General features: G+C 45.5%; 49 protein-coding genes and 1 riboswitch (2 of these 50 cut by a window edge). Of the genes, 17 read left to right on the forward strand and 32 right to left on the reverse strand.

Annotated elements, in window-relative coordinates; all coding sequences use genetic code 11:
- A protein-coding gene (locus tag ACWQAU_RS05490; RefSeq protein ID WP_027822067.1) for a WxL domain-containing protein crosses the window boundary here: on the forward strand, nt 1–1,653 show its 3' portion. Its footprint begins 1,635 nt before the window's first position; the window shows 1,653 of its 3,288 coding nt (coding positions 1,636–3,288); its start codon lies beyond the left edge, outside the window; the stop codon is at nt 1,651–1,653.
- A 301-nt stretch (nt 1,654–1,954) separates the two neighbouring features.
- Here ACWQAU_RS05490 and ACWQAU_RS05495 read toward each other — a convergent pair whose 3' ends face one another.
- The gene (locus ACWQAU_RS05495) at nt 1,955–3,271 is read right to left on the reverse strand and encodes an FAD-dependent oxidoreductase (protein ID WP_027822068.1); all 1,317 of its coding nucleotides are present in this window, start codon (nt 3,269–3,271) and stop codon (nt 1,955–1,957) included.
- Between the two features lie 153 nt (nt 3,272–3,424).
- On the opposite strand from ACWQAU_RS05495, the gene ACWQAU_RS05500 reads away from it, so the two are divergent.
- Entirely contained in the window at nt 3,425–4,051 is a 627-nt protein-coding gene (locus ACWQAU_RS05500; protein WP_003640242.1) for a TetR family transcriptional regulator, read from the forward strand.
- Between the two features lie 135 nt (nt 4,052–4,186).
- Here ACWQAU_RS05500 and ACWQAU_RS05505 read toward each other — a convergent pair whose 3' ends face one another.
- Nucleotides 4,187–4,828, reverse strand: coding sequence for a Crp/Fnr family transcriptional regulator (locus ACWQAU_RS05505; RefSeq protein ID WP_003640241.1), 642 nt, complete (start codon nt 4,826–4,828; stop codon nt 4,187–4,189).
- An 88-nt stretch (nt 4,829–4,916) separates the two neighbouring features.
- On the opposite strand from ACWQAU_RS05505, the gene ACWQAU_RS05510 reads away from it, so the two are divergent.
- Nucleotides 4,917–5,480 (forward strand): hypothetical protein, encoded by a 564-nt coding sequence (locus tag ACWQAU_RS05510; protein WP_003640240.1) that lies wholly within the window; start codon nt 4,917–4,919, stop codon nt 5,478–5,480.
- A 176-nt stretch (nt 5,481–5,656) separates the two neighbouring features.
- Nucleotides 5,657–6,217: a nucleotidyltransferase family protein gene (locus tag ACWQAU_RS05515; protein ID WP_003640239.1), complete on the forward strand. Its 561-nt coding sequence runs from the start codon at nt 5,657–5,659 to the stop codon at nt 6,215–6,217.
- Nucleotides 6,218–6,247: 30 nt separating this feature from the next.
- Here the strand turns inward: ACWQAU_RS05515 and ribH are convergent, their stop codons facing one another.
- The 4 genes from ribH to ribD are packed head-to-tail and all read right to left on the reverse strand — an operon-like array spanning nt 6,248 to nt 9,610.
- Complete coding sequence (gene ribH / locus ACWQAU_RS05520; protein ID WP_003640238.1) at nt 6,248–6,727, reverse strand: 6,7-dimethyl-8-ribityllumazine synthase; 480 nt, start codon at nt 6,725–6,727, stop codon at nt 6,248–6,250.
- The gene (locus ACWQAU_RS05525) at nt 6,724–7,938 is read right to left on the reverse strand and encodes a bifunctional 3,4-dihydroxy-2-butanone-4-phosphate synthase/GTP cyclohydrolase II (protein WP_003645212.1); all 1,215 of its coding nucleotides are present in this window, start codon (nt 7,936–7,938) and stop codon (nt 6,724–6,726) included. The genes ribH and ACWQAU_RS05525 overlap by 4 nt, the downstream gene beginning before the upstream one ends.
- A 1-nt stretch (nt 7,939) precedes the next feature.
- Nucleotides 7,940–8,542, reverse strand: coding sequence for a riboflavin synthase (locus ACWQAU_RS05530; RefSeq protein ID WP_003640236.1), 603 nt, complete (start codon nt 8,540–8,542; stop codon nt 7,940–7,942).
- On the reverse strand, nt 8,543–9,610 hold the full coding sequence (gene ribD / locus ACWQAU_RS05535; protein WP_013355480.1) for a bifunctional diaminohydroxyphosphoribosylaminopyrimidine deaminase/5-amino-6-(5-phosphoribosylamino)uracil reductase RibD: 1,068 nt from the start codon (nt 9,608–9,610) through the stop codon (nt 8,543–8,545). It abuts the gene before it with no gap.
- A gap of 158 nt (nt 9,611–9,768) precedes the next feature.
- Nucleotides 9,769–9,899, reverse strand: a riboswitch (FMN riboswitch).
- A 227-nt stretch (nt 9,900–10,126) separates the two neighbouring features.
- Between ribD and ACWQAU_RS05540 the strand changes: the two genes are divergently transcribed.
- A complete protein-coding gene (locus ACWQAU_RS05540) occupies nt 10,127–12,676 on the forward strand; it encodes a YfhO family protein (RefSeq protein ID WP_027822069.1) in 2,550 nt (849 codons plus the stop codon).
- 81 nt (nt 12,677–12,757) lie between these two features.
- Here the strand turns inward: ACWQAU_RS05540 and ACWQAU_RS05545 are convergent, their stop codons facing one another.
- The 3 genes from ACWQAU_RS05545 to ACWQAU_RS05555 form a co-directional block, all read right to left on the reverse strand.
- A complete protein-coding gene (locus tag ACWQAU_RS05545; protein WP_013355478.1) occupies nt 12,758–13,171 on the reverse strand; it encodes an NUDIX hydrolase in 414 nt (137 codons plus the stop codon).
- Between the two features lie 119 nt (nt 13,172–13,290).
- Nucleotides 13,291–15,327 (reverse strand): membrane protein, encoded by a 2,037-nt coding sequence (locus ACWQAU_RS05550; protein ID WP_013355477.1) that lies wholly within the window; start codon nt 15,325–15,327, stop codon nt 13,291–13,293.
- Nucleotides 15,324–16,319 carry a glycosyltransferase family 2 protein gene (locus tag ACWQAU_RS05555; protein ID WP_013355476.1) on the reverse strand — a complete coding sequence of 332 codons (996 nt, stop codon included), beginning with the start codon at nt 16,317–16,319 and terminating at the stop codon, nt 15,324–15,326. The genes ACWQAU_RS05550 and ACWQAU_RS05555 overlap by 4 nt, the downstream gene beginning before the upstream one ends.
- Nucleotides 16,320–17,005: 686 nt before the next feature.
- Between ACWQAU_RS05555 and ACWQAU_RS05560 the strand changes: the two genes are divergently transcribed.
- Entirely contained in the window at nt 17,006–17,641 is a 636-nt protein-coding gene (locus ACWQAU_RS05560; protein ID WP_013355475.1) for a VTT domain-containing protein, read from the forward strand.
- Nucleotides 17,642–18,321: 680 nt separating this feature from the next.
- Here the strand turns inward: ACWQAU_RS05560 and ACWQAU_RS05565 are convergent.
- Both ACWQAU_RS05565 and ACWQAU_RS05570 read right to left on the reverse strand, forming a co-directional pair.
- On the reverse strand, nt 18,322–19,266 hold the full coding sequence (locus tag ACWQAU_RS05565) for a glycosyltransferase family 2 protein (RefSeq protein WP_013355474.1): 945 nt from the start codon (nt 19,264–19,266) through the stop codon (nt 18,322–18,324).
- A gap of 24 nt (nt 19,267–19,290) precedes the next feature.
- The gene (locus ACWQAU_RS05570; RefSeq protein ID WP_079111784.1) at nt 19,291–19,956 is read right to left on the reverse strand and encodes a phosphatase PAP2 family protein; all 666 of its coding nucleotides are present in this window, start codon (nt 19,954–19,956) and stop codon (nt 19,291–19,293) included.
- A 709-nt stretch (nt 19,957–20,665) separates the two neighbouring features.
- Here ACWQAU_RS05570 and ACWQAU_RS05575 point away from each other — a divergent pair.
- From ACWQAU_RS05575 to ACWQAU_RS05585, 3 genes are all read left to right on the forward strand, one after another.
- Nucleotides 20,666–21,358 (forward strand): response regulator transcription factor, encoded by a 693-nt coding sequence (locus ACWQAU_RS05575; protein WP_021356352.1) that lies wholly within the window; start codon nt 20,666–20,668, stop codon nt 21,356–21,358.
- Nucleotides 21,351–22,718 carry a sensor histidine kinase gene (locus tag ACWQAU_RS05580; protein ID WP_022638019.1) on the forward strand — a complete coding sequence of 456 codons (1,368 nt, stop codon included), beginning with the start codon at nt 21,351–21,353 and terminating at the stop codon, nt 22,716–22,718. The genes ACWQAU_RS05575 and ACWQAU_RS05580 overlap by 8 nt, the downstream gene beginning before the upstream one ends.
- 390 nt (nt 22,719–23,108) lie before the next feature.
- Nucleotides 23,109–23,549 carry a nucleoside 2-deoxyribosyltransferase gene (locus tag ACWQAU_RS05585; RefSeq protein ID WP_013355470.1) on the forward strand — a complete coding sequence of 147 codons (441 nt, stop codon included), beginning with the start codon at nt 23,109–23,111 and terminating at the stop codon, nt 23,547–23,549.
- Nucleotides 23,550–23,619: 70 nt separating this feature from the next.
- Here the strand turns inward: ACWQAU_RS05585 and ACWQAU_RS05590 are convergent, their stop codons facing one another.
- The 3 genes from ACWQAU_RS05590 to ACWQAU_RS05600 all read right to left on the reverse strand — a co-directional run bounded on the left by ACWQAU_RS05590 (nt 23,620) and on the right by ACWQAU_RS05600 (nt 27,323).
- A complete protein-coding gene (locus tag ACWQAU_RS05590; RefSeq protein WP_013355469.1) occupies nt 23,620–24,180 on the reverse strand; it encodes a hypothetical protein in 561 nt (186 codons plus the stop codon).
- Nucleotides 24,181–24,267: 87 nt separating this feature from the next.
- A complete protein-coding gene (locus ACWQAU_RS05595; RefSeq protein ID WP_022638021.1) occupies nt 24,268–26,706 on the reverse strand; it encodes a flavocytochrome c in 2,439 nt (812 codons plus the stop codon).
- Between the two features lie 2 nt (nt 26,707–26,708).
- The gene (locus ACWQAU_RS05600; RefSeq protein WP_003643097.1) at nt 26,709–27,323 is read right to left on the reverse strand and encodes an NADPH-dependent FMN reductase; all 615 of its coding nucleotides are present in this window, start codon (nt 27,321–27,323) and stop codon (nt 26,709–26,711) included.
- Between the two features lie 342 nt (nt 27,324–27,665).
- Here ACWQAU_RS05600 and ACWQAU_RS05605 point away from each other — a divergent pair, with 342 nt between their 5' ends.
- Together ACWQAU_RS05605 and ACWQAU_RS05610 are read left to right on the forward strand one after the other, a co-directional pair.
- Nucleotides 27,666–28,613 carry a LysR family transcriptional regulator gene (locus tag ACWQAU_RS05605; protein WP_003643099.1) on the forward strand — a complete coding sequence of 316 codons (948 nt, stop codon included), beginning with the start codon at nt 27,666–27,668 and terminating at the stop codon, nt 28,611–28,613.
- A gap of 185 nt (nt 28,614–28,798) precedes the next feature.
- Nucleotides 28,799–29,770, forward strand: a complete 972-nt coding sequence (locus tag ACWQAU_RS05610) for a S41 family peptidase (RefSeq protein WP_013355468.1) — start codon at nt 28,799–28,801, stop codon at nt 29,768–29,770.
- Nucleotides 29,771–29,860: 90 nt separating this feature from the next.
- Here ACWQAU_RS05610 and ACWQAU_RS05615 read toward each other — a convergent pair whose 3' ends face one another.
- From ACWQAU_RS05615 to ACWQAU_RS05660, 10 genes are all read right to left on the reverse strand, one after another.
- Nucleotides 29,861–31,099: a hypothetical protein gene (locus ACWQAU_RS05615; RefSeq protein ID WP_013355467.1), complete on the reverse strand. Its 1,239-nt coding sequence runs from the start codon at nt 31,097–31,099 to the stop codon at nt 29,861–29,863.
- Between the two features lie 317 nt (nt 31,100–31,416).
- On the reverse strand, nt 31,417–32,397 hold the full coding sequence (locus tag ACWQAU_RS05620) for a 3'-5' exoribonuclease YhaM family protein (protein ID WP_003643103.1): 981 nt from the start codon (nt 32,395–32,397) through the stop codon (nt 31,417–31,419).
- Between the two features lie 10 nt (nt 32,398–32,407).
- Nucleotides 32,408–34,888, reverse strand: a complete 2,481-nt coding sequence (locus ACWQAU_RS05625; protein WP_013355466.1) for an ATP-binding protein — start codon at nt 34,886–34,888, stop codon at nt 32,408–32,410.
- Entirely contained in the window at nt 34,875–36,095 is a 1,221-nt protein-coding gene (locus tag ACWQAU_RS05630) for a metallophosphoesterase family protein (protein ID WP_003645226.1), read from the reverse strand. Before ACWQAU_RS05630 ends, ACWQAU_RS05625 begins: the two co-directional genes overlap by 14 nt.
- Before the next feature lie 69 nt (nt 36,096–36,164).
- Entirely contained in the window at nt 36,165–36,509 is a 345-nt protein-coding gene (locus tag ACWQAU_RS05635) for a YlbF/YmcA family competence regulator (protein ID WP_003643106.1), read from the reverse strand.
- A 90-nt stretch (nt 36,510–36,599) separates the two neighbouring features.
- Nucleotides 36,600–38,729, reverse strand: coding sequence for a transglycosylase domain-containing protein (locus tag ACWQAU_RS05640; protein WP_003643108.1), 2,130 nt, complete (start codon nt 38,727–38,729; stop codon nt 36,600–36,602).
- 293 nt (nt 38,730–39,022) lie between these two features.
- Nucleotides 39,023–39,145 (reverse strand): hypothetical protein, encoded by a 123-nt coding sequence (locus ACWQAU_RS05645; protein WP_003643109.1) that lies wholly within the window; start codon nt 39,143–39,145, stop codon nt 39,023–39,025.
- 77 nt (nt 39,146–39,222) lie between these two features.
- Nucleotides 39,223–39,684, reverse strand: a complete 462-nt coding sequence (gene argR / locus ACWQAU_RS05650) for an arginine repressor (protein ID WP_003644266.1) — start codon at nt 39,682–39,684, stop codon at nt 39,223–39,225.
- Nucleotides 39,685–39,861: 177 nt separating this feature from the next.
- A complete protein-coding gene (locus ACWQAU_RS05655; protein WP_013355465.1) occupies nt 39,862–40,983 on the reverse strand; it encodes an aminotransferase in 1,122 nt (373 codons plus the stop codon).
- Nucleotides 40,984–41,048: 65 nt separating this feature from the next.
- Nucleotides 41,049–41,657 carry a LysE/ArgO family amino acid transporter gene (locus tag ACWQAU_RS05660; RefSeq protein ID WP_022638026.1) on the reverse strand — a complete coding sequence of 203 codons (609 nt, stop codon included), beginning with the start codon at nt 41,655–41,657 and terminating at the stop codon, nt 41,049–41,051.
- 233 nt (nt 41,658–41,890) lie between these two features.
- On the opposite strand from ACWQAU_RS05660, the gene ACWQAU_RS05665 reads away from it, so the two are divergent.
- The 4 genes from ACWQAU_RS05665 to ACWQAU_RS05680 all read left to right on the forward strand — a co-directional run bounded on the left by ACWQAU_RS05665 (nt 41,891) and on the right by ACWQAU_RS05680 (nt 45,774).
- Nucleotides 41,891–43,342: an aminotransferase-like domain-containing protein gene (locus ACWQAU_RS05665; protein WP_003644264.1), complete on the forward strand. Its 1,452-nt coding sequence runs from the start codon at nt 41,891–41,893 to the stop codon at nt 43,340–43,342.
- 102 nt (nt 43,343–43,444) lie between these two features.
- A complete protein-coding gene (gene dltC / locus ACWQAU_RS05670; RefSeq protein WP_003644263.1) occupies nt 43,445–43,687 on the forward strand; it encodes a D-alanine--poly(phosphoribitol) ligase subunit DltC in 243 nt (80 codons plus the stop codon).
- 270 nt (nt 43,688–43,957) lie between these two features.
- Nucleotides 43,958–44,569, forward strand: a complete 612-nt coding sequence (locus ACWQAU_RS05675; RefSeq protein WP_011101393.1) for a L,D-transpeptidase — start codon at nt 43,958–43,960, stop codon at nt 44,567–44,569.
- Nucleotides 44,569–45,774 (forward strand): MFS transporter, encoded by a 1,206-nt coding sequence (locus ACWQAU_RS05680; RefSeq protein WP_226661945.1) that lies wholly within the window; start codon nt 44,569–44,571, stop codon nt 45,772–45,774. Before ACWQAU_RS05675 ends, ACWQAU_RS05680 begins: the two co-directional genes overlap by 1 nt.
- Here the strand turns inward: ACWQAU_RS05680 and ACWQAU_RS05685 are convergent.
- From ACWQAU_RS05685 to ACWQAU_RS05700, 4 genes are read right to left on the reverse strand one after another with little or no spacing between them, the layout of a single operon-like run.
- Nucleotides 45,766–47,238: a glycoside hydrolase family 1 protein gene (locus ACWQAU_RS05685; RefSeq protein WP_013355462.1), complete on the reverse strand. Its 1,473-nt coding sequence runs from the start codon at nt 47,236–47,238 to the stop codon at nt 45,766–45,768. The two genes, ACWQAU_RS05680 and ACWQAU_RS05685, sit on opposite strands and share 9 nt — an antisense overlap.
- Nucleotides 47,239–47,240: 2 nt before the next feature.
- Nucleotides 47,241–48,596 carry a PTS sugar transporter subunit IIC gene (locus ACWQAU_RS05690; RefSeq protein ID WP_013355461.1) on the reverse strand — a complete coding sequence of 452 codons (1,356 nt, stop codon included), beginning with the start codon at nt 48,594–48,596 and terminating at the stop codon, nt 47,241–47,243.
- Nucleotides 48,597–48,629: 33 nt separating this feature from the next.
- Entirely contained in the window at nt 48,630–48,929 is a 300-nt protein-coding gene (locus tag ACWQAU_RS05695) for a PTS sugar transporter subunit IIB (protein ID WP_003643121.1), read from the reverse strand.
- Nucleotides 48,926–49,264: a PTS lactose/cellobiose transporter subunit IIA gene (locus ACWQAU_RS05700; protein WP_003643122.1), complete on the reverse strand. Its 339-nt coding sequence runs from the start codon at nt 49,262–49,264 to the stop codon at nt 48,926–48,928. Before ACWQAU_RS05700 ends, ACWQAU_RS05695 begins: the two co-directional genes overlap by 4 nt.
- A gap of 283 nt (nt 49,265–49,547) precedes the next feature.
- On the opposite strand from ACWQAU_RS05700, the gene ACWQAU_RS05705 reads away from it, so the two are divergent.
- Nucleotides 49,548–50,018 carry a DUF3284 domain-containing protein gene (locus ACWQAU_RS05705; RefSeq protein WP_013355460.1) on the forward strand — a complete coding sequence of 157 codons (471 nt, stop codon included), beginning with the start codon at nt 49,548–49,550 and terminating at the stop codon, nt 50,016–50,018.
- Nucleotides 50,019–50,230: 212 nt separating this feature from the next.
- On the opposite strand, the gene ACWQAU_RS05710 is transcribed toward ACWQAU_RS05705, so the two are convergent.
- The 3 genes from ACWQAU_RS05710 to ACWQAU_RS05720 all read right to left on the reverse strand — a co-directional run bounded on the left by ACWQAU_RS05710 (nt 50,231) and on the right by ACWQAU_RS05720 (nt 56,255).
- A complete protein-coding gene (locus tag ACWQAU_RS05710) occupies nt 50,231–52,786 on the reverse strand; it encodes a PRD domain-containing protein (RefSeq protein ID WP_013355459.1) in 2,556 nt (851 codons plus the stop codon).
- Nucleotides 52,787–52,920: 134 nt separating this feature from the next.
- Complete coding sequence (locus ACWQAU_RS05715; RefSeq protein ID WP_003643125.1) at nt 52,921–53,577, reverse strand: hypothetical protein; 657 nt, start codon at nt 53,575–53,577, stop codon at nt 52,921–52,923.
- 683 nt (nt 53,578–54,260) lie between these two features.
- Complete coding sequence (locus tag ACWQAU_RS05720; RefSeq protein WP_022638029.1) at nt 54,261–56,255, reverse strand: ABC transporter ATP-binding protein/permease; 1,995 nt, start codon at nt 56,253–56,255, stop codon at nt 54,261–54,263.
- A gap of 269 nt (nt 56,256–56,524) precedes the next feature.
- Here ACWQAU_RS05720 and ACWQAU_RS05725 point away from each other — a divergent pair, with 269 nt between their 5' ends.
- Complete coding sequence (locus ACWQAU_RS05725; RefSeq protein ID WP_013355457.1) at nt 56,525–57,001, forward strand: hypothetical protein; 477 nt, start codon at nt 56,525–56,527, stop codon at nt 56,999–57,001.
- A 205-nt stretch (nt 57,002–57,206) separates the two neighbouring features.
- Here ACWQAU_RS05725 and argS read toward each other — a convergent pair whose 3' ends face one another.
- Nucleotides 57,207–57,671 carry the 3' end of an arginine--tRNA ligase gene (argS, locus tag ACWQAU_RS05730; protein ID WP_003643128.1) on the reverse strand. It continues 1,224 nt past the right edge of the window, so only the last 465 of its 1,689 coding nucleotides appear in the window; its start codon lies off the right edge, out of view — the gene reads right to left on this strand; it ends in the stop codon at nt 57,207–57,209.

The following is a 57,671-nucleotide window of genomic DNA, read 5'->3' on the forward strand; positions in this document are numbered from 1 at the left end:
AAGGTCACGTTTGAGAACTTAGCCACAACTAGTAGTAATGCGCTCTACTACGTTACCCCGTTGATTCCGCTTGGCAATAACAGTACGTTTACCGTGACGGGTGGCGAGTTGTATATCACTAGTAGTGGTTCAGCCCCCATTTTTGGTGGCTACATGTCCGGTTTGAGCGTCTTGCTAGATTCTCCTAAGGCCTACGACATTAAAAATACGGACTTTGCAATTCTCGTTCAAACGGGTTCAATCGTCGAGACGACCATTAAAAGTTTCAAAATCACGAACAGTAACCTGAGTATGTGGTCATTGTCCTTATTGAACCTGTTGAGCGCCAGTGTGACCTATCAAGGGATCACCGCCATCGAACAGAACGGGGTCCTGATTACCAACAGCGGTAGCGTCTTACCGGGACTACTCACCTTCTCGGCTGCGCGCCGAATTGCGAACACCCTCTCATTACCGACTGTGCAATTCAGCTCACCGTATACGAGTGACTTGAACGCCCAGCTCGTCACCAATGCCGACAAGAAGGTCCGCGTTCGCGTTATCACCGGTTATACAGAATCGAATGGCACACAAACGCCGATTTACGCTGGAACGGGCACGGCAACCGTCAAGTTAACAGATGATCAAGGCGCAACGCAAAGTGGTACGACTGACAGCAGCGGTTACGTTAATTTCACCTTAGATCATTTTCCAACGGCCGGCACGACTATGACAGCTCAAGCAACGACCACCTATACTTCAGATCCTGTCACCATAACCGTCCAAGATAAGACGCCACCGACGCCGGTAACCGTTAAAGATGGAAAAATCGTTGCCGACCAAAAAACGATTGCCAGCGGTTCCACGACGACGGCTGGTAACACACTTCGTTACACGGTTAACGGGACCTCCGCAGCTGATAGCAACGGCAATGCCATCACAGCAACCGCTGCCAGTGATGGGAGTTGGTCCCTTGCGATGCCAGCCACTAAATTAAAAGCTAACGACGTCATTCAGATTTTTGTGAAAGATAGTGCGGGGAACGAAAATCCGGTCACCAGTACAACTTATCATGATTCCACGTTTGCCGCCGCTACCCAATACACCGTCGCACCGGCAATCGGCCCGACAGCACCAACTGAGCCCGAGCACCCTGGTACGACCAATACCAGTGGGAGCGAAAACACTGGGACCGGTAATACGGGCGAACTTCGTTTAGACTACGCGCCCAGCCAATTTAACTTTGGCAGTGTCACAACAAGTATGCAGCCTAAAACTTACGCCGCCCAGACAATCAACGGTGTCGCGAAACAGTGGCTCCAAGTTTCGGATAATCGGTTAGCAACTCATGGTTGGACCGTCACTGCCCGTCAGAACAGTCCTTTTACTAGTACTAGTGGCGCCCAACTCACCGGCGCGAAGTTACACATTCCTGCCGGGCAGACCTATAATGAACGCGCTACGGGCCAGCTCAAAAGCTACGCGGTCGATCTCACAACCGCCGAACAACCCGTCTTTGCAGCCCCAGCAACGGCCAACGTGGGGAAAGACCTTTCAACCAACGTCTGGCAACCCACCCAAGTTCAATTGACCGTTCCTGGCAACACCGCCCAAGCGGGCCAAACCTATAACACAACCGTAACTTGGACGCTAACGGCTAACGTGACGAACTAACGATTAAATATGCCAAACTGAGGCTCCTCGGCCGTACACCTTAAGTACTGGCCCCAACTCTAGCAATTGGAAGCGCGACTTCAAAGCACCATTAGATCACCACAATAATTGTCGATTTCATCACTTAAATTTGACCGTCGCTGGATTGCCCATCATTATTGATGACGCGACGGTTTTTTCCTGTGAGTTCCTAATGAGCTAATCATCAGTAACCACTAGTTTTCCATGTCATATACTGAGCTTAAGCAACACATCAACTTAAAATTGCCAAGTCCGTATAATGGGCTTGGCAATAATCAACCTAGTTAGTGGCTAAAGTTTGTAACGCCTGTAAACTAGCCGTACTGAGTACATCCACCGGCTGGCTTAATCCCGGTTGAAAGAAAAAGTCACCATAGGCTAATTGCTCGAGCGTTGCTCCCATCTGGATTGCGAGCGAAACGGTATTGATGACCGCCGTTAATTCTGCTGTAGACATTATTTGTGCACCTAGTATCCGATGAGTTTTATCATAAAACAACTTAAAATGAACGGTCGCATTCAATCGAGCTGGTGCGGATGCCACCAATCGGGGAACCGCGATGTAAGTTGCTAACACCGGTTGTTGCATACGGACAGCTAGTTGCGTGTTTAGGCCCGTAGCAGCAAAGTAATATCCCGCCGCATTAAGCGCGGACGTTGCCTGAACGCCGGGAAACACAATTCGCTGATCCGTTAACAAGTTATGCGCTAATAACCGACCGGCATGACTGGCCGCGCTGCCTAAAGTGATCCGCTCTTTAGTACCCGTGGGCGTAAACCGAACTTTAGTCGCATCGCCAATCGCGTAAATATCTGGAACACTTGTTTGAAAATAATCATCCGTCTCAATTAATCCCTCAGAATCTAGCGCCAAAGTTCCCCGTAGCCATGCAGTATTCGGTCGATTGCCGACTGCGACAAGGACTAAGTCGGCAGCATACTGACCACGATTCGTTTGTACCGCTGTCACGTGTGTTGAACCTAATACGGCCGTCACCCGCTCTTCCATCTTTAATTGCAGCCCATTCTCAACACTCGCTGCAGCTAAAATTTGCGTAAATTCTGAATCAAGATTGTGACTGAATGGCCGAGCGTTCACATCAATAACAGTTACTTGCTTGCCGGTTTGTTTAAATAAGGCTGCAAAATTCATCCCAATATAGCCGCCTCCAATCACGACCACGTTTTTAATGGCTGCTGACTTAGCGGCCAATTTTAACTCATTGATGCTGGCACGGTTTTGAATCGATCGAACACCAGATAATTCGGCTCCGGGAATCGGTAACTGGATTGGTAACGATCCAACGCTCAATACCAATCGATCGTAATGATCAGTCTGTAATTGCCCCCGTTGATTACGAGCAGTAATCGTGTGGGTCGCTGGGGTAATTCTTGTGACCGTCGTTTGGTTGAATAGAGTCACCTGCTGGGACAAGGCCAACCGCTCTTTTTCAGCATCCGCCGGAGCCCAATCCAAAGCCGTCGCGAATTGCCCGTGCTCGTACCAATGAATCTCATTATCCGTATTAGCTGCTAATAAGCCATTGACCGTTTCGCGGCCGCCATGTGCAGCCCCGACAATAATAATTTTTGCCATATTTTCCGCCTCTGATTACTTAAATTATTGTTAACAACGCTATTTAAGATACACGTTGTCTTTAACTACAACAATCGTTTGGCTACGGAAATCACTATTATTAAGGCACAAAAAGCAGTAAACTGTTTCTAAAACCAATTAGGAGATCTTTTTGTGACCCAACTCAATCAACGTCGACGTGGCAACCGACTGGAAAACGCGATTTATGACACCACCTATACCCTGCTTAGTCAATACGGCCTCGACCAGGTCACTTTTTCACGAGTAGCCACTGCGGCCGCTACCAGCCGCAGTGTTCTTTATCGCTACTGGGATTCGACCTTTGACCTCATCTTTCATACTATTATTCATCAAATACAAAAGACTCCCATTGCACTTACGACCACGCCATTAGATACTGGCAGTCTTCGTACCGATCTCATTCTGTTAGCGCAACGCTTTATCCAACAAACTAGTACGGGGCCCTTCCGCTATTTTCGGCTATTGTTTGCCACAGCCTTGAACGCGCAGAACCAGCGCGATCTCACGCAGTTAGTGACTCAAATTGATCATGCCAACTTGACCTTGATCGAGCCACTTCTGACGAATGCACAAAACCACGGTGAACTTCAGATTTGGCCTAACCAAGCCGCACAATTAGTATTGTTTCAACAATTACGGTACTGCGACATCATCAACCAACCGATGAACACTGATCAGCAACTCACCAATCTCATTGATCAAGTCGTTTTGCCGGCATTGCGAGCAAGTGGCGTTGCTAACCGGCATTTTCATCATTAAAGAACCTCTTCCTCACAAGTCAAATAAAGTCTGATTTCCTAGCCCATACTGCGTTGGAAATCAGACTTTATTTTTAATATTGAACCAGCGTCACCCTTAACTAGCCAAAACCAGGCGACGCCCCCCTTTACCCGTCTAACAAATTGTAATCTGGCGCTTATTGACGATAATCTGCCCTTCAGCCGCCAATTGTTTAAACTGACGACTCAGGGTTTCGGGAGTAATCCCCAAAATATTCGCCAATTCCTTCTTCTTCAACGGCAATTCAAATTCGATTTGTCCGGATTCAACGGCACAATCGCGCAAATACGCCATCAAACGCGCTTTAGCATCCAGCAAATCTCGTCGCAATTGATTCTTCTCAGCTTCAATCAATTGGTTCCCAAAATTATTGATCATTGCTAATGATAAACTGGCTGATTCACCTAATAATCGCTGAAAATCATCATATTGAATGGAACAGACCCACGCATCACTCGTGGCTTGAATAAATCCCTGATTCTCATGCGGTGCAAATAGCCAGTGTTGTCCGACGACATCACCACTACGCAACAACTCAATAATTTTCTCCTTACCATTAGCAGCTAAGGCATAAATTTTAGCCATTCCCTCATCTAAAATGAGCATGCCTTCCTGATGGTCGAGTGGCTGACGAATCAACTGCCCTTTTTGATAAAATTTCCGGTGATGGGTCACCGTGATTAATTTGGCTTTCACCGCTGGCGCTAGCGGTGAAAATAATGGTGAACGACTCACACAATCCATTTTTGAATGCATAATTTCTCCTTTTCTTGATCTATGTCAATTTTTATATGATTAGACTAGCATATACTGACCATATAATGAAGAACTGGAGGAATTATTCATGACTAAAAAATACGTTGCTAACATCGTCCCGCTGAACGCCGAAGGAATCGGTACTGCCCCACACGGCACAGCGACTTTCACTGAAACTGGTAACCAATTACACGTCACCATTGAAATGTTCGATACCCCGGCCAACACGCAACACTGGGAACATTTCCACGGCTTTCCAGATGGCAAAGCGGCACAGATTGCTACTATGGCCCAAGATGTCAATCACGACGGCTTTGTAGACTTGCCTGAAACTGAACCTGTTTCTGGGACGACGATGGTCCCATTTGATAATGCGCCCCATCATATGGACGTACCAAATGATAATTACCCAGTTGCCGACGCGCAGGGCCACTTCGCTTATGAAATCGATGTGCCCTTAGGCGACCTACAGGCTAAGTTCAAAGAAGTCTTCGGTACCGATGACTTAGAACTAGACAAGCGGGTCATTTATATTCACGGCGTCCCACAAGACTTAGCCCTACCTGCATCAGTCGCTGGTGAAGTGGGCATGTATGATGCTCACGTAACCCTACCAATTGCAGTTGGTAAGATTGAGGTTACGGAAGACTAGGCAATTATTACTTAAACTCACAACCAAAAACTAAGACCGCTTACCACTATCAGTTAGTAGTGGTAAGCGGCCTTAATTTTTTATGAAATCAGCAAAAGCAAATCCTTTATTTGAATTGCACGATATCATTACTATGTTAGACTATTTTTAACCAACATTAAATTGAGGTGTTTTCAATGACCAACGAACAACGAGTTATTCATATTATTAAAACAACTCCTGCTTTAATGACGATTCTTCAATTAATTCAAGACTGTCATTTAAAACAAGGCGCATTGGCGGCTGGTAGCATCCGTAATACTGTTTGGCAAGTACTCAGCGGGCAGCCAGTGATGTTCAACAGTGATATTGACGTCGTCTTTTTTGATCCTGAGCGACCAGCCAGCGATGATTTAAAAATCTATCAGCAACTTACTGATAAAGCCCCACAATACCAATGGCAAATAAAAAATGAGGTCTATATGGCACATTATAATTTTGATAAGGATCCCGAATTCACTTCCGTTACCGATGCAATTGGTCACTTTGTCGAAGTTCCAACTTGTATTGGCGCCTTTTTAGACGAAAATCAAATCAAGCTAATCGCCCCATACGGTGTAGACGATTTGATAAACTTTCGCTGTTCCCCAATCCCCTACTATCGCCAGGATGCCAAGCACATGGCAATCTATCAGCAGCGAATGGCACAGAAGCAGTGGCATCAACAATGGCCCAAGTTACAAATTGATGGTATTTGAAATATTATGCATACCCTTAATTTACGTCATTTAGGCCAAGTCAGCTTTTAATATTGCCCGCTGCACGTCCAACGTTTCTAACAAACTGACCGCACAGTCAGCACCCTTATTGCCACTCTTAAAGCCAGCGCGATCCATAGCTTGTTCAATGGTATCCGTGGTTAAAACGCCGAACATTATGGGCGTATCGGTTGCCAAACTGACGGTCGCAATCCCCGTCGTCACGCCACGACAAACATAGTCAAAGTGCGCGGTTGCACCCCGAATGACTGCCCCAAGTGCAATCACGCCATCATAGCGCTTGGTTGTAATCATTTTTTGAACCGTCAGTGGAATCTCAAAAGCTCCCGGTACCCAGGCCACGTCAATATCGGTTTCATTGACCCCATGCTGTACCAAACTTTCTTGTGCCCCAGTTAAAAGCTGCTGCGTTACAAACGCATTGAAACGCGCCACGACAATCCCAATCTTAAGCCCGTTGCCATTAATTTTGCCGTTAAAAGTTGTCATTCGTGTCCCTCCGTTAGTGTGAGTTGATGATGAAATCGATCACGTTTTGTTTTTAAGTAAGCTTGATCGTACTGATTGGCTGGTATTTCTAAGGGGACCCGTTCAACAACATCAATCCCCGCTGCACGTAACTGCTCAACCTTGTCAAGATTATTAGTCAGCAAACGAACCCGTGTAATCCCCATTTGGCGTAGAATTAATGCCGCAATATCATACCGGCGCTCATCCGGTTGAAAGCCCAACTGCACGTTCGCATCATACGTATCAACCCCGTGTTCTTGGAGTGCGTAAGCTGCTAGTTTGTTAGCCAAGCCAATGCCGCGACCCTCTTGCCGTAAATAGACGAAAACACCGCGCTGAGCTTGACTGATCTTTTGGAGTGCGGCGTGTAATTGATCACCACAGTCACACCGCCGCGATCCTAAAACATCGCCCGTAAAGCATTCAGAGTGTAACCGCACTAACACTGGTTCATCGCCACTGATATCACCAGCTTGCAGTGCCACTGGCAACGCCGTATGACCGGGGGCTTCGAAACCAGTCATCGTGAACTGACCATCCTTGGTCGGTAAGTTGACACTCGGGGTCGTTGTTAGCTGGGCGGCACCCGTTTGAATCACGTAGGTGGTAATATCTTCAATGGTGATTAGCGGTAATTGTAAGCCCTCTGCCAAAGCTTTGAGATCACGGCGCCGCGCCATTAAGCCATTTTTCTTGATAACTTCACAAATATAGGCCGCGGGGGTCACACCTGCTAATTGTGCTAACGTGACGGCCGCTTCAGTATGACCACGCCGCGCTAACAATCCACCAGTCCGCGCAATCAATGGAAAAACGTGCCCGGGATGATAGAAATCAGCGGCCTGACTATTGGGATTGGCTAACGCTTGAATCGTGGTCGCCCGATCAGCTGCCGAGATTCCCGTGGACGTCGTATGGTGATCCGTTGAGACTGTAAATGCCGTTCCAAACGCATCGTGTTCACTAGTCATCGGTGTCAAATGTAGTCGCGTGGCGATACTTGGCGCCATCGGAACACAGAGTAGTCCCCGCGCTGATGTAATCATCCGATTCACTGTCGCAGTGGTTGCTTTAGCGGCTAGGCCAACCATGTCTCCTTCCGCTTCACGCGTCTCATCATCCGCAACAATAATCAATTCGCCCCGTTTTAATGCGGCCAAGGCCGCTGCTACCTTTTTCATTGTATCCATCTTAATGACTCCCCTCTAATGCTAATTGCCGGGCCAAGTACTTGCCCAGAATATCCGTTTCTACATTCACCAGCGTTCCAACTTGTAACTTAGACAAGGTCGTCACCGCTTGTGAATGCGGAATTAAATCGACTTCAAACGTTGTCTCCGTGACCGCTACGACCGTCAAACTAACCCCATCAACTGCCACCGAACCTTTAGTGACTACTAGTGCGCGATATTCTGACGGTAAACTGATCAACAGACGCAGCGCGTGCGCATCAGATTGTCGCTGCATCACTTGACCACAGTAATCGATGTGCCCCTGAACAATGTGCCCATCTAAGTGCGCGTTCACTTGTAACGCACGTTCTAGGTTCACCAATGAACCGACCACAAGGATCTTTAAGTTCGTTCGACGCACCGTTTCAGGCATCACCACTACACTGAAAGCATCCGCTTGTCGGGTCGTTACCGTTAAACAAATGCCGTTCACCGCTATACTGTCACCAATCTTAAGACTCGGTGTCATCAGCGACGGTGCGGTAATCGTAAGGGTCATTTCCAACCCTTGTTGGTGCACTTGGCTGACGCGGCCCTTGGTTTGAATAATTCCAGAAAACATTTACTTAACTTCCTTTCGAACGGCCCGTAGCCGGATATTCGTCCCTAAACAAGTTACCGTTGGTTGTTCAAATGTCAACGGTGTCATCGCAGCGGCCCCGGTAACGGCTGGCAAACCCGTCCCACCAATCATCATTGGTGCGATGTAGCTGACCCATTCGTCAATCAATTCAGCCGCAACAAATTCAGCTTGCAGATGAGCCCCACCTTCAACTAAGAGTGACTGCCAGCCTTGTTCGACACATAGTTGACTGATTGCAGCGGGTGTCCAGTTGCCAATCAGGACGTGTACATTGGGACTGTTTCGAAGTTGGTCGTCACTAGCCGCAGCCTGACGACAAAGTAACCAGGTTGGTGCCTGACCGTCCTGAACAAGCCGGTGGTTTAACGCCACGGTACTCGTATTCAACACCACCAATCGAACCGGTGGCCGCACCATTGCCGTCAGTCGGACGGTTAATTGTGGATCATCAATCGTTAGCGTCCGTTCACCAATCAGAATTGCTTGAAACTGTGACCGTAAGCACTGACTATCGATATAACTAGCATGATTGGAAACCAGCGTCCGAGTCGGCGTTTCAGTATTAATTTTGCCATCAAGCGTTATCGCCGTTTTTAGGGTGATCCATGGTCGCTGCTGCACATAAAAATGATTGTAGTGGGGGTTCAACGCGCGAACTTTGTCCGTTAAACAGCCCGTCACCACATCAACTCCGTGGTTCAAAAGATACTGACGTCCCTTACCACCCACGATTGGATGGGGATCTAATTGACCAATCACGACTTGCCGAATTCCAGCCGCGACGATTCGCGCACTACACGGCGGCGTCTTCCCATAGTGTGAACAAGGTTCCAGTGTGACAAATAACGTGGCCCCACGCGCCTGTTCTGGTGTGACCTGCCGCAGCACATCCACCTCAGCATGGTCACCGCCAAAATAATGATGATAACCTTGAGCTAACACGTGGCCGTCTTTGACTAATACCGCACCGACCTGGGGATTTTGGTACGTCGCCACCCCCGCCAATTTGGCTTGATCGATAGCCATTTGCATAAAATCAGTTAACATTGGTTCACCTCCAACAAGATAAAAAAACACCCAATTATCAAATCATCGATAATCGGGTGTGAAGTGTTCGCCAAATAGATTTCACCAGTAGGATCCAGCTAAATAAACCTACTTAAAGGTCGCCAATAGCCACTACTGCCTAGTAAAATTTAAGCAATAATTTTCTTCTCCCATCCAGACTATACTGTCGGTCCCAGACTTGCACTGGGTCCACCGCTCACGCGGGTCACGGACTTCAACTTACGTTGTTACCGTCGGTCGGGAATTGCACCCTGCCCCGAAGAAATCGTATTCAGTTTTCACCTTTTATAAAAACACTTTCTTAATCAATTGTCAATCACCCCTTTTAGTTTAACCTCGTGAACTGCTGTGTTAAACTGCTAGCAAACTTTATAAAAATGATAATGACTAACACTAATTCTTAACTTTTTTCAGAAAATTGTTCGCTTTTCTTAACTAGTTTTCAAGTTTCAGTACGGTACAATGAAATCATTCATAATATCGGAGTTGAATAAAATGTGGCCTAATTATCAAACAAGGCGCTGGCAAGTGGCAGTGACAGCTGGATTACTGTCCCTTGCTATCATGGGGATTGTCTTCGCAATTTGGGGGATCACGCCCTTCGGTAACCATAACTTATTAATTAGTGATATGGGTGGCCAATACTTATCATTTTTCACCGCGTATCGGCATGCCATTTTAACGCATAGTTTTCAATTATATTCATTTTCACAGTCATTAGGCGGTAACGCACTACCCACGATTGCTTACTATCTATTAAGCCCATTTAACATTTTGATGTTGTTGTTTCCGGCGGCCAATTTGCCAACCGGACTTAGTCTACTCATCATGTTAAAAATCAGCTTGATTGCGGTCACTATGACGGCTTTTTTACAAACGCATTTTCAAACAAAGCGGTGGTCGACTGCCATTTTTGGTGTTGCTTTCAGCCTCTCTGGCTTCGTTGCCCTCAACTATTTTACGATCATGTGGTTGGATGCATTAATTTGGTTACCACTGGTCATTCAAGGACTCGACCACTTAATTGCAACTAGTCATCCCGGACGCTTTTTCGGCTGGTTATGGGTCAGTATCGTCACCAATTACTACTTAGGCTATATGACTTGCCTATTTGTGATTTACTATTTTATTTATCAACTATTTGAACGCAAACGCCCTCAGGACAGTCTTTGGCAAACTGTTCGTCATCAATTTTCGTTAATTCGGCACGTCGTGGTCACCATGCTACTCAGTGGGTTAAGCACGATGTTTGTCCTGATCCCCACTGGTTTAGGCATGCTGACCACGGCTAAATCTGCGGTCAAATTATCGAGCTACTTACCGGTCCCACAATTCGGTTTAGCTGTTTTGAGTCAATTTGGCTTAGGTGCCGCCAATTTTACGACTCGGCTCGTACACGCACCAACCGTCTTCAGCAGTAGTCTGGTCGTCTTGCTGGCCCTAAGTTTCTGGGTGCAGCCCAACTTGACTAAAGCTCACAAATGGCATAGCTTCGGACTATTACTTGCACTCTTCTTGAGTATGGACATTCGTACCTTAGATACGATTTGGCACATGTTTCAAACGCCCGCTGGCTTTCCATACCGCAATGCTTTTTTCTTTAGCTTTGTCTTGATCATGATCGCTTTTGAAGCCTGGTTAGCAGGCCCCCGGCGGATCGCCTTGCGCTGGCAATGGTTGTTACCGACACTCATGGTCAGTGCGCTGATATTAGGCTGGTTTGCCCAACGAACTGCTAAGCACCCCTTAACAACTTCAACGCTGGCGCTCAGCTTAGTCGCTGTCATCTTAACCGCAATTGCCTTATTCGCAACGGCGAAGCGGTGGCAAACGCTCAGCTTGGCAGGTATCGTCGCCTTAGAATTAGGGACTAACAGTACCCTCATGATGGCGAAGTCACCACTAGGGAATCAGGCTAAATTTGTAACTGCCTATCGAACCGAATACCGCCAAATGCAAGCCGTCAACGATCCTGATGGTCAATTATATCGCGTTGAAAATCAAAATACGCTAATCAATCAGGCCTACAATTATGATAGCAAGTATCGTAATTACAACGACCCGATGTTATTTAACTTTCACGATATTACCTACTACAGTTCAACTTTTGCGAACCAAACACGTCTCATGTTGAAGTCACTTGGGCTATTTTCTAAAAACGCCCGGCGTGTCAGTTCAGAAGGCCTAAATCCGGTCACTGATTTACTCTTAGATGTAAAATACGCTGTGCAATTAAACGCCGTGGGTCAAGCGACAACGCGGCTCCGTAGTCAAAACGGGTTAGGGTTTGCCGTGCCAACAGCATTTAGACAGTTAAAGCTTCGTCAGAATAGTGCCATTATCAATCAAGAACGCCTCTTACAAAGTTTGCGGCCATCGAAACGCGCCTATTTTGGCAACGCCACGATGCTCTCAGATCACGTCATCCAAGATTCACAGGCCAAACGCTATCCGTATTTGCATACGGTTAAATTAAGGATGACACGCACCGGGACGCTGTATTATAACGACACGACTCGTCAAACAAAATACACCACGATGCGGGTCAACGGTCACTTAGTCCCGACTAAGTTCAATGCCAACGGTGAGTTAGTGCTCCGATCGCTAGGTTATTTTGACAAAGGCGCTGTCGTCACGTTAACGGTCAAACGTACCCAACCAACGCTTGGCACCCATGTCCACATCGCCAGCCTGGATCAAGCCCGGTTCAACCAAGTCAAACAGCAACTGCTATCCACGCGCTTTACACCGACTTACCACGTCTCGGGCATTCATACCGTGGTCAGTGGTCAAGTCACCAATCGCTCCAAGCAAAAGTGGCTCTACGTTGCTATTCCAGCCGACAAGGGGTGGCGCGCCACGGTCAACGGCGTCAAAGTTACTCCTAAAACGGTCATTGGTGGGATGTTAGCCCTACCGATTCAGCCCGGTAAGAATCAGATTCAGCTAACTTACCACGTCCCGGGATTGCTGGGCGGACTACTGATTTCAATCATAAGTGGACTTAGCTTCATTCTTTGGCGTCAACGATATCGCCACCATTAGAATCGTGTCAATCAAAACAATCGGACTGCCAAGCTATTCTGCTAGGCAGTCCGATTGTTGTTTTAATGGTCGCCGTAACTGCTAAACCAGTCGCGTTAATATCGGTTTTAGATAGGACACAATTCTTATATTAGTCAAAATTAATTCAGGTTTCATCCAAAGAAAGGCCATATGTTCAGTAAGTTCTAAGTTGATTGCCGGTCTAGTAACGAATGCCTGTGTACTATACACTAAACGCGTGTACACCTGATTTTTAGCCTTGTCAAAGGTGGCATCTTCCCAAATAACGCGCTCAGTTTGAACTTTCAAGCCAGTCTCTTCCCAACACTCGCGTTTGGCCGCTACTTGCGGTAATTCATTAGCTAATGCACACCCACCGGGAAAATCCCAATAGCTGGCATCAACATTCGGCCGCCCACGCTCAAACTGATTGCGTTTTAAAATTAAAACGTCGTGCCCGGCAGTCACTAAAGTATGCGCAATAATTTGAACCATTTGAATTCACCTCACCTTGATAAGTCACCCAAATTAACGGCTATTATATTTCGTTTAACCACAAATAAAAGTCCCAACACTGGCAACACCAGTTATTAAGACTTTCGCTTCAAGTTTTATTATCCAGTTTCTGGCCGTAACCGACCTAACGACAAAATGGTTGCCAGCGCCACACAGCCGACAACTGCTAGACTGGCGGCACCCGTCGTTAACGCGTGCGGCTTAATAAACTGCTGTTTTATCACGACTTGTAAGTACGCGTGCCGCTTAGCCGTCACCCGGCCTGTTAACGGACTGTAGTTGGCCGCCATCACGCCATACCGGACGGGCGTCTGACCAGTGTTTTTAATCGCTAATCGCAGATTGCCCGCCGCTGTCAACGGATAATTCAAAGTGGTCAGCTCATTGGCCGAGCCCCGCCACCGTTTGACGACATGCGTCTCCTTAGTCAAGGTAATTGTTACGCGCCCATGCGTCGCAACTGGCTTCAACCGTAAAACATTACTCTTACCACTAACGGCTAACGGCGTAGTAACAGCTTGACCCGGTCTAATTTTTTGAACCGTGGACACAACATAACGCCCATTGCCCTGATTGCCACGTACCACATCAGTAATCCGCGTCGCCCGACTCGTCTGCCACAAACTGACCACACTGATTGCCGCCAATACGACGACCAACCACGTCAATTGGCGCCGCATTACTCGGTTAAGGTGCCACACCGGCAACTCACGACCACCCACAATACTGAGAAGCATCAATCCCGGTAGTAGTGGCAACGCATAGCGCCCTTCTACTTCCCAAAGTCCGACATGAAAAGCCGTTAAACCGAGAATTGCCAGGGCAACGAACGTCACGGCCCACTCGCGCCGCCTCATCAAAGTCACGATTGCTTGCACCAGCATCGTCAGGTAAATCGTTTGCGTCATTAGAACCAGCCAAAATTGAAGCTGGCGTTGATGATTCAAATACCAGCGGGGTGCACGAATCCACTGAGTGGTCAACTTAAAGCTATCAAAATCGCCAGTCGCCCAGAAGACCCGCATCTTTTTGAGTAAATGTACGAGGGTCCCCGTAACGCCCATCTGATGTAACCGCTGCTGAATCATTTGCTGGGTCTGTTGGCGCTTGGCCGCCGCAGTTGGCATCTGATTAACGCGCGCAAAATCGGCATGTCGGTACTCACCCGAGCTTTGGGGGTTCAGGCTCATCGCAATCCAGCTGGTTGCCGGTAAGACGGCATCAACTTGGCGCGTATAACCCGCTTGCTGTTGGGCAGTCCGCATCACCGCAAACATCACCCCGAGTGTCATCACTAAACTGACGAGCCAGCCTAACATTTGCCGACCACTGAATTGCCGTTGCCACCACAAGATGACTCCCATCAATACGAGAGTGAGCCAGAGCACAATGAGATTAGTCTTCATCACCACGCCCACGGCCACCAATAACCCATCACCAATCAAAACGCCCCAACGACGCCAGCCGGTTAAGCTTAGTCCGAGTGTGAGCAAGGCCAAGCTGTCTGGAAGTAGCGGCAAAACGAGGGCGTCCGTGTATGCAAATAGTCCAAATGCGGCCACGGGAACGCTGACGAGCCACAACAAACTAAATGAGACCGCCCCCGGTCGCCAGTAACGCCAACGGTTTATTAAATATAACCCACTGATTAGTCCGGTATCGATCCAGATAAATCGGATGACATTTAATAATACCCAGGGTGTCTGCGTCAGTTTCAATAATGGCTTGAGCAGATTCGCAACTAATAACGTAAAATTCACATTATTGGGATAAATCATAAAATAATGTTGCCAATGATGGCTACCCCGCGCTAATAACAGTGCCTGCTGCCGAACGAAAAACGGGTCGGCCCGCGCCACGTCCACAAAACTAGTGGCAATCAGCATTTGCACGATGGCGATTAAGCCGACCAGCCCAATCAACAGCCAACGATACTGACGAGATGATAACTGTTTGAGCACCTGCCGGCCAGCCATCGTCATGACCAATAATCCCAGAACCATGGCTAATTGAACGACCGGTGACGCCCAGTCCGGGTTGCCGAAGAAGTGAATCGGTTGCAACCACGCCATGCCGACTGCGACGACCAATACCGCGGCCGCCAGCCAATTGACGCTCTTAACCACGGCCTTCATCCGTGCACCCGTTGCGAATTTACAATAGCTGGCTGTTGAGTTGCCGTATAATCATCCGTTTCAATAATATAGCGGGGCCGGTGCTTGACTTCCGCAAAAATTTTCCCTACATACTCGCCAACAATACTAATACCAATCAATTGCATCCCACCTAAAAACCATAGACTTGTCATGAGTGAGGACCAGCCACTCGTTGCGGTCCCTAGTAATCCTTGTATTAACGCATATAGCATCATCATCAAACTACCGCCACTAATCACCATACCGAACAATAAAATTACTTTAATCGGTGCGATTGAAAATGACGTGATCCCATCAAAAGCAAAAGCCACCATCTTACGTAATGGATACTTTGAAACACCCGCAAAACGTGGTTGGCGATGATAATAAAGTTTAGTTGTTGGAAAACCTAGTCGTGGTACGATTCCACGCAAGAATAAATTGGTTTCCTCATAGGTTAACAGTGCCTGAACTGCCCGTTGACTTAACAATCGAAAATCGGCGTGATTAGGTACTAATTGCACACCAATACGCTTCATTAGCCGATAAAAGCCGTCCGCGGTCCATCGTTTGAAAAGTGAATCACTACTTCGATCATTGCGGACACCTAATACAATATCACTACCAGCACGATAGCGTGCCACCATTTCTGGGATCACCTGTGGGTCATCTTGCAAATCAGCATCAATCGTAATGACTATTTCAGCAGTCGGACTGGCGACCTGCATCCCAGCCATCAACGCGTTTTGATGACCAAAATTACGACTAAACTTAAGACCCGTCACGGTTGAATACTGTTTTTCCAACGATTTAATCAGTTTCCAAGTCTTATCTTGACTACCATCGTCAACAAATAATAACTTGCTCGCCGCATTGACCTGTTTGTGTTGGATCAGATCCGTCAAAATACCATCCAAGATGTGTGTAGACTTAGGTAACACCGCTTCTTCATTGTAGCAAGGCACAATAATGGTTAACCGTGGATTTTGCATGCTAATTCCCCCAATATGACTAAAATAATACATTTAATACTTATCGTTCAGTATAGTCATCGTTTAGTCTCATCGACAGTTGTTTCAATGAAACAACATCTGAAAAAGTCTCAGGTTATTTTCATCATTTCTGCTATTTGATTATCTTATAATCTCCCCATATACTTGCATCAGTAATAACTAGAGAAATCTGCTAAAAGAACCTACCAAACCATGTCAAAAAGAAGAAATACTAAACATATTTAATCCGTCAATTACTAATCACCACGCAATTAGCTCAAACAACAATTAGCGATTGAGCGACCTAATAGTTAAACCGATAGTACCAATATCTTCTTCGCAATTCAAACAAATCAACAATTTTGACGGGGATCATTAACTAATTTTCCGAACTCACAACTATCTTTAACACCCACCAAAATCGTTAGTAGTAGCACTGACTGGAACAAAAATTGCCAACAATTTCATCTGACATCATAGTTGCAATAATAAATTAATTGGTAACTACACCACTCTCGATTATAAATTCGTACTCCTTCTCCTCACTAGAATTTTTTCAGTCGTTTGTCCACTAGCAAATCACAACTGCCACCATTTCTGAGAATTATTCAGGAAGTTTTCAATCAGTCTAAGGGGTGGTCTTCCCAGCAATTCGATATGATAGTAACGAAAGTGAGGTAATTAATATGACGTCAATCTTGACAATCCTGTTCCATCTGAATACCGAATTGCCACAGCTTATTAATAGTATGGGGCCTTGGATCTATGGTGGCCTATTCCTCATTATTTTTATTGAGACCGGCCTCGTTGTTTTTCCATTTTTACCTGGTGATTCCATCCTCTTTCTCTGTGGATCTTTGACAGCCTTACCAGCCCACCCACTCAATTTATGGGTTTTATCTAGTACCCTAATTGTCGCAGCTGTGCTCGGTGATAGTTGTAACTTTGAAATTGGCAAGCGTTTTGGTACGCATGTCTTGCACAGCCCGCGTCTCAGTCGTTGGATTAAGCCTAAGTACCTTCAGGAATCACAAACCTTTTTTGCCGATCATGGTAGTCTTGCAATTTTTCTTGGGCGCTTTGTACCAATCATTCGGACACTGATTCCATTTACTGCCGGAATAAGTACCATGCATTACCCTACCTTTGTCCGATACAATCTACTAGGTGGTATTGCCTGGATTTCAATTGCAATCGGTGCTGGTTTCCTTTTTGGCAACATCAGCATTGTACAACAAAATTTTGAACTAATAATGCTATTAATCGTCATAATATCTTTAATTCCAGCTGGAATTAGTTTACTAACAAGTCGTTCAGCCTAATAATTAAAATTGCTTATTCTGAAACGTTAGGCTGCTTAAAATAACTTAGTTTCAACCTTTCTAATTCATTAATCATTGTTGGGCACTTCAGTTAGGAGTGCTTTTTTATATACACTGTAAGTTCTACGTCAAGACAAATCCATTAGTTCGATCCATATCACTAGCTGTTTCATATTTCTTATTGCTAAATCGTTCAATTGTGGCTAACACATGGATAAAATGATCCTAATCAGGCCGTACAATAGCAAAATGGAAAAATTCACTTAATTTTAAAGCACTAAATTCCTGAACGCTCACCTTTTTAAATCCATTGACTACTCATTGAATACACTAGACAAGTCGTCAAAATTCAATTGCCTAGTCTCGCAGCAAAGTATCCACTGACACACCTCAAATCAATTTCTAATTTTCAGCTTCTATGTCAAATAACTTTATTATCAGATCCATCCATAGGCCTCTAGATTACACTTACCTTTACCATCTCCATACTGCTTAAAACATACTAAAATTCTGAATATCGATAATTAGATTGAAAGTATCCATCAATATATTGACAAATAAAAACAACTAAATGCCATTTCCAAATTTTATCATTTGTGAACGCATTCAATTGTTTTAAATTAAATTGCTATATCCAATTTCAAGAAACGTACGTCTCGCCTATACAATAGGTCACCAGGTTACCGCTCATCCTTACTAATGTAAATTGGCCGCCGTTTTGACTCCAAATAACTTTTACTAATATATTTACCAACTATCCCTAAACAGAAAAGTTGCAAACCTCCCAACATCAAAGTAATTGCGACTAATGATGGCCAGCCCCCAGTTGGATCGCCAAATAACCAGGCACGCCCCACAATAAAAATCAAGGCGCCAATAGCTATTATAAATGAAATAATGCCTAAAAACGATGCCATTGCTAGCGGTTTATCTGAAAAATCAATTACGCCATCAATCGAATAATTGACCAAATTCCAAAATGACCAGTGGGTGGTGCTGGCCACGCGTTCCTGGTTTTCATAACTTAAATACTTCGTCCGAAATCCAATCCAACTGAACAAGCCTTTTGAAAAACGATTATACTCAGGCATATCTAACACTGCATCCACGACCTGTCGTGTCATCATGCGGTAATCTCGAGCACCCTGTTCAATCTTAGTCATCGAAATTTGATTGATAAACCAGTAAAACAACCGTGAACACAAAGAACAGATCACGGGTTCATCCTGACGATCAAGCCGCTTAACGCCAATAACATCATATTGTTCCGTTAGCACACCACTCATCATCTGCGGCAACAATGCTGGTGGCTCTTGTAAATCGACATCCATCACAACCACTAAATCACCTGTAGCATGTTGTAAACCAGCATATAGTGCGGCTTCTTTACCAAAATTGCGCGAAAACGAGACGTAATGGACATGGTCTGAATCTTGGCAAACAAGCTGTTGCAACGTCACTAATGTTTCATCCGTCGCACCATCATCAATAAACCAATATTCTAGCTGGTACTGTGGCCAAAGTGGCTGAATTTGAGTTTGATAAACTTGCTGAACAGCTTTGTAAAACAAAGGGATAGCTGTTTGTTCGTTATAACAGGGAACAATAATTGAAATCTTTTTCATTTACTGAATGCTCCTTTACATGCTTCAAAAATGTCGGTGGAATAAATGCATCAGATAATCTTGAACATGACAACGCCATCGTCCATACCACGCTTTTGCTTGATACCAACAACCGCATGCTAATAACCAGCTACCAATTGTATCCGAAGCATAATGATCTCGTAAATAGACACGGGAAATCATCACAATTAGTATCCACACCACCCCTAATCCAATCAGACTTACCCGTTTACAACTGGAGGTGATAAATGGCAACCCAATCGCTAATAAAATCGTCACTAACAAGATGGTGCCAAACACATGGCCACTAGGAAAACTATAACCACTATCCGTCACTAGTGGTTGTACTGGTCGTGCGCGATGAACAAGATATTTGAATCCTAATGCTAGCGTATCTCCACCAAGTAATGTAGTGAGAGCTAATAATCCCAAGGTGCGCTGATGATTCAGATACAACCAACCACTGAAAATAACAATAATTAATACTGAGACTGCTGGACTAGCTAATAATGCAACTATCTTAAACATAGCCGTCAAACTTGGATTGTCTATACGCACCAAGCTATTAAAAACAATGTTATCGATATTTTGAATAACATCCGCATTCAGACCTACCAAAATTGCTAAGAAACCGAAAGCCCCCCAAAAGGACCAGGCAATTTTGGTTTCATTTCCATTCCGTGCTAACACAATCTTCACTCCTCTTAGATTAAAGATAAACAATATACTAATGTCTATTTTGATTTAAAGCTTATTTTTCTTACTAAAATCGGTCAGTCACCATACCGGCTTAACGCTTTGACAGCTAAATAATTATCTGCCACTAAACTAAATTTTCAGCATGATTTAGTTGACACTCGATTATGATGATCGTGTGATAATCGAGAAACTCACCATCAATTAATTAACGCGACCTTATGGCACCATTGACAAACAATCCTCACCTGCAATGAAGAGCTCCTGAATTTTTCTCAGCAAAAAACAATTCCAGAAATCGAGTATTGTTGACTACGGGCCTTAATATGGCCGTTTGTAACGCATTATTAACGCTAAGTAGCCGCATCCCAAAACAACTAGAATAACCCATCCGACTATCGGTCCTAGCTTGATAATGTGAGTTGTTGCAACAATCGCCAACTGACTAATAAAAGTTAGCATGTTAATCACCCCAATCTTGACTGCTTAAATTGTACACAGTCGACGATGCTCGAAAAAGCACTAGCAAATCAGAACTTTATTAGTTTTTCTCAGTAATGATCTAACAACTATTATGAGAAAATTTCAGAAGGTTTTCAGGTTCACTAGGGTCCATTTTTTCACAAAATTGCTTATACTAAAGATTGGACATTAATACAACAATGGATTTATTAAAAATACATCATTTCAAGGAGCCCTTTATATGCCAAAAATTTTATTAGTTGATGATGAAGCTAGTGTGATTGATTTTTTACAACAGGAGCTGGCCTTCGAAGACTACGCAGTTCTAACTGCTACGGACGGACAAGCGGCCTTTACGACCTACCAGCAAAACCAAGACGATCTCGATTTAATTATTCTAGACTGGATGCTACCAAAAATGGATGGTTTAGAAGTGCTTCGGCGCATACGTAAACACGATACAATTCCAGTCATTATGATGACTGCCCGTGATTACGTCAGCGATAAAGTTGCCGGTTTGGACGGTGGTGCCGATGATTACATTACAAAGCCTTTTGATACTGAAGAATTGCTTGCCCGAGTACGCGTTATTTTACGGCACGCTGACCAACAACAAAACTTACAAGCAGTGTACAAATTTGCCGATTTAGAGTTAAATACTAAATCTCGCCAAGTTAAACGTAACCATCATCTCGTTCAACTCACTCAGCGTGAATATGAGCTCTTATTAACGCTAATGAAAAATGCACCCATCACTTTTACCCGTGATGAATTGTTAGACCAAGTTTGGGGCGTTGATTTTGAGGGTCAACCAAATATCGTTGATGTCTACATTCGCTATCTACGTCATAAAATCGATACGGATACCCAGCGAAAATTGATTCATACCGTCCGCGGAGTTGGCTACTGCCTGCGAGATGATACTCATGCGTAATTTTAGTGGTCAATCCAATGCTGCCCAAATCACCCGGACATTTACCGTAATAATTTTACTGATAATTCTTCTGACAGGTGTTTCAATTGCCGGTGTCGTTGGTTATCGTTTAACTAAAAATCGAATGGACGATGCCCAAATTCTCATAACCAGTCTGAAACGTTCGTTTATTGATGATGCGCCCGACTGGCAGCAATGGAAAATGAATAGTCCAATTAATACTAAAGATACTTACGTTAAAGTTAGTACTAAGATTTCCAACCAAAAACATCAAATCTTCTATTCACCGAACGCGCGCAAATTCTTGCACGCCAAGGAATGGCAGGTCCCTGGATTCAACAATATTCGTTACCGTAATGGTTTTGGTTTCTTTTACCGCTCTGGAGCTGAAAGTCGTCATATTTACTATGAGACTTGGACTAGCCTTCATGATGTCATTCATATTTTTCGTTTGATATTAGAAGATTTATTACTAGTTATTATTATTGGTGGCATTCTGGGTTACCTGATTACCGCCTGGTTAGCTCGCCGACTAAACCGACCATTGGCAGCATTGACGAACGCAGCAGCCCAAATCAATCATGCAGAAAACATCTCCTATCATGAGGCGTTACCCGTTCCCATCGAGCCAACAGAAGTTCATGATCTCGGCGTAGAAATCAATCAACTGCTACAATCACTCAACAAACAAGTCTTGCGCGATCATCAATTTGTGGCAGACGCATCACACGAGTTACGAACCCCCCTTACAGCCATCCGGGGACATATTAGTTTGATTAACCGGCGTGGAAAAGAACACCCAGAAGTCATTTCTCGATCATTAAAATTCATTGATCACGAATCAATACGAATGCAGACGCTCGTTGAGAATCTATTACAACTAACTCGCATGGATCATACTGAAGCGACCTTAAGTTACCAAAGTGTTGACAAAGTTATCCGTGAAACGGTTACCAATTATGAAACAAGTTTGCCACAAACTATCACCATGGCGTTGACCCCAACGAACGCCTACTTCAATAGTGCCAATTTACAACAAATTTTACTAGCCTTGCTCAGCAATGCTAGTAAATACTCACCGGAAAGTGGCACAGTTCAAGTCACTGTTGCTATTCAGAACGACCAACCAACTATTACGATTGCTGATCAAGGAATTGGTATCAGTGATGTGGACAAAAGCCATGTTTTTGAGCGTTTTTATCGCGTTGATCAGGCGCGTTCACAAGCAATTCCTGGAACCGGCTTGGGTTTAGCAATCGTTGCCCGGCTTGCTGAACTTAATCAAGCCCAAATCAGCGTTAGTGACAACCTGCCTCATGGCACAATTTTTACAATTCATTTAGCACGACAACTTAAGTAACCAGCATCTTCAAAACCCGTTTATTTAAAATTAAGTGACAGACTTATTATTAACCGCAACAATTCATTTAAGCTAACAAAAATGGACCTTCATAATTTCTGAAGGCCCATTTTATAACTCTAAATCCATTGTATCCTAATTTCAGTCAAATAATAACTTATTTAGCTGGTAACCATACAAGCATCAACAACAATACGGCATGTCCAAGTATTGCAATGAGCAAGCTCTGGTGATTCTCGCTCGTTTGTGGTAGCGTTGCTGCCTTCGAAACTTGACCGGATTGATCTGTGGCCACAAGCTAGTAGTTAAAAACAAATTGACGTTGACCCCCAAAATCTCTAAAATTAAGCCATTAGTCTTTTTACTAAATTAACTTTAAGGAGTATCTTCATGGCACAAATTTATATTGCTAGTCCGTTTTTCAGTCCCGAACAAGTGACGCGGGTCACACAACTTGAGGAAGCTTTAGCGCAAAATCCAACCGTCATGGATTTTTATTCACCACGTCTACACCAGGACGCTCAAGCCGAACAGTTCACCAAAACTTGGGCGACCGAAATTTTCCACCGCGATATGGCCCAAATCGCAGCCGCGCAAGTCATCGTGACTGTCTTAGACTTTGAAGCCAAAAACTTAGATTCTGGTACCGCCTACGAGCTAGGTGTGGCTACCATGCGCGACTTGCCCATCATCGCCTTGCAGGAAAAAGATGAGGCCGTCAACCTGATGATTACCGAAAGCTTACACTGGTATACCAAACAAGTGAGTGATTTTGAAACTTACGACTTCCAACAATTACCTAAAGGCGACTTTATCGGTGAAATTTTATAATAAAAAACGAAGCCAGACTTTCGACTATTATCGAAAGTCTGGCTTCATATTTTGTAGTTCTTAACTTTGCTTACCAGTGGGCCCCAATCGTCTGTTGCCAAGCAAAGTACGGGGTGCCCTTTGTCAATGCTTCAAATTGATCATCCGTCAAATTGGGCCAGTTGATATCACTGGTTGCCAATTGTAACGAATCGGTTAAGTGAAGATGAAAGTCGGTGATCCAAGCCAACAGCGGTTTCAACACTGACAAATCGGTATTTAACATCTGATAAGTAGCGGTATCGCTGGTCAACGTCACCGCCAATGTATAACGGGCCTTCATTCGTACGCCATTACCAAGTTGCCGCACGATTGAGCGATACAATCCCAGCTCGATGTCCGTGATGACTGTGGGTATTGGCGCCAAGGTTTGAAAGACTGTGCCGCGCTCATCGGCCAAACTCAGCCGACTAGGCGTGATCGTCAAACGCCCATGAGCAGCCGCGCCCTCATTCAACGCTTTCAAGATAAACGGCGTCTTTTTGCGCGCGGTCGAATACTTGTGATCATTTAAAACAATCGTCATATAAGCTGGTTGGTGCGTAATATTGTCCGCAATGTTCGTCACCGCGACTGGCATTGGTTTTTGCATGTGATAATCTCCCTTGTCGATCTGCTTCTCTCTACGGTCGATTATACACTAACACGACTCAACCAACGTAGCGACTTAATAATTGCCTTAGGCCGTCACCGGATCAACGTGCTCAGCAACAGCATGAGCAGCCGCGATTCGACCGAACGTAAAGATATCACTAAGCGAGTTACCACCTAGCCGGTTACCCGCGTGAATTCCGCCGGCTACTTCTCCCGCCGCGTATAGCCCGTCGATAATCTGACCGTCCGTATTTAAAACGTGAGCATCCGGATCAATCTTCAAGCCCCCCATCGTGTGGTGGGTTGCTGGTTTACGCGGCGTTGCGTAAAATGGTGCCACGGCAACTTTCAAATCAAAGGCTGTCTTATGAAATTCAGGATCCTCGCCGGCATCAACGTAACGATTGTAATCCGCAATCGTCTTGGTCAGGGCTGCCGGGTCCATGCCAATTTGTTGCGCTAAATCTGTCAAAGTATCAGCACGGAACAAGGTCCCATTCGCCACCTGCTGGTCAATTTTAGCTTGTGTCGTGTTGTAAGCCGTCTTTTTAATTTCATCATCGGCAATTAAATAGAAAAGACTCCCATTATCAATGGCCGCCTGAGTTAACTCATCACGACTGCCGTACTCATTGACGAACCGTTTTCCTTGCTGGTTTACCATCACAAAGTTAGCCGGTGGCACTTGGAGCCCACTGAATAATTCGCCGGTCTCCGGATCAGATACCGGCATCATTTGTGAGAAGCCCATCCCAACTAATGCTGCACCAACACTAGTCCCTAGCCGAATTCCATCACCAGTCATTGCGGGTGAATTAGTCGTCTTGACATCATCGTCGATGGCCGTCCAGTACGTATTGTACTTTTGTAACATTTTAGTATTCGCTGCGAAACCACCAGAAGCTAAAATCACCGCATCAGCATGGACAATAACTTTCTCATGAGCCGCATTAGTCGCAATGACGCCACGAACTTGCCCATCTGTCACCAGTAATTCTTTTACCGGCGTTTCCGTCATAATCGTACCACCCTGTTGTTCAACAAAGGCCCGTAAAGTCTTGATGTAAGCAAACCCTAGATCGCCCATTGGCTTATGCCCGCGCCGCCAGATGGCTCCAACTGGCATTGTCACTTGGCTTTCATCAAATTTCACACCAATCGATTGTAACCACTTGACTGAATCCAGGGCGTTATCCGTCAATTCTTTTACCAAATCATACTGACCGTGAATCTCTTGACCGTTCAAATCAGTCCGTTGACCACCTAAATAAGTTTGAATCCGATGTAACAAGGTTGAATCAAATAAGGTGCCCTTTTGATTGGTATTGGCAGTCAGGTATGCGTCAATCTGCTGTTTCAATTTACGGAAATCAGCCCGATATTCAGGTGCAATTGTACTTTCATCACGCTCACTCAGATCCTTCAACGTTTGCTTTTCACCTGGCAAAGCTACAAACTGTCGTTGCCAATCCGGATCAGCCGCATTCATGGGCCCCCCAGCGCGAACGGTATTACCACCGACAGCTGGGTATTTTTCTAGGACAACGGCTTGATGACCAGCCTGTAACACTTTGGCCGCTGCCGTCATACCAGCCCCACCAGCACCAACCACTACGACATCAGTCGTCACTTCTTTGACAGCAGGTTGAGCGACCTGCTTAGTCGCACGCCGTTTCTTCAAATCATCAGGATTGGCACCAGCTTCTTTGACCGCACGAGCGACCCCATCGATAACACCATGACTGGTAATTGAAGCCCCGGAAATCGCATCAACAGCGAGCGTTTGACCCGCAATAATCTCCTTGGGAATGCGTTCAAAAGCCACATCGGCAATCCCCTGCGTTTCACTACTGGTATCAATTTCAATATTTTCAATCCGGTCAGCGGAGAGGGTCACTCGCATTGGCAATTCGCCATTATGTCCAGTGGCCGTCACCTGATAAGTACCCGGGGCAAAGCTAAGCGCTTCTGGTGCCCGCATCTCGGCGACGATGGTCGCAAACTTCTGAAACTTTGCAAAACAACTGTCCAGAAAATCAACCGTCCCTTGCACCTTTAAATTACCTTGATCGTCAAAAGCCGTTTGGGCACGACCTAATAAGAATTCTGAACCGGGCATGACACTGGCGTTAACACCGGGAGCGTCTAAAATCTGACGCAGGTGTAGTTGCGCGCGTGACGATCCTTGGACGCTGTATGAAGCCCCAACAATCATTACTGCTTGACCATCTAATGGGTGAATTTTGAATGATAACCATTCAATAATGCTTTTCAACGCGGAAGGCACGGAATGATTGTGTTCCGGTGAGGCAATGATAACCCCGTCAGCCGTCGCAATTTTAGTGGCAAAGTTTTGAATGATGGTACTGTCAGTTTGATCATTCGATTCATCAAACATCGGGACATCAGTCAATTCTAAAATTTCGATTTCGGCTTGTGTCGCAAAATGTCGTTGCATAAATTCCAGCAACATCCGATTGTACGAATGCTGAGCATTCGTTCCAACAATTCCAACAAATTTCATGTTTATTCCTCCCCAGTCACTTGCCGCCACGAGAACTGCTTACTCTTTTCGAAAAACTGACTCGACGGCATGATTTTATTCGTTAAATCTACAAAATCAATGAATTCGCCAAACGCATTGTCTAATTCCTGAACTTTATCCGGATAAGTCAGGTCGCCCTGATCATCAAAAGCTTGTAGTGAACGGCCTAGTAAGTATTCAATATTTGGCATCACCAGTGCTTTTAATTCCGGCGCTTCTAAAATCTGGCGTAAGTGCGCTTGAGCGCGTGAGGTTCCCAGTGAGCCGTTCGAGGCCCCAACAATCATAACTGGTTTATTAATTAACGGCCGCGTGGTATATGACAGCCATTCGATTGCACTTTTTAGTACGGCCGGAATTGAATGATCATACTCCGGCGTGGCAAAGATCACGCCATCTGCTGCGGTGATCTTATCACTGAGCTGTTGAATTGCTACTGGTGCTGTTCGGTCTTCCGGTTCATTAAAAGCCGGTAAATCTTTTATTTCACAAATTTCAATCGTGGCTTGTTGCTGAAAATGCCGTTGCATATATTGCAGTAACTGCCGGTTGGTCGATTTGGTTGCATTCGTCCCAACAATCCCAACAAATTTCATAATTTCAGATCCTTTCAGGATGATTTAAACAGTCGTTTTCGACGAGTAGCTATTGAATGATTGGCCACTCTTAATACTGATTAGTGTAAGTGAAAGCGCTCTGCTTGTGAAATATTTATTTATCTATACCCCGATAACAAATTTACTATGTCGACGATTCGCGTTAAAATTAATTACGTTAAAATGGTTGGTCATAATGCTATTTGCCACTATCGCCAGGATGTTGACAGAACTTATTGAACATGTTTTGAACGTCCTTATGGCGATGCAACTAACTCAACATGACCAAATCAGCAATCAAACGAATACTCACCTAATCACAATGCGAGAGGAAGGCGCTTTATGCCAAAATCAGATTCCAGCGAAATGCGACGGTTTTTAGATGTGTTGCTCAAGCACGGCAATTTTACCCGGGCGGCTAAAGATCTCTACATTTCACAACCTTACCTCACCCAAAGCATCCGCAATGTTGAAAAAGAATTGGGCGTCACCATCATCAATCGTGAAGTCACGCCACTGCGACTGACCACGGCTGGGCGGACTTATTATCAATATTTGACGGCGCTCGAAAACGAGAAGGATTACTTTAATAAGCAAATTAGGCAATACACACATGCCAACCAGCAAGTAATTCGGCTGGGCGTCTTATCTAGCCTCGGCTATTACTTATTGCCCCTATTTTTACCTGCTTTTTTGAAAGCCCACCCGGCCACTAAGATCGAATTAACCGAAGATATCGCTAGTCGCAACGAACAGCGCGTGCTCCACGGTGAGCTGGACTTCTTAATTGGTCAAAATCCGGAAACCATCGCGCCGGGGCTTGAAAGTTATGACCGCGGTCGGGACGGGTACTACGCGATTATCCCGAACACCGTCAACTGGTACCAACCCCATCAGGCCTTCATTAATCCGGGAGCGCTACCCCTTAACGACCTGCTACAAGCGCCTCTAGTTTTGTCTCCCCACGGGTCATCGATTCGACGCCAAGTTGACTACTTATTACAAAAGCACAACGTGACACCGAATATCGTAATTGAGAGCACGAATACCGCCACCATCACCAAACTAGCCACTGCTGGACTGGGTATTACCTTTTTACCAGACAGTGTGCATACCCAGCCTGATCCAGAACGCTATAACATCTTACCTTTGCCCCAAGCGTTAATGTCCCTGAATTATTTCATTGCCTTTCCAGCCGAGCATTCACTGAACCAGGTGGAAAAAGACTTGGTGACGATCTTCTTAACCCAGTTAGAAGCCGATCTGGCACAATCGTCAACAATTTCATGATACAACAAATACCCATCTACTTAGCCGTTAAGACGGCCAATGTAGATGGGTATTTTAACAGGAACCATTATTTCAAAGACGCATCAGTTAAGATATGCTTTTCGTTGCGAAATTTTGACGCCACGCCTACAATTTAGCTAACCAATACATGCTAATCTAGTCACGAAAAGTAAGGATGGCTTATCATGATAACGAATAAATGCCGTTACGGACTGGTAGGTCTAATTTCGATAGTCCTAACGTTTGGTCTTTCCGCTTCTAATCGGCTCCGTGCGTCCTTCAACGCTATGCCGGCTATCACCTACATGTCAAAATATGGCATTATCAACCATCGCCCGCAATGGCAAGCCATGCTGCATGCGACTGATCATGGTCGCAAAATCACGTCACTGACCCAACTCAATCAAATTCTGCGCGCTGCAAATTTACATTCATTCGCCGTCGCCAATCTCCGCCAAGTTGAACATGCCACCCGTCCGACCAAGACACTGAGTGCCGGCCTCACCATCATCAATGTGCCAGCATTTTACAGCAGTCAGCACCAATTACAAAAACAGTATTGGACACAACTCCAGCACCTGATTAAACAAACTAAGCCGACAACCGATTTAATCTTAAACTTCGCAGCCAATACTGGTGGTAGTTCGGCACCGATGATTGCTGGCCTGGCCGCCATCATTCCAGACGGCACCCTCTACACCGGCATCACGAACCATCATCGCAACCGGCCGCGTGTGATGTACCATGGCCGCATCACTGGTGGACTTGGTCAAGATGACTTTAACTTTTCGCAACCAACAGCGGCCCACTTTCGTCATATTTATGCCATTATTGGTAACCAGACAGCGAGTGCCGCGGAGGTGACCATCATGGCGCTAAAACGTAACCCGCACGTTACTTTAGTTGGGCGTTCTTCCGCTGGATATACTAGTCTCAATGGTGGCGTCTTTTTAAATACCGCCGTGGCCGTCATGACGATTGGCACGCTCAAAGCGACCGTCAAAATCCATGGTCAGCAATACTTCAATAACCAGCCGTTAAAGCCAGACATACCAACGTTATATCAGCCATTGGCACCATTACAATTAGGACAATCGCCCCATTTAGATGCCGACTTTCTGTCCGAGTTACGAACCATCATGAAGCACTACCACTGACACCCCGTCCTTTCAGCTTCAACTACTAGATTCACAAACTTCAGCCTAGTCAATCGGCACTATTGTGATTCAGTTGGCCGTTCAGCTGCACTAAAAAATCAGCTTACGCAGCCACCGCCATCCCCAAATTACAATTGTAATCAGAATAGCTGTGACCAGCCAAGCAACTAACACGATACCAATACTGACGGTAGCTGCCAGTGCACGGTTCGCCATCTTCACAGTTGCCATACCAGGCACACTCTCAGGCCGCAGTACACCGTAAGCGACTAAGCGCATTGCAATCAAAACGGTACTATAACTCGCACCAAGTTGCCAAGCTGGCCGAGCCGCGCCATCTTCTTCACTCTCGTCTTCATCTTCTTCATAGTCGTCCGCCGGATCAAACCGTCGGGCCCACTGTTCAGTTGTCAACGGATCTGCTAAATCCCAGTGTTGCCAGGCATCCGCCCAGTTGGCTGTCGTCTCATCATTGAGCGTGTCATCGAGCGTGCGTTGCATCAATTTATTCTGCAAAGTTGCCTTGGCAGTCAAATCACCGTCCCACTCAAGCTGATCAAAGAACTCAATCGCTAACGACAAGCCCTGCATGAGCGTAATTGCGGCCGGATCAATCTGACTTTTCGCCACAAGCTGTGACCATTGCGCGTCCAAATCTCGATCAGCACTTTTTTGCCATTGTTCAAGTTGATTAACCAATTCAAAAATCTCAAAAGAGTCCTCAGTATCCTGGTACTTATCGAAAAAGGCCCACATCACGGCTGGTAATTGTTCAGCAGTCAACGTCAGCGGGGCGGCAGACTCCGGATGCATGCTCTGACGATGTGCACGCCACACTTGCCACCCGGCACCACTGACCTGAGTGGCCGCCCGTTTACCAATTTCTTGCAGATATTCCTGATCTTGTGCCTGCAAAAACGCGTTCATCGCTGCATAGGCTTGAACTTCTTCTAATTGACGTTCTGGTCGTACCCCAGCTGGTAGCACTAATTCGTCATCTCCGTCGGTCTCATCAACTTCATGTTCAGCATGATCATTGGGCGTAAGCACGGCCCTAACTGCCCGCTTCCATGCTTGCCACATTGGATCATCCGCCGTTACCTCATAAATTGCCCCGGCTTGCATCCGATTTAGTAGTGACTTGACGGCGTCATCGATTTCATCGTCGTCAAATTCATCCTCAAGTCCCAGATAGCTAGTTTCCAACCAACAATCCGCGAGCCAATAAAATGTCGTTACATATGCTTCGTGTTCGTTCATCCCGATAATCTCCCCTAATGCGTGCAATTTTAAATCATTTGTCTCTGTGACGGTCCCGTCACGTGCCACAGTTGCCGGATTATCGTTTAATCAATCAGTCTGGCCGCTAGATTACGCGCATCGTGCACGCCAATACTGCTCAACGTGCCCTAATTCAACACGTATGCAATGGTCAACGATAACAACTAATCACTCGTAGTAACTTATCATGTCAGGATATTAATTGCAATTAAAATTTTTATTTTATCTTTAATGACGGCCCACGCTAATTAATGGTGCACCGTCTCACCCACCCCAATGGAATTCGTCATCAAAAATAAAGGTCACAAAAAGAACTGTTAAAATCATTGATTTCAACAGTTCTTTCAAACACCGTATCGATTTAGTTAGTTTTGTTCGTCTGGTAATTCGCCCTTCGTTTGATCACCAGTTGGCCGGTAAAAATTACGACCATCCATAGCAAAGATCCGCTCCGTATACGTGCCCGGCTCTGCGTGTCCAAGTGAAGTCTGCATCATTTGAATCGACGCGTCCAACTCGTCCAAGTCATGTAAGATTTCAGCTTCCATAATATGGGGCCGAACGGGTGACCCATATTCTAACAAACCATGGTGCGCAAGAATCGTATGCCGCAAGACTAAAACAGATTCCGACTGCTCGTCAATTTTCAACTGTTGACAAGTCTCCACGATTTGTTCATCGATCAGGACAATGTGACCGACCAAGTTCCCTGCCAACGTATAAGTCGTCGAGACCGGCCCCGACATTTCAATCGTCTTACCCATGTCGTGCAAAATCGCACCGGCATATAGTAAGGCCCGGTTAACGTGGGGATACTGATCGGCAACTGCCTTAGCTAAGCGCAAAATTGATAACGTGTGATAAGCTAAGCCACCGGCGAACGCGTGATGATTTTTCTTCGCCGCGGGATAGCTAAAGAACCGGTCATGAAATGTCGTTAACATGTGGCGAACAATTCGATTCCAATTAGGTTCAGTAATTTCAAAGACAAACTGATTGATTTCATCCGCCATCGTGTCGGTCTTTAGTGGTGCGTGTTCCACAAATTGTTGCACTTCTTGCGGTTCGCCACTATGAGTGAGCCGCATTTGTTGAATTTTGATTTGCGGATTACCCTGATAGTTTTCGCGTTTACCTTTCAGATGAACGATCCGACCTGCCTGAAAGTTTTCGACATCTGTATCGCTTGCATCCCAAAACTTCCCGGAAATCTCGCCGGAAGTATCCTGAAAATTAATGGCTAAAAACTTCTTGCCGTTCTTGGCGATGCGAACTTCCGAATCTTTCAACAAAAAATAGCCATCCACGGTTTCATCTAATTGATAATCAAATAACTTCTTTGCCATGTTATCCCCCCTAGGTTAACTGCTGTACAGTCGCTGTCTTCAGTTGGGTCAGTGCCGCTGTCTCATTCGTAAAGTAGAGCACTTGATGATGCTGAGCAACTGCTGCTAAGACTTGCCAAGCAGCTTGCTTACGTTGCTCATCAAAATTCACCAAGCCATCATCAATCATTAGTGGTAGCTGAGCTGCTTGGCCCAAATGATTGATCAACGCTAGCCGTAAAGCCAAGTACAACTGTTCCTTAGTCGCCGTTGAAAGTTCCGCGACCATGAACTGCGTTGTTGCCGTCTTCACAACCATTTCATCACCGTCTAAGTCAATCTTATTATACCGCTGTGCCGTTAATTGCGCGAAAATCGTGGTTGCTGCGGCCAAAACAGTTGGTAATTGCTGTTGTGTCAATGCCTGCAGCGCCGTATCGATCCAGTTCGCACCCAACTGCCGCGTTAGCCATTGACGTGCCATGACTGTGATTTCCGTTTGTAGATCCGCCTGTTGCTGACGTAGCGTAGCGTACTGGCCATCCGCCGTCAACTCTTGGAGTTGTGCTTGCGCCGTGGCAATGTCCGTAGCTAACTGTGTCAGTTGCTGCGCCGTTTGGGTACGTTGTTGCCGTCTTTCAGCCAGTACCGCTTGCAACGCTTCAAGCGACGTATACTGCTTTAACGCCGATAGCTCAGCAGAACTGAGTTGTTGCTGTAATTGTTGACGACTCGTGGCGTTGGCCGTTTGCTTTTCGGCATCACTAACCGCTTGCGTCAACGCGTCTACATCCGCTAAACCGTTGGTCGTTGCTAACGCCTGTAGCTGCTCGGTCAGATTACGGACCTGCTGCGTCAACTGCTGGACTTGCCGCTGGACAAAGGCAAAGTCGGGGCCGGACATGGTCTGCTGTTGCATCACTTGATGGACTTGATCATAGAATTGGGCAATTCGAGTAACACTTGTCGTTAAATGATCCTGATCAACAGGAATCCATCCTGCCGCAAATTGATAAGGCTGAATCAATTGCCAGAGTTTGGCAGCCTGTGTTGCTAATGCTTGATCAGCAGTCGTGACCGCAGCTTGTGCGCGTTGCAGTGCCGCGACTAGTTCCAATTGCTGTAAGGCTTCACTGGCAGTCAGATTCGGTGCCAGACCAGCAGCCACTAATTGGTCTGATAAGTGGTCGGTTGCTTGCACCGGTTTACCCTGACTACGGGTCATCCCAAACCAACCAAGTAGGGCCACACCTGCTAACATCAAGATCCATTTAAAGCCGCCTAATGGTAGCAATAATCCCGCGACAATCCCGATTGCACCACCAATCAAGCGCCAATCAAGCGATGGACTATTCGGGGCCGGATGTTGGCGACGCGTGTTCGCCGTCGCTGCCAACGTCGCCTTCAAGGTCTCGATTGCGGCCTGTTTGTGCGGAGAGAGGCAACCTAACAGCTCAGGATGTGCATTACTTTGCGCTTGAAAATCAGCCTTGGCAGCACTTCCCTGCTGGGTCAACGTTTGGTATTGGCCTAAGGTTTGTTGCAGGGTTGGTAACTGAGCTTCTAATTGGTCAAACTGGTCTTGATGTTGGACGTAGAAGCCAACTAGTCCTTGAGATTGTGTATCAACTGGTTGCTGACTTAATTGCTGACGTGCACTCGCCAAGGCGTGTTGCAATTCCGTTCGCTGTTGGCTTAATTGTTGATAGCGTGTCCTAGTCGCCGTAGTTAGTGTCGTCGTCATATTAGTGGCTTGCAGTTGCTGCAATTGTTGATAGACCGGCCACTGATTTCGTAAATTGGCGAGCTGTTGCTGTTCATGATCCAACTTGGTTAAATCACGTTGGGTACTTGTCCGTTGTGCCTGCAAATCCAGCAATCGATTTTGTAATGTTTCGTATTCTGGGTACCGTTGCTTGGCCGCCTTGACCTGTTCTGTCAACATGCGATAGTGCTGCAATGCTTGATTCAACCTGGGTTTGCGGCCGCGGGGCTTATATAACGCCTCCGCATCTGTCCGTAACGTAGTCGCCGTTTCTCGCCATGGTGCACTGCCCACCAATCCGACTTGTTGTAATTGCACGTTCAAATCGCTGGCGTGCATAGTTTTGAGCACCGTCAATTCAGCCTGGTTAAACGTAAACAATCGCAAATACTGGTCACGATCATAAGGCGCTAACCACTTGTCAAGTAAGGCCAGCGGTTGAGCGGCCTGCGTCTGCACGTTCACCAAGGTAGCGGGTTGATCACCTAACCGGGTCAACCGGTATGTCGTCTCGTCAACCACTAGCTCTATCGAACCACCGTACTGATTCGTACCTTGTGGTTCATGGCGTTCAAGTGGGTGACGGCGGGAGGGAAAACCAAATAACATGCCGAGAATAAAGGCCCGCATTGTTGATTTACCACTTTCATTGAGGCCGTAAATCACTTGAAGCCCATCACCAAACTCGAACTGCTGCTGTTGAAATTTGCCAAAGCCCGCAATTTCAAGACGCTTAATCTGCATCATCATTCACCCCCGTCGTTAAATGGTACTGATCATTTAAGAGTCGCACCACTTGTTGTTGCCAAGCAGTGGGTGACATATCTTCCAGCAACGCGGTGTTCAGAAAGTCTTCATCCAAGAGTTTGCCTGCAAGTTCAGCGACTGCTTGATCGGTCACGACCTGCTCACCAACTTGTTGCCAGGTCGTCGCGTTAATACCAAACAAGGGGGTCATCGTATCCGTCGTTGCTTGCTCAATCGCAACCGGCCACCAATGTTCATTTGCCTGTTCCTGCAACTGGGCTAGAATGGCCCCCTGATTTAAGGCTAATTCCGCCATCGCACTCAGTTGAAGACTAGCTGGTAACGTAATCGTTACTAATTTTAAGCCGGTAACCATCTTCAATGATAATTGATCAGCTAACTGATGGACGATATGTGAACGGGACATGGGTTCTGGACTAGTGAGCGTTGGCGTCCAATCCGCCCATTCAATATCAGTCAAGGCGTGAAATACTGGTTGCAAGGTCTGATCGGCCTGGCTATTCACAATGAGGCACCCCTTCGCCCCAGTTTCACCGCGATGGCGCCCCTGCGTGTTGCCGGCATATACGATTGGTGGTTGCGAATTGAGCGTTTGCCGCTGATGAATATGACCAAGTGCCCAATAATCATAATGTTTCGTTAATAATTCACTAACGTTGAACGGGGCGTAGTGGTCACCCGCCACACCAATCTGACCGTGCAAGGTACCAATCTGATAATCAACGCCCGTGGCTTTAACAGGATAATCATCAACTGGGTCCGTCGTCACCCACCGCTGCGCATAGCTAAACCCACTAATCGCGACCCGTTCTTGTGCCACAGTCGTTAAGGTAGCCGTTGTTACCTGCGGGCCAAACACGTGCACATTGGCCGGAAAGTGCCAGCGACTTAAATCCGCTTGAAAATCATGGTTACCGAACGATAGCAGCACCGGAATCGAAGCCGTATTCAACCGCGCTAGCGCCGTCATCAGTGCCGCCTGGGCCTGAACACTTTGGCCCTGTTGGTCAAACAAGTCACCAACGAGCAGGACGAAATCGACTTGCTCAGCCACCGCCAAATCGACTAGTCGGCTGAGTGCCCTCAGTGGTGCCGTCACTAACCGTTCCTGCAAAGCTGGTGTTAAGCCACTCAGTCCTTGAAACGGTGTATCTAAATGTAAATCTGCCGCGTGTAGAAATTTCATGATAACCCCCACTAAAAAAGGGGCAATCACGGAACAGATTCCGTCATTGCCCCTCGATCCTTAATTTACTTAGTTCTGGTATAATTCTTGAACTGGTTTAGTGATAATTTGATTTAAATCATTCATCAATTGGTTCAAGTTACGTTCTTTACCCATTAAGGACTTAATTTCGTCAACGTTGCCAACCTTATCAGCTAAATCATGGGCCTTTTGAACTTCGTCATCCGTCAATTCTTCCCCATTCATCTGCTTTTGTGACAATTGCATCTGAACTTCTTGAAAGTCCTTAAACAGTGAAAAGGCACTGTCATTGGTCTTCATCGTGTCATAAGCGACCTTTAATTCCTTGAATTCTTTAGTCTGACGTAATTCTTGTTCCAATTGGTTCGCAGTATCGTAAATATTTACGGCCATCGTGAGTTCCTCCTCGAAGTATGTGTCGTCATTATTTTAGCATTTTTAACGGAACTTGAATAGCATTAGTACGTTCAGAAGCTAGCTTTACTAGTTGCCAAGGAAACTTTTGGCTTTGGAGAACCAGTCTTTAGCCTTGTTCTTAACTGCATTAGCGCCCTTCTCAACGTTTTCCCATACGGATGATCCACTATCAGAACTATCCGAATCACTACTATTAGATTCGGTTGCCAGCGTCGCAGCATCCTTCGTACCAAAACTAGTATTATTCGTATTCGGCAAAATATTTTGTAATTCATTCTTGAATAACGAGGAAAGTTGATTTTCAGATAAACTCTTCAAATAATGAGTACTGTTCGTCGTATCAAATCCGATCCAGGTCGTGACCACAATGTCCGGGGTATAAGCAATCATCCACTGATCCTTCGTTCCCGAACCCGTACTGTAATCAGCCTGCGTACTCCCAGTCTTACCAGCAACCGAGTATCCATACGGCTTGGCCGCAGCCCCGGTCCCACTATTGTACGTGCCAAGCATCATACTGGTCATTTCTTTAGCAACGCTGGCGGACATAATTTTCTTCGTCTTAGTCTTCGTATTATCGACAACGACATTGCCACTAGCATCGACAATTTTCGTAATAAAGTGGGCCGTCGTTTTCTTACCACCATTCGCAAACGCTGTATAGGCACTGGTCATTTGAGCGGGTGATACCCCCGTCGTCAAACCACCTAAGGCAAGTGCCAGGTTATCATCCGACTTGGTAACTGGTAAGCCAAACTTTTTCACCGATTGATACCCTTTATTCACACCAATTTTATTCAATAACCAAACCGCCGGAATATTCATACTTTGCGATAACGCGGTATACATTGGGACCGATTTACTATAAACATTATCATAGTTTTTGGGCGCATATTTATTGGCCCCAAAAGTTTGCTTCTTATTAGAAAGGTTCGAATCATACGTATAACCATTTTGTAGTGCTGGTGTATACACTGCCAACGGTTTGATCGTCGAACCCGGCTGCCGCTTAATCTGAGTCGCACGGTTAAAGCCCCGGAAGACGTGTTTGCCCCGACCACCGACTACGGCTAACACACCACCCGTCGACGGATCAACCGCAATTGAGGCCCCTTGGACCTTCGTACCATCGTCCGCGTTGGCCGGGAACAACGTACTATCCTTAAAAGAATCTTGCATCTGTGTCTGATCATCTTGATCAAGCGACGTATAAATCTTATAGCCCCGATTCATAATGTCAGATTCCGTTAGCCCGTACTTATTAATTGCTTCATCAATCACCGCATCGAAATAATATGGATAATTATAACCACTTTCATAATGGTAGTTATTCGTCAGCGTCATCGCCTTTTGCGAATAAAGCTTATACTCACTTTTGGAAAGCTTATTATTAGCGACCATGTTATTCAAGACGACGTTTCGACGAGCCGTAGACGCTTTCGGATGATTGATTGGATCATAACCACTGGGCGAGCTCAGCATTCCGGCCAAGGTCGCCGCCTGGTCAACAGACAACTCTGACGCGTGTACGCCAAAATATCGTTCAGACGCATCCTCAGCTCCCCAGACACCGTGGCCGAAATAAGCGTTATTCAAATACATCGCTAAAATTTGGCCCTTAGAATAGACATTTTCAGTTTCAATCGCCAAAAAGATTTCCCGAAACTTACGTGAGAAGGTCTGTTGTTGTGTTAGGTAGGCGTTTTTGACCAATTGTTGCGTCAACGTACTCCCACCACCACTAATGTAGTCACGGCCAAGTATCTTATTGATAACGAGCAGGACAAATGCCCGCCCGATTCCTTTGACTGAGAAACCATGTTCTTTATAGAAATTACGGTCTTCAGTCGAAATTACCGCGTTCTGTAAGTTTTTTGAAATACTACTCAAATGGACATAGGTTCCCTTTTGTGAATAGAGTGAACCGGCCTTTTTATTGTCCTTATCATAGATTTCAGTTGTCTTTTCTAGCTCCGCCTGTAAATTACCAACTTTAGCCGTCTTGGCTTCATAAGTTAAATAGGCACTCCCAATTAAGATGACGGTCAAGACGAGTACAATTAGCCACCGTGTGATTTGTCGCCGGTGCCATTGGTAGCCGACGACGGCAGCGAATCGCTGCCAATAGGGTGCTAACCAATTGCCAATGACTCGTAAGCCGTCTTTGATCGTGGCCCAAAAACCATTTTTTTGCATAATCTTCCCCTTGTTCAGCCGACGCACCTGTCACAACGTCCGCGTTACTTGTTAGCTTTTACAATTGTATCATAAATTTTCCGATGCTCAGTAATTGACCACAACCTTGAAAAAATCTTCAACAATCAAACGCAACTCATTTTGTAGATAACCCGATGTTTGCCAGTTGTTGCCGAAATCACTGATTTAGGCCACGTGTTGTAACCAGATTAAAGGTCACTACGATAAAACGGCCATAAACAAAAAAAGCTTCCGAGCCGTCCATATGACATACTTGAAAGCTAGCTCAGCCATTACTTGCGCCGGACACCCCGGCGGTTAGCGTTGAGCTCATTTTGTTGTTGTTTAAATTTATCGAAGGTCGCATCGCGTTGTTTTTGATTCTTTCGAGGCGCCCGTTTCTTCGTATATTTCATATCTCACACCTCTTTTAATGACAATAATCATACCGTGAACGACGGCCTAGTGCAACCAATTAGACTGCTCACCACAGTCAGTCTTCATTACTAATGTGACTAGCAAAGGATTCGTATAGCTGCTTTGCCACCGTCGTATTCGGACTCACGACAAAGATCGTGTCGTGACCAGCCAAGGTCCCACTCACTTCTGGCAAGTTCAAATCATCAATGATCGCCGCCAATAGATTCCCATTACTCGGTAACGTATGAATAATATTCATGAATTCAACACGGTCAATGCTCGTCACCACATCGTGTAGCGTTTCAAATAGCCGGTCCTGTTCATTTTTGTTAGTTGTTTTAAAAATCGCGTACCGCGTCTGACCGTGCTCATCCGGCGTCTTAACGATCTGCATCTCTCGGATATCGCGCGAAATCGTCGCTTGCGTCGCAGCAATGCCCTCTGCTTTAAGCTTAGCCATCAATTCTTCCTGGGTAGCGATCGGATATTCACTAATTAATTGTTCGATAACTGCTTGGCGCTCTGACTTTTTCATGTCGCGAAACCTCCCCAAATCTTGTAATGAATACATTATAGCAAATATTCACTTGGCAAACTACGCACAGAACTTCAAAAAGCACATTTTCCGCCACTATTAGGAAAATGTGCTTAAACAAATTTGTATAATTATTTAAAAGTAATGAGTCAACCACGGTTACCAGTCCACTAGTAACTAATCAAAGCGGCGTAAATATTGCCCTAATAAATCCAGACCCCGTTGTAACGTCGGCGTATCCGTACAGTAACCTAAACGGGCGTGCCCCGGAATATCGAAACGTGAACCAGGCACTAATAAAACACCGGTATCCCGCAGTAATTGTTGACAGAACGTCTCATCATCGATCGGTACTATTAGTTTAATACACGACACTGAAATGCCATGTGGCGTAATCAATTCGACCCGCGGTTCCTGTGCGACCCACTCTGTCAGAATTTTGAGGTTGCGACTGACTAGCTCCCGATTTCGCGCCAGAACGCGTTGGCGGTGCGCTAAAATTCTAACGGCCAGTTGGTCATTCAAAACGCCCCCGCAGATCATCGTATAATCACGATACTTCCGAAAAATATCAGCAATGGCTTGACTAGGTGTCGCCGTCCACCCGATCCGGATACCAGGCGCTGAATAGGTCTTGGATAAACTGTTGACCGCAATTCCACGCTCGTATAAATCGGCAATTGAGACGAACGGGGTTTCATCCAGTGGCTCGTAGACCTCATCGGCCAAAACGTACGCTCCAACTGAGCGAGCTAATGTGACGACCTGTTCTAACAGTGTTCGATCTAGTAAACTCCCAGTCGGATTGATGGCATTATTGAGTAAAATCATCTTTGTTTCCGGCCGGATCAAGCGTTGCAGTTCCATAATATCCGGCAACCAGCCCGCTGACTCATGAATATGCCAATAATCAACCGTAGCGCCCAATGACTTGGGAATATCATACAGCTGCTGATAACTCGGGTACAGTGCAATCACGTGATCGCCGGGTTCCACCAAACTATAGATTGCTAAATGATTAGCCCCGGTCGCCCCATTTGTTTGGAGAACATTGGCTGCTGGCACTTGCTCGTATAACTGACTAACGAGTTCTTTAAATCGTGGTGAGCCCTCGATCCAGCCATAATCCAGCCGGGCCGCCCCTAGTTCTTCGTAAAAATCCTGTGGTGCTTGTTGGTCGTCTAAAGCCGCAATTTCTGCCATCGTTAAGGCTGCGATTGAGCTTTGACTAATATCGGTGGTTGCTTCACGCTCATGTGCGTTTAACCAGGCCTCCACTCCGAAACCAGCAATCTTCATGCGTATCGTCCCTCTCATAAAAAGTCCAATACGACTAGCATACCGATTGTCAGAGGTAACCGCAACTATATTTTCGTGATGAAGGTTGCTAGCAACTTCACGCCGTATAGAATAATGATGCCACCACAGATTCGATTGATCCAGAGTAGGACTCGTGGTTGCATGAGATGTTTAAACTTACTGATCAAGCTGGTCAGACCGATGAACCAAATAATGGATGCTAGGATGACCCCCAACATAAAGAAATGGGTCAGTGCCGCCGGGATTGACACCCGAAACGCCACCAACAACACGGAACCATCAATCAGTGCTTGCGGATTCAGCCATGCTACCGAAAAAGCGGTCAGAATCGCTGCTTTATATGAAAAGTCCGCGTCGAGGGTCCCCATTGCCGTGGCCTTTTGCCGCAACAGATTCCAGCCAATGTAAAAGACCAATAAACTCCCAATCAACAACACCCCTAATTCGAGCCAGGGAGTGGTCTGCAACAATCGGCCCACCCCATAAAAGCAAGCCAGGGAGAGCGACGTATCGAACGCAATTACAATTAAAGCCACCCGCAATGCCCGTTGCAATGGTTGTTCAATAGCTGTCGAAACCACAAATAAGTTTTGCATCCCGATTGGTGCAATGTAAACAATTCCAAATAATAATCCTTGTAAAAACACTTGCATGTTTTGACCTCCTTAAGACCAGCCAATTCGATTCTTTTACCAACCAATTATCGTTTAATCAATTGGTCATATCCGACTAGCTTTTAATTCAGAGATGATTATAATAGAGATAATTTCATTTGTAGCCAACCAATTTAACAATTTTCACCCAACCACCTGAATCAATCATCAAACTTCTGGCTAGTAGAATGACAGCTTAATTCGCCCGCATGGGCACTCAGGAGGCGTTTGCCATGGCAATTTTAACGATCAACTGGCAACCAAATAAACAGGTCAGCACACCAATTTACCAACAAATTACTAACTATTTTCAAGAACAAATCGCTAAAGGCAATTGGGCCGTTGGGGCTAAGCTTCCTGCGCAGCGTAAACTGGCCGAACAATTCGGCGTGAATCGTAGCACCCTAATTACGGCACTTGATGAACTAATGGCAGTCGGCTTAATTACGAGCAATCCAGGCTCTGGGATGGTTATTTCCGGTAACCATTGGTCCAGCTTATTGGCGGAACACGTCAACTGGTCGCAATATGTTAAAGCAGGCCAATTCAAGCCCAATTCCCACGCGCTCCAAAAAATCAACCAATTTGAAACCGATGCGGTTATTCGTTTAAGTACGGGTGAACCCGCACCAGAACAATTTCCCCGTCCACTTTTTCAACGGGCCTTTGCACATCTAGGCGAACAGTTAACGAGTTTGAACTATACCGAGCCTGCGGGCATTTTGGCTTTGCGACAACAAATTGCACGTCACTTGGAAAAAGTTGGGATTCATACCCATCCGGAAAACATTCTGATTACTTCCGGATCATTACAAGCGCTCCAACTGGTCTCAATGTCACTATTTCCCAAAGATGCCACCATCTACACGGAAGCACCTACTTATGTCAAATCTTTACACGTCTTTCAATCGGCCCACACCCATCTCGCTGGCATCCCGATGGACAGTCAGGGCTTGGCGTACTGGCAGATGAACGCCCCCATTCAGGGACACCATGCCATTCTTTACACGATTCCGACATTCAATAACCCGACTGGAATCGTCATGAGTGCCGAGCGACGTCAACAGGTCTTACAAACCGCACAAGAACACCGCTTACCAATCTTAGAAGACGCCGCTTATCAAGATGTCTGGTTCGATCAGCAGCCGCCACAGCCACTGAAGGCACTCGATAAGACTGGCAACGTTATTTATTTTGGTAGCATCTCAAAGTCCCTTGCACCGGGATTACGCATCGGCTGGACGGTGGCCGCCAAACCGGTCATCGATCGCTTGACTGACGTGCGCATGCAAACCGATTACGGCGCTAGCTCACTGTCACAACTTGTACTGGCAGAAATCTTAGCTGATCCTGAATATGAAACGTATCAAGCTGATTTCCGGTCCGTACTTGTCAAGAAGGCCGCGGCGGCAGAACAAATTCTGCATCATTACTGGGACGATTTTGCGACTTGGCAGACGCCCACGGGTGGCTTTTATCTGTGGGTCCGCTTAGCCGACAACATTAATATTCCCAAATTATTCGACCTTGCCACTGCGCACAACGTTCTCTTCAACCCTGGTAGTATCTACGATTTCCAGCCGAATCAGTACATTCGTCTGAGCTTTTCTTATGAATCCAGCGACCGCTTTGAACAGGGGATTAAAATTCTAACTGATTTAATTCACGCCAATTTTAACGTTTAATCAAGTAAAGATTTCGTTAATACACCTGATTAACCATCATCGATGATAAAACTATGCTAGAATGAAGACTGAATAATTCACAATAATGATAAGGGGCGTATTTTGATCATGGATGATGTTAAAGCAACGGTACTATCGATCTTGCAAGATTTAACTGGGGAAGATGTTTCAAACAATATGGATGCCAATTTATTTGATGAAGGTATCTTAGATTCCATGGGTTCCGTACAACTGTTACTAGAACTTCAAAATCAGCTTGGTATTGAAGTGCCCGTTTCCGAATTTGAACGTTCTGAATGGGAAACGCCTGCTAAAATCGTAGCTAAGGTCGCTAGTTTACAATAAATAAAAATTCAAATCGCCGTTAAGCACGCTGCTTAATGGCGATTTTTTAATTAGCTGGAAAAATTGTCTAATTAACAGCTGATTTCCTGCAAATAACTTTAATTTGCCGATTTCCGACATTACCCGTGGCACCAGTAATAACGACTATCACAACTTATTTTGGAAAATTTTACGAAAATGATATGCAAAGTTTACACAATTTTGATAAACAAACGTTCGCTAACTGAGTAAACTAAAATCACTAAAATCATTTTTGTAAGGGATGGTATTTTGAAAATCAGTGTTCATCAGCTCATCTGGGTCACGATTGGCGCAATTAGCTTAACTATTTTTACCGGATTCGGACACCTATTTGCCCGGCACCACCAGGCCATTGCCAGTAATCGGCCAATCACTAAAGTTAGTCATTCAGCAACTAAGGTAACCACGCCAGTCCCGGAGACCGTTGACTGGCACAAGCCCTCCCTGTCACGGCCGTATCCCAAACTGGCTAAATACGATGACATCAACATTCAGGTTTCAATCAAAAAACAGCGAGTCTACTTAAAAAACCACGATCAGACCCTTTATACCATGCTTGCTTCTACGGGCAAACATGGCTCTGATACCCCCAAAGGACACTTTGAAATCCAAGCCGAACGAGGACAACACTTTTTTAACACGCAATCGGGTGAAGGCGCCAATTACTGGGTCTCATTCAAGGATCATGGGATTTACCTATTTCACTCAGTCCCAGTCGATGCTAACGATCAATACATCGTTAAAGAAGCCCAGCAACTTGGTAAAGTCGCCAATTCACATGGTTGTATTCGCCTGACGATTGCTGATGCCAAATGGCTCTATGAAAACATTTCAACCCATACACCGGTGGTTGTCAGTTAATGAAAAAAGAATTTAGGCCACATCCTAACGACCGCCATAATCTACTCTGCTATCTCAGCAGCATGTTAATTACCTTTTTTGGCTTCTATGGCTTTACTTACCTAGTCACCTGGTTAACGATTGAAAAGACCGGTGATCCCCAGTTACTCGGCAACGTCATGGCGATGACAATGCTGCCGGCAATCGGTCTGAACCTAGTAGCTGGTCGGGTACTTAAATACTACTCAGCCAAACAAATGATGTTCATTACGGATATTTTGACGGGAATACTCTTCATTGGTGCCTATTACGCACTAAATACGGTTAGTTGGCAAATCACTTGCTTAGTCATCGTCGCCGTTCTTAATAAATCAATTGGGGTCTTTTATAAGCTCAGTAACAAAACGATTTTGCCAGACCTTTTTGCGCCCGTAAATATTCAAATCGTCAACGGCTATCAAACTCAGATTCGCCAGTTGGCCATCGTTAGCGCGACAATGCTCGTCACGATGGCATTACTATGGGTAACACCGGCTACCCTAATCTTAATAATGGGGATAGCGTTCTTGGTTTCAGCCGGCCTCGATTGGCAATTCCGAACACGTTCCAATCTCTCCTCGGATTCGGTTGTCACCGTCAAGCTAGACCGCCATCGATCATGGCCGACATGGTCGTTACTGTACGCCGTTCTCGGTTATCTGGTCGACGCGACGATTGCAGTAGCCGTTCCTTGGCTCGTCGTCAGCAAGTTGCATAGTCACTGGCCACTTAGCTGGTTCTTAACAGCTAACGCCACAGGTATCTTATTGGCACCACTATTGCTAAAACGATGGTCAAAGCAATCCCTGCTAACTTTGACGGCCTTCACCGGTGGGTGCTTACTACTTATGTGGCCGACCTTTGCCAGTCTTATGATTACCATGTTCTTAATTGGTGCATTACGCGGACAGACCAACATTAGTTTTTTCACCACTATCCAACAAATCCCCACAAACAATCGTAATATTCTAATGACGGGGGTCTTAACCGTCATCGACACCACTACCGTTATTGGTAGTTTGCTAGCACCCCGTTTGATCTTAATGCTCGGTTCTTGGACCCTCCCCTTGCTTGGTTGGTGGTATCCTCTTGTTTTGTTTGACGCGGCTAATTATCTTATTGAACAACTAAAAGCAGTCTTCATCCGATATCGACGAAAACTGCTGAGCAACACTCATTTAATTTGAGGCCGAGGGACCCAGATCTTGACCATTGGATGCAATCACTCGCTGATACCAGTAGAAAGAGTCCTTCGGGATTCGGGCCAGAGTTCCACTACCATCGTCTTGACGATCCACATAAATCAATCCGTATCGTTTAGACATTTGCCCTGTACCTGCAGAAACTAAATCAATACAGCCCCAACTGGTATAACCAATCAGTTTGACGCCATGGTGAATTGCCGTTGCCATTGCTTGAATATGTTTACGTAGATAGCTAATCCGGTATACATCATGGATTTGACCATCTACTGTCAAATAATCCTTGGCACCCAATCCATTTTCAACAACCATTAGTGGTAAATGATATCGATCATTCATCAGCTCCAAATAATATTGTAGACCAGCCGGGTCATCCGCCCACTCCCATTCAGAGTATTGTAGATATGGGTTACGCGCGCCCATCGAAAAATTACCGCCAACAGTTGCACTGACCTCATGTGTTGTAACTGCCGTTGACATGTAATACGAGAAGGTATACCAGTCAACCGTACCGGCTTTCAAGGCTTCTAAATCACTGTCCGTAATGTCTAAATCAACTTGATGCTCATTCCATAAACGTCGTGCATAGGTTGGATACTGTCCCTGGCACTGCACATCACCACAGTAATAGATGTTTTGTTCCCAGACGTACCGATTCTGCAAGACATCCGCCGGATCACAGGTTAACGGATAAGACGTGATACAGCAAATCATGCAACCAACTTTATTTTCGCCATCAATCGCATGTGCTTGCTGTACGGCTAAAGCACTAGCAACAAATTGATAATGTAATTGTTGATAAGCGCGTTGGTAATCTGCATCACCGGCTTTGGCACGCAATGCCAGAAACATGATTGTATTATTAATTTCATTGAAGGTAATCCAGTGCTTTACCAGCCCACGATACGCCGTAAATAGCGTTTCCGCATAATGCTGGTAAAAACCAATCATTCGACGGTCATTCCAGCCACCATACGTTTCCTCCAGATACAGTGGCATATCGAAGTGTGAAATCGTCACCAATGGTTCAATTTCATATTTTTTCAAAGTTTCGAACACCCGGCGATAAAAATCCAACCCTGCTTGATTAGGTTCATTTTCATCGCCGCGTGGGAAAATCCGTGACCAGGAAATCGACATTCGATACATTTTGAAACCCATCTCTGCAAACAGCGCAATATCTTCTTGATATCGATGATAGAAGTCAATACTAGTCTGATTAGGATAATAGTCATCTGGCAGTACCGCTCCGTGTGCTCCAGCAGGAATTGAATCCCCTTTTCCAGGAGTACCATCCGCTTGCAAATAAGTGACTTGCCGTCGCTGATTAAGGCCTCCCATTGTCGTAATATCCTTCATAGTCAGGCCCCGACCATCAACATCATAAGCACCTTCGCATTGATTAGCTGCAGTAGCCCCACCCCAGTAAAAATCAGCCGGAAATTGCATGTTCACACCTCTTTCTCAGGCTTCACAGGTTGCATGGGCACATTACCTTGATTCGAAACTGCCGCCCGCTTTTCTTCAGCTTCAACTGCCGCCTCTTTGGCAATCAGTTGCTTTTCATAAACTTTAAAGAAGGGATACCAGATAAGCGCTGACGGAATCAGCATCAAATAGTCAGTCAATGCGTTGCGCCAACTGAGCGTACTGAGATAACTTCCAAAACCCATGGGTAAAATCGCGGTAATTACAATCCACCCCGGTGTTAAAAATCCAATCTTGTATAGTACGAGTGCACACAACATAACTACCGGAATATTCAGGACAAACGGGATACTCATAATCGGATTATACATAATTGGAATACCAAAAGTCATGGGTTCATTAATTTTGAACCAGCCGGGGATAATTGACAGCTTACCAACGGCACTCAGCTGTTTAGATTTAGAACGCATCGCCATTAGCGCTAACGGCAGGGTATTCCCAGTTCCACCTGCTACGGTCATAAATGAGAACAACATCACAGGTGCAAACACCACCGGCTTCCCAGCTGCCTGCAATGCGGCATTTTCAGAAACCGCTTGAATCACTAACGGCATCACAATTGGGACTAAAATCATCGTACCATGAATGCCAAAGGTCCATAATAAAGCACCCAAGATACACAGGAAAAAAATACCTATGGTTGAAGTCAGTGCACTCAGTGGAATTGCCAGTAATTCCATAAAACCCGAACAAATATTATACTTACCGGCTGTTCCAACCGTGACTAATAACGATGCGCCCAAGAAAATCACGGCGTTAAACAATAATGGCACAATGGATGCAAAACCGTCTTGGAGAAATTGGGGGACTGCATCTGGCATGTTGATTCGAATATTCTTGTCTGTACATAATTTCTCAACGCGGACGGAAATCCAAACTACGACGAAGCCAATAAACATTCCCTGAGCACCTAAATAGGTTGTATCAATGCTAACTGTTCCAGTCTTACTGACAATCAACCCACCGGCCACAATCCAAAAACCAAATAATGCGTCAATCGCATTCATGATTGGGGCCGTCATTTTTAAATTCTTGGCGTAATGGAATCCCAAGAATAAAACAACCCAAATTGATAAAGAATTCATTGAGAATTGGAATGGAATCTTCAAGTAGGCTAACAGAATACTCTTTGCTGATAACACGCCAAAAATCGTCGGTCCAAGTACTGACATCGTGATTTGAAAGATCGCGCCAACCATTAGAATACCCATCAAAGACATCATAGCTGCCTGTAATGCGGTAATAAACTTATTATTGCCAAGTCCCTGGCCGGCGCGTTGTAAGCCGACCATCAGTTTACTATTAAAAAAGCGTTCCATCGTCCTTCACCCCCGAATACTAATCCCTCGTCATCACACCAAGTTCTCGGCCAGTTTGAAAATATGGGCACTGTCACCCACCGCATAGTCCAATGGTGGAATAGCAGCGACGGGCAACCCAGTTGCCGCCTCAACTTCACCCTGCCGATAAGCCACTTGCGGCCCCATTAAAATAACGTCATAGTCCTGATAGACATCTTCATACGCGGACAAGCCTACTGCCTGGATTTGCCCTGCAACACCTTGTTCGTCACGATACTGCTGTAACTTTTTCATTAAAATGCTGGTTGACATACCGCCCGCACAAACTAATAACACGTTGATTGCCTTCATAAATCGACCATCCTTTCAAATTTTTGAGACATCTTTAACATCTCAGCGATTAACTCGTTAGCTAACAGACTCGTCATAAAATGATCTTGAGCATGAATTAGTAAAATATCAATGGAAACCTGTTGACCATTCGCCTCAGCCACCAGTAGTTGGGTTTGAACATCATGTGCTTTCCCCAGTGCTTCACTAGATTGCTTCAATAACATCTTAGATTCGGAGAAAGCATCGCGATGCATCGCATCTAACGCATTAAAAGCCAGCGTACGACCTTCACCAGAATACGCGATAAGTGTCATTGCAATATCTTGAGTTTCAGTATTATTGGCTAATGTCATTATCCGGTTACCTACTTTCTGTATTTGTCGACAAACATATCGTAACAAGTTTTGTCATTAACCACAAAAGCGCTTACATATGCTTGTGTATAGATTTAAGGTCCATGAATTAGCAGTATCAACACACACGTGGCGTCATAATAGCTGAATTAGACTAAATATCCAACTTCATCACTATTAGTGTATAGGTTTAATGACCAATTTATGTATTGTGTATAGCTGATTCATCGGGTGTATAGCTTACTCATTTCAACACGTTTTTTTCAGCCTTGAACTGTCTAAAATGTCTCGCTATAATCGAATCATGAAAATCATTCGCACACTTGCCGTCACGAACACGGAATTTTATGACTGGTTAGAAAAACAACTACTCATAGAGATTCAAGCCGCTACTGGTGAAATACTCACAGCAACGTCAATCAAGAAAGGACTGACATATACAAAAATGACCGCCAAAACGGCCGCTCAGATTAAAATTACGATTGACGATTATCAGCGTGGGATTAAGTACCAAATGACAGCTATTTCACCACTGGATACCGTAACCGTGACCTATTCGACCATTGCTGAAGGCACCAAAACAACCGTGACATTTCTAGAAGATGTTGACAGTTATCGGCCACAACAACACCATTGGCTACTCAGAAATTTTAGTCAAGCACTGCTACTCGGACGGATGTCTGACAAGTTATTGCAACTCGAACAACAAATCATTGCTCACCGAACGACAACTTGCAAACCGAGCCAACCATAGATACTTTGTCAACGGTTAGGCCTTTAAATTCATACGAATCGCTGACCATCTAAATAGTCGCTTCAAGCAATCGCCACCGCTTGAAGCGACTTATTTAAGTCTCATTTAAAAACTGCTCCGTCAATGCTAGAACCAACCATCATCTCCCCATCAAAATCAAAGCTGACACCTTCCTGATATCAATCTCAAACGATTATCCGTGGCACTTAAGATTAGTGTAATTGCTTTAAGATGACCAGTAACGTCCCAATCATCTCATCATTCACAATCAGTTTAAATGTCTGCTCGACCGGCCGTAGACACCGTCGTAATTGCTGATAATCTTGCGAATACTGGGTCACTAATTTCCGCGTTTGCGCCGTTGTCGTCACAATCTTGCCAGCCAAAATACGGTCAATCATGCTACCCAAGTGAACAAACAGGCCAATTTGTTGATCCTCAGTTAGTTGGTATAAGGTTGTCAAATCATCCATGAGTGGTGGTAACACACGCTGCAACTTAGCAACTTCTGCGTATTCGAACTGCGTCTTAAAATACTGATAGATCTGATTATAAGTATCCCAGCGACCAGCTTCCGGCCGAAACATCAGCACTTGATCTAACTGTTGATGTGAATGTTCAAAAATTGCTGCCATCGAAATAAACGGAATGCCGAATAATTGAGGATCAAAGGTGCCGACAAATGCATGAATCTGATAAACCTGTTGTAGTCTAAGTACGGTTGCCACCAACTCATCACGATGCCCAATTGCCAACGCTTTGACGCGCATCTGTAACCGTGAATATTGGTCAATATAATCTTTTAATTGCGCAGCACCCCCCTCACCCGTATGACACAGCGTAATAATCAATTCATCTTTTGTTGTCTTTTCGGCGTTCAGTTGGTTTAGATCGACTTGCACTAGATGATAAACATCGTCCACGTCCATTACGCGCGCACTCTTTCGAGCAGCATCGACTCCGACTAAAGTCACTGGGACTTGAATCATCCGAATTTTGGTCGCGAGTTCGCCTTGAATGGTCGTCAACATCCATTTGATTGCCCCCATATCATAAATGACTAGCACACCTGCACCGCAATCAATCTCGCTGATTTTATGCTTCAGTGCCTTCATCACCATCGTGCTATCGGCTGATAAGTCAACATCATAAGCATAAGTATTGCTAACAGCGCTGAGCGTGTTCGTTGTTCGCATCAGGGCCTGGGCAGTCCCCATTCCTTGCATGACGTAAAGCACAACCGGGTGATGACGCGTCACTGGTGATTGTGCAACTAAAAACGTTGCTAATAAAGCAACTTCAGCCGGTGAAATGGTCAAATCTAATTTTGTCGCTAAGACCTGTGCTAATTTAACAGCAGCCTCATATTCGGCCACATGTTGTGACTGTAATTGCGTGATCATTGTCGCTGATGCAGGTTTGGTCGTTGGCATTTGGCGATACATCCCATTAATGTGTAAACATAATCCATTAAACACACTCTCGGTCAACGGCCGTGCCAATAACCGTTCACAATCTGGTTGCCAGTCTTTGACAATCTTAATAATTAGTGGCGCAACGATTTGTGCTAAATTTTGCGTATTGGACGCACGCTGTTGGACGATACTCGGTTTTATCACTGACGGTGATTGTTCAACTGACCTTGGCACTTGGACACTGCGAGGATTTGTTCCCGGCTCAACTTGTTGCCGACTCGCTTGCAATGAATCTGAGCTCAAACCCGAAGACGACTTGGCCGCAAACGATAAATCAGCTGCTGCCAACACGGCCGCCAATTCTTGTTGATAGTCCCGTTCGTGCGCTAACGCTTGTTGAACGGCGGGCGATAGATCCGCAAGGTACACGCGAACTTCACGGTCAGCATCAGCCATAAATCGGACATAAGCCTGCGCACAGGCCATCGTGATGGTCGCTTTCATCGTTTTCAAATTCTGATCATAATTTGCCAGCATGAGCGCCTGGGCAACGGCTAGTTCCAATCGAATCGTCCGCTTGGATTGTTGAGCTTCAATCGTCAAAAAACGACGAATCAACGCCCATCTTTCTGACCACGGTCGTTGCTTAAAATCAGGTAATTCAATTTTCATTATCAATTGCTGCGTCCTAAGAATTTCCTGATCAATCCCGCTCACTAAAATGATTAACGGTGGTTGCTTATGGGACGCCACGGCTTCCATGACACTCGTCAATTGTGCGCGTTGCGGGCCATCTAAATAGTCGTAATGGTCGATCACAACAATACCGCCCTCGGAGTGTGCCCAAAGACTGTGCGCTAGCTGGCCATGCTCACCAAATAATTGACTATCAAGTTGGTGAATATCGTCTGCATAATCACGACACTTAACAATGATGGGGCTGCTAGCTGCCGTTAATATACCCCGTTGCTCAACAAAATTCTGAATTTCGTGTACAAACGTGGTACTGCCCGCCCCACCGTTTGCCACAATGTGAATATTCAAAGGACCACTCGGATACAAAACAGCCGCTTTTGCTAGTTTGATTGCATGTTGCAAGCTATTTAAACGACCAATTAGTCCCGTAAATGGCTCTTGGAGATGGGACGCAGCTAATAAAAATTGAACTGGCCGCGTCTTAGTCTTGACCAATTTTTGTTCGCGCACTAAGGCATTCAAAGCCGCGCTAACATTTGTGCGTTGCATTTTCAATTGTGTAGCAATGACCATTGCTGTCACACCATCGTGATACCGCGTATCCGTTAAAACCAATTTGCGTACCTTATCATAAATAAGCTCTCGTGTCGTTTCCATTAGATTTCCCCCACAAAATTCACATCACTACATTTATACCAGATTTGTACATATTTCGCTGTGATTGGCATCCGCAAAAAAAGCACCCGTTGCTCATCACAGCGCGTGTCGTTTTGATCAATAATTAGCCATAATTACGCCACAAGTTTGGTTAAAATTTGCGTGGCATCCGCCAAAACTTTTTCTGGGTGCTGGCGGGCGTCAGTCAACATACCCAATGGCTCTAAATTCATTGCAGCAAATTCTGCGTGCCGAGTTTGAAATTGACGATGGAATGGGAGTAAGTCACTGGCCGTCATCGCTGACCTAACAGCTACTGGTGCTGGATAACGATTCAACACGGTGTAGATTTTAGGATTGGTCAGTGTGTATTCCATGCTAAACTGTAAGGCCCCTAAATCTTGATACAACAACGTGTTGACATCCGTTTCAGTCGAATAGGTTAAAATAATTTGTTGCGCTAATGGCAACCAGCACTCGTTGAGTAACCAAGTATAGTTATCGTGTTTCGGACCCGTAGAATCAAGATCTATCAATAAATAATCCGTCTGGACACCCTGCAACGCTATCCAAAAGTTGTTGAGCTCGTTAGCCGTTCGAATATCTGACTGCCACTCATGGCAGTGATGCTTTTGAATGGTCCGCCACGTAACGGTTTGATAATTGCAACTAACGATGGTGACCGTCATTTTCCAATTAGTCAATACGTTCGCTAACGCCAGTGTCAACAAGCTCTTGCCACTAGCAACCTGCGTTCCACCAATGACTAGTGTCTGTGGTTGTTTCCTCAAAACAAAACCCTCCTTAGCTTAATTTACACCAACAGCATACCCGGACAGTCGCTGAATTACTAGTGTTTTGCATGTATAACAGGGGGGACTTTGGGCTTTTTATGAGAAGTCACTGATAAGTTTGTTGGCGAATTAATTCACTCGTTGAATAAGTCAAGTGGGCGATGGATTAATTCTGCATAGGGTTGACAAGACACGGTTTTGGCCATAAAAAGTAAGCGCCAACATGTATGGTAATCAATTTAAACGGATACAATTGAATTTCACCATTGCTACTTATCTTCTCAAAAATTAGTTTTTACTAATAATGTTTAGTTATGTCAATTAACTAACTAGCACCCGGTTTGTAAAGAACCATCATCGACGTCTCAAGTACACGCTAACTGCCAAATAACCATCCCCAGTTACCTACGACCAGAAGATATTAATCAAAATTAGCTCGACTAGTAATGCAGAACCTAGCCGAGCTAATTTACTTTTCTCAATCAGAAGTTTCTACGTACCCTGGGCGAGCCAATATTAGAACTGGCTGCTGTCGTTAATACCAGCCCTAATGAATTAATGATCCCCACCCCTGAATAAAACGACTATTTTGCGACATCTCGCACAGTTTTTAACCACTCCTTCAAACAAGTTGACTGGTTAACATAACTTTTCCATCACGACAATTATCCAATCACTTGTTATTCAGCGGCCAAGGCTTTGATCGGATTAGCCCGCGCAGCCCGCCTTGCTGGTAAAATAGCCGCAAGCCAAGCGATAACAATTGCGATTATAAAAATTGCAATTACGTTGCTGAGCTGAATCTGAACTAGCGCATACCCGCCAGTTAGCTTAGCCAGACCATGATTGAGCCCTCGTTCAGCTAAATAGGACAGCCCAGTCGCTAACGTGGCACTGATAATGCCTAACATCAGCGCTTCACTAGTAAATAGCCGGCGAATATCACGCCGGCGCTCCCCCAGCGACCGCAGAATACCAATTTCTCGCATCCGAGCACTGACCGACATGAACATCGTTACAATAATCATTAATGCGGAAACGATTAATGAAATCCCCGCAATCGCCGCCAACACTTTAGTGGCAATATTAACGTAAGTATTGAACGAATCCAAAGTGGCCGCAATACTAGTCGCGGCAAATGGATGCTTGCCATTAATTGATAAGTGGTTAATTTCATTGACCACGACCTGATTTTGCACCCGACTCTTAATTCTAACGCTCACAAACGTTGGTTGTGTTGAGACACGTGCTGCTGAACGCATCGACTGCATCGTGGTGTAGTTAACTGCATTCAAACCGACCTCAGAGGTACTATCTACTATTCCGGCAACCGTCAACACACGCGCCACGGTCACGGGTTGCCCTTTTTGATTGAAGGTTTGATAACTCACAGTCACAGCCCGACCCACTAACTGACGCCAACGCGTTGCCGACCATTTCTGCGCAATTGAAGACTTATCTAATACGATTTGATTGTCACCCGCCACGTGGCCTGCTTTCAACTGCCGGGTCGGATCACTACTCGTCCAGGTCGTCAGTTCAGGTGCGGCATACTTTTGTTGTCCAATCGCAATCGTTGCGTTTGTAGCTGAAATCCCGGGTTCCACGTTGGTCACGTGCTTAAGGTCACGCAACGCTGTGAGTTGTGAGTCGGTGAACACCGGCATCCGGGCTGCGATACCGCCGGCTACAGCTGGATCATAGACGGCCGCAGCCTGTTCATCACGATCCTTCGCGTTATCCGCTTGGTGCATGACCATAATTGATTGTGGGTCCACCAACGCATTCATTTCGTGGTTAATATACCCTTTTATGCCGGTCCCCAGACCATTGAAAAGCATGACGGCGAATAATCCAATCGCTGTGCCAACGACAATTAGCGTATTCCAGATCCACGTATGCCACATATGCTTGAAGGCCATCATGACTGATACCCAATACGAAAGTGGCCGCGCAGGTAGTGACGCAACTGTTTGCGTGGTGCCGACATTTTGGGTGGTCACTGGTTGTGACTTAATTCGTCCATTCACCAACTCGGCAATCCGGGTCGCCGCACCCGCCACGCGCTGTGAATGGGTCACACAAATCACCAAGCGCCCTTCCCGTGCGATTTTTTGAAGCATGGCCATGACATCGGCGGTATTGTCTGCATCCAGCGCACCAGTCGGCTCATCCGCAATCAAAATTTTAGGATCACCGGCTAATGCTCGAGCGATTGCCACCCGTTGTTTTTGACCACCTGATAATTGTTGCGGGTATTTTTTTATTTGTGCCGTCAAGCCAACGTTTGCTAGGAGCTCGTGTGCCCGCCGCAATCGGTCACCATGGCTTAATTTAGTCATATCTAAGGCTAGCATGACATTCTCAAGCACGGTCAAATGACCGATTAGATTGTAGGTCTGTGAGATATAGCCAATGACTTCACGCCGGTACTGATCCAGCTGGCGCTCATGATGATAATCAAGTGGGTGTCCAGCGATACTGACGGTTCCCGTGAAATCATGGTCTAGTCCTCCAATAATATTCATCAAGGTTGTCTTACCACCACCTGATTCACCGACAATCGCCACAAACTCACCGAGTTCAAACTGCAAGTTAATGTCCTTCAAGACGTTGAATGTTTGTTTGCCAACCTGATAGTTCTTACAAATATTTGTTAGTTCTAAGTAGCTCATCACCAAGCCCCCAATATGGCATTTTGAATTAGTTTTCAGAATACCACCCCGGACGACTAAACAGGTCATTAAAATTTTAGTATTGGAAGTTGCCTTATTAAGATTTTAATGTTTGTTTCGATCATCACACCGACTTATAATCAGACATAAATCATGCTTGGTTTCACTAACTCGGATGGGCGGTCATTTGTAAGCATCACGACGCCCGCAACCCAGTTTGAGCATTTATCTGAAGAAAACACAGCCAAGCCTCAAACGGAGGGATAACCATGAAAAAGGCTTTCAGCTTAATCGGTTCCGACTATATTCGTTGCGCGATTTTTTTCGTGATTGCTTTTTATGCCGTCACCGCAGACCCCAGCGGCCGGTTTCACCTACATTGGACGTTAACCAACCTCTATCTGACTTCCGCATACTTCTTCGGCCATCCACTCCTAATGTGCCTATTGCCACGACTTGCCCATAACCCCTTTCGAATGACTTCAGTCGCTTCACGTGCCCTGAATGATGCGACCGGTCAACATCAAACAATCACTCAAATTTATCATAACGCCGTCAATCCCGTCAGTAGCCGTGATATGTTGCTCTCTCAAAATGAATATCGTGACGATATGATATCGATCAGTGTTTCCTTTGTCATTCATGGTTGCCTATTGTTACTATCTTGGCCGTTGATCGGGATCATTTTACTCGGCCGGGGCGGTAAAGCCTTGATCCGTCGACTGATAATCCACTTCACACGATAAGTCTGGTTCCAGTTACAATAGTGGGCCTCCGCTACCTACTTGCGATTTCTGCGATTGGTTCACAACTTGCGTTCGCCATCGGATGTATATCGAGTTCCGTGCCTCTACGGCCGCAACAAAAAAACGCCACGCATTCTCGCCCGGCTTTAACGGCCGGTTTAGTATGCGTGGCGTTCAAATTTGAACAGTTGTTAATTAATTCTAATTACATTTCATCGGGAGCCTTAACGCCAAGTAAGCGAAGGGCTTCCTTCAGGACGATGCTGACACTCTTGACCAAAGCCAGACGAGCGTTTAATTCATCATCTTCAACTAAGATTTTGGTGTTAGCATAATACTTGTTGTATGCCTTGGCTAAGTGGATCGCATACTTAGCAATAACGGATGGTTCGTATTCCGTGCTGGCACGTACTACAGTCGCTGGGAATTCACTCAATAACTTCAAGGTATCCCAAGCGGCTGGGTCGCTTAACGTTTGCTCGGTTGCCGCAATTTCTGGGCTACCAGCTTTACGTAAGATACTTTCAGCGCGTGCATGGGCGTACTGCACGTATGGCCCAGTCTCACCCTCGAAACGAACAACTTCTTCCAAGTTAAAGTCAAAGCTGTTCATCCGTTCGTTCTTCAAATCATGGAAGACCACAGCGCCAATCCCAACCGCATCCGCAAC

It is taken from the genome of Lactiplantibacillus sp. 3062, from assembly GCF_055413545.1.

What these genes read in the sequence shown, in the direction of transcription:
- ACWQAU_RS05625 (WP_013355466.1), bottom strand. Translation starts at nt 34,888, where the DNA reads ATGATGCAGATTAAGCGTCTTGAAATTGCGGGCTTTGGCAAATTTCAA.
- ACWQAU_RS05580 (WP_022638019.1), top strand. Translation starts at nt 21,351, where the DNA reads ATGCGTAATTTTAGTGGTCAATCCAATGCTGCCCAAATCACCCGGACA.
- ACWQAU_RS05725 (WP_013355457.1), top strand. Translation starts at nt 56,525, where the DNA reads ATGAAAAAGGCTTTCAGCTTAATCGGTTCCGACTATATTCGTTGCGCG.
- ACWQAU_RS05505 (WP_003640241.1), bottom strand. Translation starts at nt 4,828, where the DNA reads ATGCATTCAAAAATGGATTGTGTGAGTCGTTCACCATTATTTTCACCG.
- ACWQAU_RS05700 (WP_003643122.1), bottom strand. Translation starts at nt 49,264, where the DNA reads ATGACATTAGCCAATAATACTGAAACTCAAGATATTGCAATGACACTT.
- ACWQAU_RS05640 (WP_003643108.1), bottom strand. Translation starts at nt 38,729, where the DNA reads ATGCAAAAAAATGGTTTTTGGGCCACGATCAAAGACGGCTTACGAGTC.
- ACWQAU_RS05525 (WP_003645212.1), bottom strand. Translation starts at nt 7,938, where the DNA reads ATGGATACAATGAAAAAGGTAGCAGCGGCCTTGGCCGCATTAAAACGG.
- ACWQAU_RS05575 (WP_021356352.1), top strand. Translation starts at nt 20,666, where the DNA reads ATGCCAAAAATTTTATTAGTTGATGATGAAGCTAGTGTGATTGATTTT.
- ACWQAU_RS05510 (WP_003640240.1), top strand. Translation starts at nt 4,917, where the DNA reads ATGACTAAAAAATACGTTGCTAACATCGTCCCGCTGAACGCCGAAGGA.
- ACWQAU_RS05545 (WP_013355478.1), bottom strand. Translation starts at nt 13,171, where the DNA reads ATGGTTCAAATTATTGCGCATACTTTAGTGACTGCCGGGCACGACGTT.
- ACWQAU_RS05685 (WP_013355462.1), bottom strand. Translation starts at nt 47,238, where the DNA reads ATGCAATTTCCGGCTGATTTTTACTGGGGTGGGGCTACTGCAGCTAAT.
- ACWQAU_RS05665 (WP_003644264.1), top strand. Translation starts at nt 41,891, where the DNA reads ATGGCAATTTTAACGATCAACTGGCAACCAAATAAACAGGTCAGCACA.
- ACWQAU_RS05620 (WP_003643103.1), bottom strand. Translation starts at nt 32,397, where the DNA reads ATGGCAAAGAAGTTATTTGATTATCAATTAGATGAAACCGTGGATGGC.
- argR (WP_003644266.1), bottom strand. Translation starts at nt 39,684, where the DNA reads ATGAAAAAGTCAGAGCGCCAAGCAGTTATCGAACAATTAATTAGTGAA.
- ACWQAU_RS05610 (WP_013355468.1), top strand. Translation starts at nt 28,799, where the DNA reads ATGATAACGAATAAATGCCGTTACGGACTGGTAGGTCTAATTTCGATA.
- ACWQAU_RS05600 (WP_003643097.1), bottom strand. Translation starts at nt 27,323, where the DNA reads ATGAAATTTGTTGGGATTGTTGGGACGAATGCAACCAAATCGACCAAC.
- ACWQAU_RS05590 (WP_013355469.1), bottom strand. Translation starts at nt 24,180, where the DNA reads ATGCAAAAACCAATGCCAGTCGCGGTGACGAACATTGCGGACAATATT.
- ribD (WP_013355480.1), bottom strand. Translation starts at nt 9,610, where the DNA reads ATGTTAACTGATTTTATGCAAATGGCTATCGATCAAGCCAAATTGGCG.
- ACWQAU_RS05710 (WP_013355459.1), bottom strand. Translation starts at nt 52,786, where the DNA reads ATGGAAACGACACGAGAGCTTATTTATGATAAGGTACGCAAATTGGTT.
- ACWQAU_RS05705 (WP_013355460.1), top strand. Translation starts at nt 49,548, where the DNA reads ATGTCTCGCTATAATCGAATCATGAAAATCATTCGCACACTTGCCGTC.
- ACWQAU_RS05555 (WP_013355476.1), bottom strand. Translation starts at nt 16,319, where the DNA reads ATGCAAAATCCACGGTTAACCATTATTGTGCCTTGCTACAATGAAGAA.
- ACWQAU_RS05605 (WP_003643099.1), top strand. Translation starts at nt 27,666, where the DNA reads ATGCCAAAATCAGATTCCAGCGAAATGCGACGGTTTTTAGATGTGTTG.
- ACWQAU_RS05585 (WP_013355470.1), top strand. Translation starts at nt 23,109, where the DNA reads ATGGCACAAATTTATATTGCTAGTCCGTTTTTCAGTCCCGAACAAGTG.
- ACWQAU_RS05630 (WP_003645226.1), bottom strand. Translation starts at nt 36,095, where the DNA reads ATGAAATTTCTACACGCGGCAGATTTACATTTAGATACACCGTTTCAA.
- ACWQAU_RS05695 (WP_003643121.1), bottom strand. Translation starts at nt 48,929, where the DNA reads ATGAAGGCAATCAACGTGTTATTAGTTTGTGCGGGCGGTATGTCAACC.
- ACWQAU_RS05720 (WP_022638029.1), bottom strand. Translation starts at nt 56,255, where the DNA reads ATGAGCTACTTAGAACTAACAAATATTTGTAAGAACTATCAGGTTGGC.
- ACWQAU_RS05690 (WP_013355461.1), bottom strand. Translation starts at nt 48,596, where the DNA reads ATGGAACGCTTTTTTAATAGTAAACTGATGGTCGGCTTACAACGCGCC.
- ACWQAU_RS05635 (WP_003643106.1), bottom strand. Translation starts at nt 36,509, where the DNA reads ATGGCCGTAAATATTTACGATACTGCGAACCAATTGGAACAAGAATTA.
- ACWQAU_RS05540 (WP_027822069.1), top strand. Translation starts at nt 10,127, where the DNA reads ATGTGGCCTAATTATCAAACAAGGCGCTGGCAAGTGGCAGTGACAGCT.
- ACWQAU_RS05680 (WP_226661945.1), top strand. Translation starts at nt 44,569, where the DNA reads ATGAAAAAAGAATTTAGGCCACATCCTAACGACCGCCATAATCTACTC.
- ACWQAU_RS05655 (WP_013355465.1), bottom strand. Translation starts at nt 40,983, where the DNA reads ATGAAGATTGCTGGTTTCGGAGTGGAGGCCTGGTTAAACGCACATGAG.
- ACWQAU_RS05515 (WP_003640239.1), top strand. Translation starts at nt 5,657, where the DNA reads ATGACCAACGAACAACGAGTTATTCATATTATTAAAACAACTCCTGCT.
- ACWQAU_RS05495 (WP_027822068.1), bottom strand. Translation starts at nt 3,271, where the DNA reads ATGGCAAAAATTATTATTGTCGGGGCTGCACATGGCGGCCGCGAAACG.
- ACWQAU_RS05565 (WP_013355474.1), bottom strand. Translation starts at nt 19,266, where the DNA reads ATGAAAAAGATTTCAATTATTGTTCCCTGTTATAACGAACAAACAGCT.
- ACWQAU_RS05550 (WP_013355477.1), bottom strand. Translation starts at nt 15,327, where the DNA reads ATGAAGGCCGTGGTTAAGAGCGTCAATTGGCTGGCGGCCGCGGTATTG.
- ACWQAU_RS05645 (WP_003643109.1), bottom strand. Translation starts at nt 39,145, where the DNA reads ATGAAATATACGAAGAAACGGGCGCCTCGAAAGAATCAAAAACAACGC.
- ACWQAU_RS05530 (WP_003640236.1), bottom strand. Translation starts at nt 8,542, where the DNA reads ATGTTTTCTGGAATTATTCAAACCAAGGGCCGCGTCAGCCAAGTGCAC.
- ACWQAU_RS05560 (WP_013355475.1), top strand. Translation starts at nt 17,006, where the DNA reads ATGACGTCAATCTTGACAATCCTGTTCCATCTGAATACCGAATTGCCA.
- ACWQAU_RS05595 (WP_022638021.1), bottom strand. Translation starts at nt 26,706, where the DNA reads ATGAAATTTGTTGGAATTGTTGGAACGAATGCTCAGCATTCGTACAAT.
- ACWQAU_RS05660 (WP_022638026.1), bottom strand. Translation starts at nt 41,657, where the DNA reads ATGCAAGTGTTTTTACAAGGATTATTATTTGGAATTGTTTACATTGCA.
- ribH (WP_003640238.1), bottom strand. Translation starts at nt 6,727, where the DNA reads ATGACAACTTTTAACGGCAAAATTAATGGCAACGGGCTTAAGATTGGG.